The following is a 57,156-nucleotide window of genomic DNA, read 5'->3' as shown; positions in this document are numbered from 1 at the left end:
ATCCCGCAGATCGCCTGCGTCATGGGGTCGTGCACGGCGGGCGGCGCCTACGTGCCCGCGATGAGCGACGAGACCGTGATCGTCCGGAACCAGGGCACGATCTTCCTGGGCGGCCCGCCGCTCGTGAAGGCGGCGATCGGGGAGATCGTGACCCCCGAGGAGCTGGGCGGGGGCGAGCTGCACTCGCGCACGTCCGGAGTCACCGACCACCTCGCCGAGAACGACGAGCACGCCCTGCAGATCGTCCGGGACATCGTGGACACCCTCCCCCGCCCGGGGGTACCCGCCTGGGACGTGGTCGCGAGCCGCGAGCCGGCGGTCGCCGAGTCCGACCTGTACGGCGCGGTCCCGACCGACGTCCAGTCGGCGTACGACGCGCGCGAGGTCATCGCCCGGCTGGTCGACGCCAGCGAGTTCCATGAGTTCAAGAAGGAGTACGGCACGACCCTCGTGACGGGGTTCGCCCGGCTGCACGGGCATCCGGTGGGCATCATCGCCAACAACGGGGTGCTGTTCAGCGAGTCGGCGCTCAAGGGTGCGCACTTCATCGAGCTGTGCGACCAGCGCGGGATCGCCCTGGTGTTCCTGCAGAACATCTCGGGCTTCATGGTCGGCAGGGACTACGAGGCGGGCGGCATCGCCAAGAACGGCGCGAAGATGGTGACCGCCTGCGCGACCACCCGCGTGCCCAAGCTGACCGTCGTCGTCGGCGGCTCGTTCGGGGCGGGCAACTACTCGATGTGCGGGCGCGCATACTCACCGCGGTTCCTGTGGACCTGGCCGGCCAGCCGGATCTCGGTCATGGGCGGCCCCCAGGCGTCCTCGGTGCTCGCGACCATCCGCCGCGAACAGCTCGAGAACCGCGGCGAGGAGTGGTCGGCCGACGACGAGGCCGGCTTCCGGCAGCCCATCCGCGAGCAGTTCGAGGCGCAGGGGAACCCCTACTACTCGACGGCGAGGCTGTGGGACGACGGGATCATCGACCCCCTCGACACCCGCCGGGTCCTCGGACTCGCCCTCGACGTGTGCGCCACCGTCCCGCTCGGCGACCCGGCCTTCGGCCTGTTCCGGATGTGAGCGCCGTGACCTCGCCTCCACCGCTGTTCTCGACCGTGCTGGTCGCCAACCGGGGTGAGATCGCCTGTCGTGTCCTGCGCACGCTTCGCGACCTGGGCATCGCGTCGGTCGCGGTCTACAGCGACGCGGACGTCGCCGCCCGGCACGTCGCGCTCGCCGACGTCGCCGTGCGGCTCGGTCCCGCCGCGCCCGCCGCCAGCTATCTGAACATCGCCGCCGTGATCGAGGCCGCTCGGGCGACCGGCGCCGAGGCGATCCACCCGGGCTACGGCTTCCTCGCGGAGAACGCCGACCTCGCGCGGGCGTGCGCCGCCGCCGGGATCGTCTTCGTCGGCCCTGGGGTCGAGGCGCTGGACATCATGGGGGACAAGATCCGCGCGAAGGTCCACGTCGGCCGCGCGAACGTGCCGGTCATCCCGGGGCACGCCGAGCCGGGCCGCACCGATGCGGAGCTCATCGCCGCCGCGGACCAGGTCGGCTTCCCGCTGCTCATCAAGCCCTCGGCCGGCGGCGGCGGGAAAGGGATGACCGTCGTGGAGCGCCCCGACGACCTCCCCGACGCCCTGCGCGCCGCACGCCGGGTGGCCAGGTCCGCCTTCGCCGACGACACCCTGTTCCTCGAGCGGTACCTCGCCTCGCCCCGCCACATCGAGGTGCAGGTGCTCGCCGACGCCCACGGCTCGGTCATCCACCTGGGCGAGCGCGAGTGCTCGCTGCAGCGCCGGCACCAGAAGGTGATCGAGGAGGCCCCGTCGCCGCTGCTCGACGACGACGCCCGGCGGCGGATCGGCGACCTGGCGTGCGAGGTGGCGCGCAGCGTCGGGTACGTCGGTGCGGGAACGGTCGAGTTCCTCGTCTCGAACGACGCCCCCGCGGACTTCTTCTTCATGGAGATGAACACGCGGTTGCAGGTCGAGCACCCGGTCACCGAGCTGGTGACCGGCATCGACCTCGTCGAGTGGCAGCTGCGCGTCGCGGCGGGCCAGCGGCTGGACCGCACGCAGCGCGACGTCCGCGTCACCGGGCACGCGGTCGAGGCCCGGGTGTACGCGGAGAACCCGGCTCGCGGCTTCCTGCCCACGACCGGGCGCGTGCTGCTGCTCGACGAGCCGGCCGGCGCGGGCGTGCGGGTGGACAGCGCGCTGCAGCCGGGGTTGGCGATCACCGGCGACTACGACCCGCTGCTGTCGAAGGTGATCGCGTGGGGCGAGGACCGTGCCCAGGCGCTGGCCCGGCTCGACGCCGCCCTGGCGGCCACGACCGTGCTCGGAGTCCACACCAACCTCGACTTCCTGCGGCAGGTCCTCGCCGACCCGGCGGTCCGCGGCGGTCACCTCGACACGGGCCTGCTCGAGCGTCGCCTGCCCGAGCTCACGTTTCGGTCGGCGGATGCGGCGGTGGTGACCGCGGCGGTGCTGTGGGGCCGGGCCGACGTCGGCGAAGGCGCGTGGCGGCGCGACGGCTGGCGGATGGGCATCGACCAGCCGACCCGCTACAGCGTCGCGACCAGCGCGGACACGAGCGTGCAGGTCGCGGTCCGGGGTGCTCCCGACGCGGCGACCGTCGCCATCGACGACGGCGACGTCGTGCCCGCCCGACTGACCCGCCTCGACGGGGACACCGCCCGCCTCGAGCTCGACGGGATCGCGCGCACGTTCCGCATCGCCACGGACGGCGACACCACCTGGGTCGGTGCGGCGGGCGCGTCCGTCGAGCTCAGGCTCCGCAGTCGCGCGGACCAGCTCGCCGACGCCCTCGCACGGATCACGCGAGTGCCCGGGCAGGTGAGTCCCGAGGTCCGCTCCCCCATGCCCGGGACCGTCGTGGCGGTCAGTGTCGCGACCGGTGACCACGTCACCGCCGGTCAGACCCTGCTGAGCGTCGAGGCGATGAAGATGGAGCACAGGCTCACCGCGACGACCGACGGCATCGTCACGATCACCGCCAGACCGGCCGATCTGGTGAAGCTCGACCAAGTTCTGGCCACCATCACCCCGCACCCCCACGAAGGGCCCCCCACATGAGCCACGAGCTCACGACCGATGAACAACAGCTGAGCGACCTGGTGCGCGACTTCGCCGACGACGTCGTCGCACCTGCCGCCTACGAGTACGACACCCGGCGCGAGCTGCCGTACAAGATCATCGCCCAGATGGGTGAGATGGGTCTGTTCGGGCTGCCGTTCCCGCAGGAGTACGGGGGCCAGGGCAAGAGCTACTTCCACCTGTGTCTCGCCGTCGAGCAGCTCGGTCGCGTCGATCAGTCGATCGGCGTCACGCTGGAGGCCGGCGTCGGCCTGGGCGCGATGCCCATCTGGCGCAGCGGCACCGAGGCCCAGAAGCGCGAGTGGATGCCCATGCTCGCCCGGGGCGAGGCGCTCGCCGCCTTCGGCCTGACCGAGGCGGACGCCGGATCGGACGCCGCCGGCACCAAGACCACCGCCTCGCTCGAGGACGGCGAATGGGTCATCAACGGCACCAAGCAGTTCATCACCAACTCGGGCACCGAGATCACGCGGCTCGTGACCGTGACCGCCGTGACCGGGGAATCGATCCGCGCGGACGGGTCGGTGAAGAAGGAGCTGAGCGCCTTCCTCGTGCCGAGCGGCACCCCGGGCTTCACTGTGGAACCGAGCTACGACAAGGTCGGCTGGCACACGTCGGACACGCACCCGCTCACGTTCGACGACGTCCGGATCCCCGAGTCCAACCTGCTGGGCGAGCGGGGCCGCGGCTTCGCGAACTTCGCGCAGACCCTCGACGAGGGGCGCGTCGCGTTCGCGGCCCTGTGCACCGGCGCAGCCCAGGGCTGCCTCGACGAGTCCATCCGGTACGCCACGAGCCGGCACGTCTTCGGCCGGAGCCTCGGGGAGAATCAGCACATCGCCTTCAAGATCGCCCGCATGCAGGCCCGGGTGCACGCGGCCCGCCTCGCCTACTACGACGCGGCCCGCACGCTCGTCGCCGGGAAGCCGTTCAAGCTGCAGGCGAGCCTCGCCAAGCTGATCGGCAGCGAGGCCGCGATGGACAACGCCCGCGACGCCACCCAGATCTTCGGCGGTTACGGCTTCCTGAACGAGAACCCGGTCGCGCGGCACTACCGCGACTCGAAGGTCCTCGAGATCGGCGAGGGAACGACCGAGGTCCAGCTGATGATCATCGCGCGCGAGCTCGGGTTCTGAGGTCGCGGCCATGACGAAGGACATCGAACAGCGCGGGCTCTACTACGAGGAGCTCGAGCTCGACACCCGGTACCTGCACCGTCCTGGCCGCACGGTGACGGAGGCCGACAACGTGCTGTTCACTACGATGACGATGAACACGCAGGCCCTGCACCTGGACGCGGCGTGGTCGGCCGGTCAGCCGTTCGGACAACGCCTGGTGAACTCGATGTTCACGCTGTCGACCATGGTCGGAAGCTCGGTCGCGCAGCTCACCCAGGGCACGATCGTCGCCAATCTCGGGTTCTCCGAGGTGACGTTCCCGCACCCGCTGTATCACGGGGACACCTTGTACTCCGAGACCCTGGTGGTGACCAAGCGGTTGTCGTCGTCGCGTCCCGGCCAGGGTGTGGTGACGTTCGCGCACACCGCCAAGAACCAGGACGGGACCGTCGTCGCCACGGCGATCCGATCCGTCCTGATGTGGTGCAAGGACTCCTCCCGGTGACCTCCTTCACGATGGGCCCGGCCCTGCTGTTCTGTCCGGCCGACCGCCCCGACCGGTTCGCGAAGGCCGCCGAACGGGCCGATGCCGTCATCCTCGACCTCGAGGATGCCGTCGCCCCGGCGGCCAAGGCGGCCGCGCGCAGGGCACTCGTCGCCGGCTCGCTCGATCCGGGCCGCACCATCGTGCGGCTGAACCCCGCCGACGGCCCCGAGTTCGCCGACGATCTCGCCGCCGTGGCACGGACCGGCTACGGCACGCTCATGCTCGCCAAGACCGCGAGCGCGTCGCAGGTCGGCGCCCTCGCCGGGTTCGACGTCGTCGCGGTCGTCGAGACGGCTGCCGGGGTCGTCGCCGTCGACGAGATCGCGGCGGCACCGAACGTCGTCGCCCTCCTGTGGGGGGCCGACGACCTCGTCGCGTCCCTCGGCGGCACGTCGAGCCGCTTCCCCGACGGCCGGTACCGGGACGTCGCCCGGCACGCACGCTCGGCCGTGCTCCTCGCGGCCGGCGCCCACGGCAAGGCCGCCATCGACGCGGTCCACCTGGACATCGCCGACGGCGACGGGCTCGCCGCGGAGGCCGCCGACGCCGCCGCGTCCGGTTTCCGCGCGAGCGCGTGCATCCACCCGTCGCAGGTGGCCGTCATCCGGGCCGCGTACCGCCCGAGCAGCCACGACGTGGCCTGGGCCCGGTCGGTGCTGGCGGCAGCCGTCGGGCAGCGCGGCGTGTTTCGCTGGCACGACCAGATGATCGACGGCCCGATCCTGAAGCACGCCGAAGAGGTGTTGCGTCGGGCTCGATAGGAGCTCACGGCGCGCAGGGGTGGAGGTAGCCGGACACGTCACGTCGTCTGGGATCCCCTGCCCGGGGGCACCACGCGCCGGTTGACGACGTCCCGCTTGTATGTGCAGGTAAACACCTGCATGATGGATTCATGACGGAGGAACGCACCCTCGACCCGGTCTTCAAGGCTCTGGCGGATCCGACCCGTCGCCTGCTTCTCGATCGCCTCCGTCACCAGAACGGTCAGACGCTCACCGAGCTCTGCCGCAGCCTCGAGATGGCGCGTCAGTCGGCGACGCAGCATCTCGACCAGCTGGTGCAGGCCAACCTCGTCACCGTCGTACGGCGAGGACGAGAGCGACTGCACTACCTCAACCCCGCCCCGATCCACGAGATCGGGGGGCGCTGGATCGCGGCGTACGACGCACCCCGGCTGGCTGCCCTGAGCAGCATCAAACATCAAGCAGAGGAGCATGCAATGACCGAGACCACGACGACCGGAGCTGCGACGGCCGTGCCGACGTACGTCTATGTGACCTACATCCAGGCAAGCGCGGAGCAGGTGTGGCAGGCCCTGACCGATGCGGACCTGACCGCACGCTACTGGGGGCACGCCAACGTCTCCGACTGGCAGGTCGGTTCGCCCTGGGAGCACCGCCGAGCGGATGGCTCGGGCGCCGTCGATGTGGTGGGAACCGTGCTCGAGGCCGAACCGCCGACCCGGCTCACGATCACGTTCGAGGACTCCGACGAAGAGCGGGCCGGTGGACCGTCGGTGGTCAGGTTCGTCGTCGAACCGCACGAGGGCATCGTCCGGTTGACGGTGACTCACGAGAACCTCCCCAATGTCGAGATGCTGAACGGCATCTCGCACGGGTGGCCCGCCGTACTCGCCAACCTCAAATCCCTGCTGGAGACCGGCGACGTGCTGCCGACCGCGCCCTGGGACGTACCGCAGGTCGAGACCGCATGAGCCTCGAACTGCTTCGCCGGGCAATGGCGTACGCCGAGACGGTCGTCGGCGATCTCACGAGCGACGACCTACGGCTGCCCACACCGTGCGGTGAGTGGGACGCAGGCAGGGTCGTTCTCCATCTCGCCGATGTCGCCGACGGGCTCATCGGCCTGGTGGAGACCGGAGAGCCGGCACTCCCGGAACCGGCACGGACCGACGACCCCGATCCGATGTCCATCGCCGGCGAATCCCTGACACGCCTGGCCGCCACGCTGTCCACGACAAGTGAGACAAGACGCGCCCAGACTGCGGCCCGAGCAGGGGCCATCGAGTTCACCATGCACGGCTGGGACCTCGGGGTCGCGCGGGACAGGAGTCATCAGACCCCGGCGGACCTGGCCAACGACGTGTGGGCACTCGCGTCCTCGCTGCTCAGCGAGGACGCGCGCGGCTCGAACTTCGCCGCCGCCGTCGACGTTCCCGCCACAGCGACGCCCAGCGACCGACTCGCCGGGTTCCTCGGACGTCGGAGCCCGATCAGCGAGTAGTGCGGCTGGTGAGGCGCACCGACGTGTGCGTCACATCACCGAGTCAGTCACAAATCCTGAGATCAAACGTTCCCGCGGAAACGTCCGCCCGTCTCTTCGGGTTCCCTCTTTCCAGGTCGGGTCATGGAGGAGAGGTGACCGGGATTCCATTGAGCTGAGCTGCCTGGGCCAGGCGTTCGTCGTAGGTGACTAGCCCGTCGAGATCGTCACCGAGGCTGATGGCCGCCGCAAGGTGGATCGCGTCGAGGCTGCGAAGGACCGTCGGATCGAGGCGGCCGGCTGCTTCGAAGGTCGCGGTTGTGACCTCCAGGAGGGTGATCGAGTCGAGCACTGCGCGTGCCTGCACGGCACGGTCCGGGGCGGCGCGGCGAACTGCGCGCAACAACTCCGTCCTCGCGAGATCGCAGGACACCGGGACGCGTTCCGCGGCGGCCAGCCACGCGCGCAAAGCCGGTGTCTCGGCCTCGGCGACGACGAGTTTCACGAGCGCCGAGGTGTCGAGGTAGAAGGCCACGACTAGTACCTCTCGGCCAGCCTCATGGCGACGAGCTCGTCGGACAGACTCGGCCCGCTCACCGGTGCAGGGAGATCGACCATGCTGAGCCGCGGGGCTCGAGCGTGACCCGAGTCCAGCAGCTGCTGAAGTCGTGACGACGGGATCGCAGCCAGCTGGGCCACCGGTCGCCCTCTGTCGGTAATCGTGACAGTCTCCCCCGCCGCCGCACGGGCGACGACGGCGGAAGCATTCTGTTTCAGGGCTCGAATCCCCACCTCGGTCATGTGCTTCATTGTAGTACATCGGGCTCGACTGAGGGGATCGGCACCCGCGCGATCCGCTGAGCTTTCGGGGCTACCAGCGAACGTCAGCGCTCAGCCGCAATCTGGCCTTGAGATCCGACTCGACGTCTTTGATCTGCGCCACCGAAACCTGCAGGCGCGCCGCGCAATCCGCCGTTGAGACCCTGTCCCCCGAGCGCCACGACACCAGGCGCAACAGTGCGGCGGCAGTAACCCGTGGCGGGTACCCGATCGCGGCGGGTGCCAAACCGAGCCGCCACCAGGCGGTCAGGCAGCGAGTCAGCAGCGGCAGCCCCTCGACAGGCAGGACGACGTCGATGAGCCGCGCAGCAACGGCATCCAAAGCAGCGTGCCGCAACGGGAGGCGGTCCAGGACCACCGCCCCGGGCCCGAAGTACGAGCGGTGGAGCAGCGACCCCGGATCGAAGGCCGCGCGCGGAAGGATCTCGTCGATCATCGGCTTCCCCTTCACCAGGCGCCAGGTCAGCGCCGCTGGGAAGTGCGCCTTCTGTTCCCGAGTCCGCACCATGCCCTCAGTAACGAACCGGCTGCCAGGTCCCGGATCCCGGGTCCCGCCGGACACCGACTCCAGCGTGCTCTCGGGCGAAATACCCACGCTGCACTTCAGACCCCGCACGCCGAAAAGGCGCTCGGCGGTGCTGGCCGGCGAGTCCGGGAGGAGCTTCTTGACCAGGAGTGGGTCGCCGTTCGCCGCTGCCTGCCAGAACGCGAGGAACAGTTCGTTACCGATTGCTCGTAGCCGGGAGACACTCGGACGAGTTTCGGCGAGGGCCGGTCGCGCCACGGGCTTAACCGCAGGCACCGGCTTGACCTGCTTGACCTGCTTGACTGCAAGCTTCGGCTTGCCGGGAGAATCGGCCTTGATCGAGTCGACAGCCGAGACAACGGAGGCGGGGCCGGCCTGAGCCTTCGGACCACGCGTCGGTGCTGTCACTGACTTCATGCACGCCTGGCAACCCAGCCCGCTCTTGCCCGCAACGAGCGGTTGGTCGGCGCCGCACGACGGGCAGGGCAACGGACGAAACTGTCCGGCCGGCCATACCCAAAGCAGCCGCTGAGGGTACCGACGCGAGCCCCGCAGAAAGTCCACCGGAAGGACGACCGCAGGCACCAGGATCAGATGCAACCGGTAGGGCGTGAGGTTCACCCGTGCCCGGTGCCTCTCCTGGATCTCGGCCAACCGGCGGGCCCGCTCTGCCTCGGTCGCCTCGGCCCGGGCATCGAGCGCAGCGACCCGCTCCGGGGCGGTGTTGGGACGGCGGCGCTCAATCCCTTCCAGCACTTCACGGTAGTAGGCCCGGGCACGGTCGAGCTCGGCATTGCGCGCGTGCCGACTCTCACCGTCCAGGGTCTCCAACCGGCCCCCTGCCCGGCGCGACAGCAATCCGTTTGCGGCCTCGACGGCCGGCCCGAGATCGAAGGGCACCTGCTGGGTGGGGTCGGGTGCACACGGCAGCGCCGCCTGCAGCGCCTTGCGGTGAGAGTCAGGCAGTTCACGCCGGGTTTCGGCGTCCAACCAGCACTCGAGCCGTTCCTGAAACGCTTCGTCGCCGGCGACGGTGTACTGGATCATCGCCCCGGCCCGGATCACCGGCAGGTAGCTGCGAATCGGGGGCGCAGCCAGGTCGATCCGGCCGTGATCCACCGAGAAGGTGTCGCGGGCCTGCTCGAGCAGATCCTCGGCCGTCGGCAGTTCGAGCTTCGGCCAGACCAGCGCGTGCTGGCCCACGTCGCCGACGCCGAGCACCTGCTCGGCGGAGAGGTCGAGAACCGGGTGACCCGCCGCCAGCAGCAGGGCGCCGTCCTCCCGAGCCACCTCCGGATCACCGGTGACGCTCACCGTCTCCGGCAGCCCCAGCCGCACCTGCAACTCGTCGGGCAGAACGGCCAGGGCGCCACCGTTCACCGGCTCGACCAAGCCACCACGGTGTTCGACGTACGACAGCCAGAACCGTAGCCCGGGATCTGTCTGATCAACGCCGCTCATTCGGCGTCGTCCTGACCGACCAGAGCATCGAGCGACTCCCGCACCTCGCCGTACTGCTTGCGAGCCCGAGCCAGACTGTCGCCGATCTCGCCCAAGCGAAGCTCGAACTGCTGATCGTCGTCGGCTTGAACATAGGCCCCGAAGATCCCGGATTCGAAGTCGAAGTCCTCCTCCACCCGGCCGAGAATCATGTCCAGCTCACCGACCACCAGTTCGAACAGGTTGATCTTCGACTCGAGCACCTCCAGCATCCGCTCCTCGATCGTCCCGACCCCCACGATGTTCGTGACCAGGACGTCGTGCCGCTGGCCGATCCGGTGCAACCGCCCGATCCGTTGTTCGATCTGCATCGGGTTCCAGGGCAGATCCATGTTCACCATCACATGGCAGAACTGCAGGTTCCGGCCCTCCCCCGCGGCCTCCGTGCTGACCAGGACCGGGACGTCACCCTCGAACCGCTGGACGGCGGAGTCCTTGGCCGCCCGGGACAGACCCCCGTGGTAGCGGGCGACCTCGACCCCGGCTGCCTCGAGGGCCGATGCCAATCTTTCCAGCGTCGGGGTGAAGGCGGTGAAGACGATCACCTTCTCCTGACGCTCCAGGTGCCCCTTGACCCGCTCGATCAGCACCTCTTCCTTGCGGGAACGTTGAATCGAGTCGGCCCGGATGGCCAGATCGTCCCAGCCGGCCCGCGCCAGCGCCGGGGCCAGCGCCGCCGGGCTGGAACCGGCCATCCGGGCCAGCGACCGCAGCCCCATCAACCGGGACGGCACAGCGTCGCGCCCCTCGCGGCGGATCCGCTCCGCGACATCCCTGTACAGCAGGCGTTCAGGCTCGGGCAGATGAACCTTGACCGTCTCGGCCAGCCGCTGCGGCAAGATCAGGGCCACTTCGCTGCGCCGGTGACGGACCATCACCTCGCGGGTACGCGCCTGCAACTGCTCGACGTTGCGGACGGCCCCAGCGCCGGCCCCCGCTGCGCCGGAGCCGTGGGTCCGACGAAACTCGGCGGCGGTGCCGAGCAAGCCGGGCGCAACCAGGCTGACCAGCTGGAAAAGATCGTCCAACTTGTTCTCCACCGGTGTCGCCGTGAGCAGCAACAGTTGCCGGCTGCGAAGCTCGCGAGCCAGCCGGCCCGAGGCGCTGCGCGGATTGCGCACCCGATGGGCCTCGTCCACGATCACCACGTCCCAGTCCCGGCCCACCAGAACCGACCGCAACGGGTCGCGCCGCGCAGCAGCGAGCGAGGCGAGAACCACCGGATGATCGCCTCCGGCCCCGATGCCGTTCACGCCACCGGTTTCCACATCGCCGCTCGAACTGCCGGTAACCACGTGCGAAGGAAGGGCGAACTTGCGGTCGAGCTCCTCCTGCCACTGCCCCACCAGCCCGGCCGGCGTCACGATCAGCGCCCGGCGCGCCAGTCCACGAGCGCGCAGCTCCGACAGCACCAGTGCCGCCTCGATGGTCTTGCCCAAACCCACCTCGTCGGCCAAGATCGCCCGCCCACGCATCCGCCGCAAGACCGTCCGGACGGTAGCGAGCTGATGCTCGAAAGGCTCGAAGTGAACCCGACCCAACGACACCAAGGTGTCGAATCCGGGACGACTCCACACGTCCAACGCCTCATCGACGAGACGCGAGGTGGCCGAATCGACCGGTGGCCGCAGGCCCAGGCGTGCCGTCAGCGAAGCGAAGGGAGTCGTCTCGATCTGATCGGCGCCGTCGTCATCATCGACAGCTGACGGTACGTGAGCGGTAGCAGAATCAGCAGACATGGGCGCCCATGCTAGCCGCGCTTCGAGGTCTCCGCTGTGCCTGGTCCCAGCCTGCTTGACGGATCCGTGAGCCGATCCGCACGACCTCCTCATTGTCGTTCGCGACCGCGAGAGAGACCGCGTTGTCGACCTCGGCGGCGATCGTCACCCAAGCCCGCGCCGGCAGGTGGGCAGTGATGTTCTCCTCGGCAGCTCCCATGCCCGAGATGATTGCACCGTCTACCCACAAGCCATCGCGGTTCGAGCGATGCGCAGGACGTCGAGGCCGCCCTGCACGCTGTACTCGACCTCTGACCAGCCTTGGCAGGCGGGCGGCACGGGCCCGACGGGCGCCTCGGACGAAATCCCGACACATGACTGATTCGGTCTCAAATCCTGAGATCGCACGTTCCGCGGAAACGTTCGCCCGGCGTGTTCAAGGTTCCCCCTTTCCAGGTCGGGTCACTAGCGGCAGACCCGGTCTCCACGCAGCGTTGTCGTGGGCTGCGGACCGTGGCTACATGGAGTTCCGGACGCCGCCTGGTACAGCCGCACGAGGTTCAGACCTGCGCAAACGCAGGTCGATGCCCGGTCAGGCTGATGGCCGCCGCAAGGTGGATCGCGTCGAGAGTGCGCAGCACCGTCGGATCGAGGCGGCCGGCTGCTTCGAAGGTCGCGGTGGTGACCTCGAGGAGGGTGATCGAGTCGAGCACGGCGCGTGCTTGCACGGCACGGTCAGGGGCGGCGCGGCGAACTGCGCGCAACGACTCCGGTCCTCGCGAGATCGCAGGACACCGGCCGAGGTGTCGAGGTAGAAGGCCGCGACTAGTACCTCTCGGCCTGCCTCATGGCGACGAGCTCGTCGGACAGGTTCGGCCCCCTCACCGGGGCGGGGAGATCGACCATGCTGCGCCGCGGGGCTGGGCGTGACCCGAGTTCAGCAACTTTCATTGTGATATGTCGGGTTCCAGGAACATCGCCAGCTCCTTGACGGACATCCGCTCACCGGCGCGGGCGGCGCCGGTGGTGAGTACGGGCACGTCCCCTTCGGCGACCCCGCCGCGCAGTGCCCCTGCGGCGCGTGGGGCTGCTGGGACCTCGAGGTGGACGGCCGGGCCCTCGCCCGCCACCTCGGCGAGACCCCGCCGGCGGACCCGCGCCGCTATGCCCACCAGGTCCTCGAGCGTGCGTCGGTCGAGCCGCGGGCCGTGCACGCGATCGCGACCGTCGCCACCGCGCTCGCTGCCGGAATCGCCGGGCTCGCCAACGCCCATGACCCCGAGGTCATCACCCTCGGAGGGCTCGCGGTACCACTACGCGCCGGCGCACGCGACGAGTTCGACGCCGCGTTTCGCCGCGGCCTGATGAGATTTCGCCGGGCCCTGCCCCCACCCGTCCTCGATGCCGCATACGGCGACGACGGCGCCCCGCGCGGCGCCGCCGCCGTCGGCCTGGATCACATCGCCAGCGAGTCTGCCCTCGCCGACTGGGCCGACCTGAGTCCAGGGCTCTGGACCTAGCGTCAGCGCTTCTGGCTGGTCAGAGCGCGGCCGCCTTCTGCGCCTGGCGACGGCGATGGAGGATCGGCTCGGTGTACCCGCTCGGTTGGTGAGCACCCTCGAGCACGAGCTCACGGGCGGCAAGGAAGGCCTGGCCCGTGAATGCCGGCGACATGGGCCGATAGTCCGGATCGCCGGCGTTCTGCTCGTCGACGACGGCCGCCATCCGACGCAACGACTCCTCGACCTGGTCGGTCGAGACGATCCCGTGCTCGAGCCAGTTGGCAACGTGCTGGGACGAGATGCGACACGTCGCCCGATCCTCCATGAGCGGCTCCCCCGACAGGTCGGGCACCTTGGAGCAGCCCACTCCAGCGTCGATCCATCGGACGACATAGCCCAGGAGGCTCTGGAGATTGTTGTCGATCTCTGCCTGCCGCTGCGAGTCGGACCAGTCGTCGGCAGTCCCGACGGGGATGGTCAGGAGGTCCGAGCGTGAGGTCCGCTCTCGCGTGCCCAGCTCTCGCTGGCGCTCGCGCACATCCACCTGGTGGTAGTGGGTCGCGTGGAGCGTTGCAGCCGTAGGGGACGGCACCCAGGCGCAACTGGCGCCCGACTGCGGGTGTTCGACCTTCTTGACCATCATCTGGGACATGCTGTCGGGCGCGGCCCACATCCCCTTGCCGATCTGGGCCCGGCCGCCGAGACCGCAGGCCAGCCCGATGTCGACGTTGGATGCCTCGTAGGCGTTGATCCACGCCTCGCTCCGCATGTCCGCCTTGCGGACCATAGGTCCGGCGTACATCGAGGTGTGGATCTCGTCCCCGGTCCGGTCGAGGAATCCGGTGTTGATGAACGCCACGCGATCTCGGGCAGCATGGACGCAGGCCTTGAGATTCGCCGACGTGCGACGCTCCTCGTCCATGATGCCGATCTTGATCGTCAGCGGCTCCAGACCGAGCCCGTCCTCCACGCGTCCGAAGATCTCGCACGCGAAGGCGACCTCCTCGGGACCGTGCATCTTGGGCTTGACGACATACATGGATCCGGTTCGCGAGTTGCGCAGCGCGGTCGCTCCGCGAATGTCGTGCGCGCCGGCGACTGCCGTCACCAAGGCATCAAGGATTCCCTCTGGCACCTCGTTGCCGTGACGGTCGAGAATCGCATCGGTCGTCATGAGGTGACCGACATGGCGCACAAAAAGAAGCGACCGACCGTGGAGCGTTCGCGTGGATCCGCTCACGTCGAGGCACGTATGATCCGGGTTCAAGGTGCGGGTGAAGCTCGTACCACCCTTGGAGACGGGTGCTGACAGCGTCCCCTTCATCAGCCCGAGCCAATTGCGATATCCGACAACCTTGTCGGCGGCATCGACCGCAGCGACCGAGTCCTCGAGGTCCATGATGGTGCTGGCGGCCGACTCGAGGACGATGTCCTGCACCCCGGCGCGGTCCCCCGACCCGATGGAGCCCGACCGGTCGATGTGGATCTCCACATGCAGGCCGTGATGCCTCAGCACGACCGCGTCCGGCGATTCGGGATTCCCGCGATAGCCGATGAGCTGGTCCGCCTGGGCGAGGCGCTGCACGGATCCGGGCTCACCCTCCATGACGACCATCAAGCCTGCTGGATCCACGGCATACGTGGTCGCCGAGGCGTGCGAACCCTCGACCAGCCCGAAGTGCTCGTCGAGGAAGCTTCGGCCGTACGCGATGACCGCGGATCCTCGTGCCTCGTTGTATCCCGACCCCGGTTCCAGGTCACCCTCGCGAGCGATGACATCGGTGCCGTACAGCGCGTCGTAGAGCGACCCCCATCGCGCATTGGCCGCATTGATGGCGAATCTCGCGTTGAGAACGGGAACGACAAGCTGGGGCGCGGCCAATGTGGAAACCTCGGCGTCGAGTCCGGTGGTGGTCACCGAGAAGTCGGCCGGTTCATCGACGAGATAGCCGATGCCGCGAAGGAAGGCCTCGTACCCCGCCTGATCCCAGGCAGCGTCGCCCGCGGTGCGGTGGTACGCGTCGATCTCGCTCTGCAACTGCTCCCGGCGTTCGAGGAATGCAAGGTTTCGCGGCGCGAGATCGTCGATCACCGACTCTGCCGTCGCCCAGAACGAGTCCGCGTCAATCCCTGATCCGGGGAGCGCCTCCTCGACGATGAACTCGTACAGTTCTCGAGCGACCTCGAGACTTCCCGCGCGCACACGATCTGTCATGACAACCTTTCGCTGGGTCGGACGGCGTCGTCCTCGATGGCGGGCGTCGACCCATGATGGAGCATCTGGAGCACCCGAACCCTCGAGGCACATTCGAACACGACGACCCCGTTCAGCGCGGCGAGCGTCCATCGCGCGCGGAAGGAGTCATCGTCGCTGCCGAACTGAACACGATGGCGCCTACGTGGCGAGAAAGCCGAGAAGCGCACTGTTCACCTCGTCAGGGTGGGTCCAGGCGATGTTGTGCGGTCCACCTTCCACGGTGACGACCTCGAGGTCCTTGATCAGACCAGGTAGCCGCGCCGCGGTTGCGACGTACGGCAGGCTCCGGTCCGCGTCGCCGTGGATCAGCAGTGTGGGAACGTCGATCTTCGGCAGGTCATCGCGGAAGTCGGTGAGCCAGGTGTCGATGCAGGCCCATGCGGCGTAGGCCGAGGCGCCGATGGCGACAGTGAAGCTGTTCTGCCACGCCTGCTCGCTGACGCGGGTACCGCCGAGGTCGTCGAAGACCGCCCCGTCCACACCTTCGGGGTTGTCGCCGGTCTTCAGCAGGAACGGCGGGATCGCCCCCATCAGCACCGCCTTCACGACACGGGTCGAGCCGTAGGTGCTCAGGTAGCGGGTCACCTCGCCGGTGCCCATCGAGAAGCCGACCAGCACGACATCGCTCAGATCGAGGTGATCGAGCAGCGCGTTCAGATCAGCGGCGAAGGTGTCGTAGTCGTAGCCGATGGTCGGCTGGCTGGACTTGCCGAATCCGCGACGGTCGTAGGAGATGGCGCGGTAGCCGGCCTGCAGCAGCGCCAACTCCTGCTTCTCCCACGACGCGCCGTTGAGCGGGTAGCCGTGAATCAGCACGACCGGTTGCCCGGACCCGTGGTCCTCGTAGTGGATCTCGATTGCCGCACTGTTCTCGGTGCCGACGGTGATGCGTGGCATGACGTTTCTCCTGTCTGGATCGGTGGCGAGGCGACGGCGAGCCGACGCCGTCCGATTACCTAGCGTCGGCCGCCGAGCGGCCTGACCGCGCCCGGGCCGGCCCCTGGTCCATGCCGGGGCGACCCGGGTCGTTGGGATGCTCGGTGAGGTGGGTTGTCTCGGTGGTCATCCACCTGTCCATGGGGAGCGATCGGAGCATCGCTGCCAGTTGCTCGCCGTCCTCGGCGCGCCATAGACCCAGCGCGTGCCAGTGGCCCGGCGTGGGTGGCAGCATCCACAGGCGGACGAGGTGTCCCTGCTCAGCAAGTTCGCGCGTCCGATCGGCTTCGCCAGCCTTGATGCGGTCCACCTCCGTTACCTCTGCATCGTCGGGAATCGTCACCGTGAAACCCGTCAGGAACTCCGCAGCACTCGAAATTGCGGACCGCGGCGGGTCGTTCGGATGGATCGCGAGCCCGACCACCTGATCGTTGCGCCAGATTCGCAAGGGCATCGAGGCGAGGACGTCGTCGAGCTCCATCTCGTCGGCGGCGGTGAACAGCCCGATCGTGCGCCATTCGCCCGGCTGGAGCGGAGGTCGCCAGAGGCGTAGCAAGTGGCCCTGCGTGGCGAGCTCGCGAGAGCGGGCGGCCTCGCGGCCACGGATCTCCTGGACCACCTCGTCCGTGGTTCCGTCCGGAACCGTCGTCGTCATCGTGACCAGATACTCCATGGCCAGGCTCCTCCTGCGTTCAGCTGCGTGCCGACGGGGGTCGGCCTCGGGAGTTGATGCTCCCGTTTCGTTGCGCGCCGCGGACCCGGTGAATACCCCGGTCGATGCCTGGTTCGCCCGCCCTGCGCCGCGACCGGTACCCGACGGCGGCGGACCCGGGCACCGACCCGGGCATTCCCCGGGCGCGCCCGGCTACTCCCAGCACCACGGTGGGTAACGAACCCGAAGCAGGCAGTCCCGCCAGCACAACGACCAGTCGAGAGAGCACCATGAACCTTGAAGTCCACGTCATCCCGGTTTCCGACGTCGACCGAGCCAAAGGCTTCTACGAGCGTCTGGGTTGGCGACTCGACGAAGACGTCGCGCCGTTCGACGGGCTCCGGATCGTCCAGTTCACGCCCCCGGGTTCAGGGACCTCGGTGGCGTTCGGCCTGGGCATCATCACAGCCGAGCCAGGTTCGGCCGAGGCGACGCTGACCGTCACGGACATCGAGGCGGCCCACGACGGACTCGTCGGCCGTGGCGTCGAGGTGAGTGACGTGTGGCACGGCCCGCCGTTCCCCGTCGAGGCGCGGCAACCCGGCCTCGACCCTGAGCGCACCAGCTACGGGTCGTTCTGCGCCTTCAACGATCCCGACGGCAATGTGTGGCTGGTCCAAGAGGTCACCACGCGGCTGCCCGGCCGGGTCTAGCGCACGTACGCGGCGGGGGGCCGCACAGGCCCCAGCTGTGGCATCGCCGACGACGCCTTCCCCGCTCGAACCGCCCACCTGACCAACGGAGAGCCCAGAATCATGACACCCCCCAACCAAAAGGTCGCCGTCATCACCGGCGCATCGCAAGGCATCGGCGCTGCGCTCGTGCAGGCCTACCGCAAGCAGGGTTGGGCCGTCGTCGCGAACTCCCGGTCGATCCCGGCATCCGATGACGCCGGCGTCGCGACCGTCACCGGCGATATCGCCGATCCGGCCATCGCCCGCCAGGTGATCGACACCGCCGTACGCGAATTCGGCCGGGTCGACACACTCGTGAACAACGCAGGGGCCTTCATCGCGAAGCTGTTCAACGACTACACGACCGAGGACTACCAGGCCCTGATCGCGGTCAACCTCACCGGCTTTGTCGTGACCACCCAGCTGGCCATCGCGCAGATGCTGCGCCAGAACGAAGGCGGCCATGTTGTGCAGGTGACAACGAGCTTGGTCGACCACGCGAACAGCAACGTGCCCTCGGTACTGGCCTCGCTCACCAAGGGCGGCCTGCAATCGGCGACCAAGTCGTTGGCCATCGAGTTCGCCAAGCAGGGCGTGCGCGTCAACGCCGTCGCGCCCGGCATCATCCAGACGCCGATGCACGCGTCCGAGTCATACGACAGCCTGGCCGCGCTGCACCCGGTGGGTCGGATGGGCACCATCAGCGACATCGTCGACGGTGTGCTCTACCTGGAGAACGCTCCGTTCGTCACCGGCGAGATCCTGCACATCGACGGCGGCCAGAGCGCCGGTCACTGACCGTCGATCTGACCGGGTGCGAAACCGGGCACCGCGTTGCGCAGCTGCCTGCGCGAACTGACGCCCAGCTTGATGAAGACCTTGCCGAGATGCCACTCGACGGTGCGCGGGCTGAGGAACAGTCGGGTACCGATCTCAGCGTTGGACAGGCCGTCACGGGCAAGGCGCGCGATGTGGAACTCCTGAACGGACAGCTCCTGCGGGGACTCGACAGTACTTCTGGGTGCCCTGTCACCCAGGAAGGCGAGTTCCCGCCGGGCTCGTTCGGCGAACGCGACCATCCCCATCGCGGACAGCATCTCGTGAGCGGTGCGCAGGTGTTCCCGCGCGGTGGTGCGCTGGCCTTTGCGTCGCAGCCACTCGCCGTACAGGAGGTGACCCCGTGCCAGCTCCATCCGAAGGCCGGCGCGGTCCAGGTGCTGGATCGACTCGCGGTACGACGCGTCCGCGTCCTGGCCATCCAGCAGAGCCCGCAGCCGGGCTTCGATCCCCAAGGCCCACTCGGTGGAGGTGGCACGAGCGCGACCCGACATCCGTTGCAGCGCGGCCGCCACCAGATCGGTGTCGCCCGTCCGCGAGGCCGCCTCAGCGAGCTCGGAGACGACCATCATCTGGTAGCCGGACACGACATCGCGCTCGAAGACCTCGCGCGCGGCCTGCAGTGCGAGGTCATGCTGCGCGAGACCGTTGTTCAACAGGGCAATGGCGTAGCCTGCAAAGTTCGCAATGCGCCCCTCACCCAATGCCAGCGTCTGGTCTCGGGCCGCGGCGATCAGCCGCGACGCCGCGTCGGTGCCGCGTAACGCAGCAAGGAGCATCGCGGCGTAGCCGACGGGTGGATTGCCGGTCATGTCGGAGACCATTCGGTCTTCCTCGACCAGCGCGGCAGCATCGGTCAACCGCCCGGCCAGCATGTCGTTGACCGCGAGCTCGTTCGTCGCGAATTGCAGCTGGACGAGCGCGCCGGCGTCGCGAGCTCGCTGGACCTGCAGCTCGGCCACCGTGCGTGCTGCGTCGAAGTCCCACAGCTCGGTGGCGACGTATCCAGTGAACGGATTGCCGACGTGGCCGAACTGCCTGCCCACGTCGTCCGCGCGGTAGTCGATGCTCCGCACTTTCGTGAGGGCTCGGGCGAGGGACGGCACAGCCGCGGCGTGGCCATCCACCAGCCGCTCGGCCAGAGCGTCGAGAATCAGGTCGGTGATCCGAGGATCCCCATCGGCCGGGGCAGCCGCTCGCGCCGCCAGCGCAACAACGCTCGCTGCGTCGTCCACCGCGCTGGAGAAGATCGCAGCACCGAGCGCTTCCAGGTATGTCTCCCGCGCCAAGTCGCAATCGAGCGGCTCCAGCTGCCGAGCGGCACCGACCAGCATTCGCACGGCGTCGACAGCTCGGCGCTGATCGAGCGCGATCTGCCCGCGCAGCTGCTTCACCTTGGCGCTTCTCAACTCGTCGGCGGGGCCGGACTCGACCGAGGCCACGAGCGCGAGGGCAGCGTCCAGCGCGCCACCACCGCGTTTGCGGGCGGCTGAGGAGAGCTCGCGTTCAGCTCGCCGAGCAGGTTCGGGCGTCAGTCGCGCCGCTCGTTCGAGAAGCGCTGCGGCAGCCAGCAAGCCACCGCGAGACTGCGCTCGCCCGGCCGACCGCTCGAGCTCGGCGGCGATCTCCTCGTCGGGCGATTGCGTTGCGTGCGCGCGGTGCCACGCGCGCCGGTCGGGGTCGACGTCGGCGTCGGTCGCCTCTGCGAGGGCCCGGTGTACCTCCTGTCGCGCCTCGGTGGATGCGGACCGGTAGGCAGCCGCGCGCACCATCGGATGCCGGAAGCGAACCCGCGCGCCGAACTGGATCAATCCCGCCGCTTGGGCCGCGTCCGCGGCGTTTGGACCCAGCCCCAACACAGCGGCGGCCCGCCACAGAAGCGTTGCGTCGCCGAGCGGTTCCGCAGACGCAGCAACGAGCAGGCGTTGAGTGTCCTCCGGTAGCGACGACAGCCGCCGAAGGAAGCCCTGCTCGATGCGACTGGACAACGGGACCAGGTCCGATTGCTCGAACCCGTCGGCGAGCTCCGCCGTCGTCCATGCACGCGGCAGCTCAAGCAGCGCAAGCGGGTTGCCGCGGGTCTCTGCGACGATCCGGTTGCGGACACGGGAATCCAGGGGGCCCTTGACCACGGAGTCCAGCAGCCGGCCGGCGTCCGTCTCGTCCAGACCGCTGATCGTGAGCTCGGGCAGGCCGGCGAAGTCGGGCACGCCGGTGAAGTCGCGTGCATCGCTGGGTTCCCGCATCGCCACGACAAGCACGATCCGCTCGGCCAACAGTCGCCGGGCAACGAACGCGACCGTCTTGGCTGAGACGTCGTCGAGCCACTGTGCGTCGTCGATGAGGCAGATCAGCGGTTGCTGCTCGGCCCGGTCCGCCAGCAGGTCCAGCACCGCGAGCCCGACCAGGAATCGGTCCGGTGGTTCACCATCGGTCAGTCCGAAGGCGGTGCTGAGCGCCTTGCGTTGCGGAGTGGGCAGCCGGTCGAGCCGATCCAGGAATGGAGCGCAGAACTGATGCAGTCCGGCGTAGGCGAACTCCATCTCGGCCTCGACGCCCGCCAATCGGGCGACACGGCAACCGGCCGCGCTCGTTTCCAGGTAGTCGAGCAAGGCGGTCTTGCCGATGCCTGCTTCACCTCGCACGACGAGCACCTGGCTGTGTCCCGCCCGTGCGCCCGCGATCAGATCGTCGAGGATCCCGCACTCGCTGCGCCTGCCGGGCAGCGCCGTGGCGCCATCAGGACGGCGCCGCACGCGCCCACTCCGGAGAAAGCTGCAGGGCGCACCACGAACCGGCGTGGCACGGAATCTGAGCACCTGCGCAAGTTACGCGTCGAATGTCTCTCGTCACGACATGCCTCCAATGCGCGGTGCGGATCGATAGCGGCTAGGAAGCCGGATCGCAGGGGCGAGCGCCACCGCAGTGATGCCGAACCTCTTCATGATAACGGAACGGCCGAGGTGCTGGGGATCACGGTCGGTTCGGCCTTTAGCGGCACTGTGCGAACAAAATAGTGCTCGATAGCCGCGATACCATCGCGCCCGTCAGGTATTTCTCGGCTTTGAAAAAGGCTTCCGATGGCTCGCTACCGCCCGTTCGCTCAGGTCGACGTGTTTTCCCCGCTGCCCTACCGGGGCAATCCGGTCGCGGTGATCCTCGACGGAGAGGGCCTGGACGACGCCGCGATGCAGGAAGTGGCGCAGTGGACGAACCTCTCGGAGACGACGTTCGTGCTCCCGCCGACCCGTGCGGAGGCCGATTACCGAGTGCGCATCTTCGCGCCCGGCGGTGAGCTGCCGTTCGCTGGGCACCCGACACGCGGCACAGCGCACGCCTGGATCGAGAACGGCGGGCGTCCGCACGGTGGATCGCTGATCGTGCAGGAGTGCGCCGCTGGGCTGATCGAGGTACGCCGCGACAAGGACATCCTGTCGTTCGCTGCACCGGCCACGCGCCGCGACGGGGACCTCGAGGCAGAATTCCTGAGCCAGGTCGTGGAAGCGTTCGGCATCGGCCCTGACCAGGTGCTCGATCACCAGTGGGTCGACAACGGTCCGGGCTGGGCCGTGCTCCGACTGGCCACCGCGCAACAGGTGCTCGACCTAACCCCGGACTTTTCGAAGATCCCGGAGGCGATGGTGGGTGCGATCGGCGCGTACCCGGAAGGCTCGGAGCACGCTTTCGAGATGCGCACCTTCGCCCCTGGCCTGGGCATTGCCGAAGACCCCGTATGCGGTTCGATGAACGCCGCGGTGGGTCAGTGGTTGACCCGAACCGGCCAGGTCGCCGGCAGCTACCGGGTCTCGCAGGGTGCCAAGCTCGGCCGCGCAGGGGACATCACGATCACGGTCGACGACGACGGCACCGTGTGGGTCAGCGGAGCGACCACGACCCTGTTCCAAGGCACGGCGCTGGTCTGAGCGTGGCAGCCGCGGGTGGGCGGTGAAGGGACACCGTCGGGGCCGTTTTCGGTCAGGGGCGCATTCGGTTGGCGCCGCGCGGCTGCGGAGTGCGGGCGTGACGCGCGCACGGGAGCCGGGCGCCGAAAAGCCCGCGCAGCCGGTGGCCGTGCGGGCCTGTCGGTTCGTCCGTGGAGCTGCCCGCTATGGGGTGTCGCCGCCGCCGGTGTCTCCGCCGCCGGTGTCGCCACCGCCGGTGTCGCCGCCGCCCGTGTCGCCCTGGTCGCCGCCGTCGTCGTCGGCGCAGGTGCTCGGGGTGCCGCCGTCGTGGCACTCGTCTGCGCCGGAACCGCCGTCGACCACATCGTCGTCACCGGATCCGCCGTCGACGACGTCGTTGCCGTCCCCACCATTCACGTGGTCGACCCCATCGCCGCCGGCAAGGTGGTCGTCGCCGCTGTCACCGTTGATGGTATCCGTGCCGCCCTGACCTGCTTCGGTGTCGTTGCCGACGCCGCCGGAGAGGACATCCGCGCCGTCGCCGCCGGTCTCGGTGTCATTGCCGCCCCCACCTGAGATGACGTCGTCGCCCACGCCCCCGGACAGGTTGTCCGCGCCGTCGCCGCCGGAGAGGTGGTCGTCGCCGCCGTCACCGTTGACGGTGTCCGTGCCGCCCTGACCTGCTTCGGTGTCGTTGCCGACGCCGCCGGACAGGACATCCGCGCCGTCGCCGCCGGTCTCGGTGTCATTGCCGCCCCCGCCTGAGATGACGTCGTTGCCCAAGCCGCCCAGGAGAGTGTCGTTGCCGTCCTGACCAGCCACATGGTCGGCGCCGCCGCCGGTGCTGATGAGGTCGGCGCCGGCGCCGCCGAAGACGGTGTCGTTGCCGCCGCCGGTGCAGATGAGGTCGTTGCCGCCACCTCCGTACACGGTGTCGCCGCCGCCGAAGGTGACGATCACGTCGGCGTGGGACGAGCCGTGGATGACGTCGTGGTGGGACGTGCCCACGATCGTCGCGGTGTGGCCGAAGCAGGTGGGAGCCGTCGTCCCTGCCATCGCCGCCAGTGGCTGGCCGAACACGAAGAACGCGATGGACGCCGTTCCGAGGGCAATGACGGTTCTGAGTTTCATGTAGGACTCCAGGAGGTGAGCTCCGTCGGGGCGTTCGCCGGCGGGTGGCCGGCGCTCAGTCACGGTCATCATTGGGATGCGGGCGCGCGACCGGTAGACCCATGCGGTTGCATTCACCAAAATGGGTCATGCAACCACCTGGACGGCCCAGCGCAATAGGGACGATGTCCCCGCGCCCCTCTGAAAGCCGACGTCGGGTCGCGGTGAGCCCGCTGTCATCCGACCGACCTCGGGACTCGCGGTCTCTGCACCTGACCGGTCATCCAGCTGACTGCTCAAACGGCGGCCGGGAGACCTGGTGAGGGGAGTTTCCGGCCCACCCACGCCTTGACGCCTCTTGTGCGCCGCTCGCCGTAAACGCGGCGGCGCCGCGCAACCGCGCGGGCGTTGGTCGACCCCGGTCGTGCGTGAGCGACATCGCGTCTTGCTTGTGGCGGGTAGCGCTGAGTTAGCCGAAGTCGCGCGCCTCGATGTAGGCCCCGGTGCTCGCGTCAATCACCCACTGCACCGTGGAGATTGTGTGGACTGGCGTGTGGTTCATTGGAACTGAATGCCCAATGGGAACACCGATGATTTGGACCACCCAGACGAGTCGGTCGACGACTATTTCCCCAACATCGGTAACTCCGGTGCTGTTCGTGACGTAGACGAGAGATGCGATTGCTGATCCACTGTGCGCCTTCAGAAATCCGCCGTAAACCTCTGCCTCGGCGGCGGACAGTGCTTTGTCCGCTGAGATGATTGAGGGCGGAGGAGTTGACGGTCCTGCCGAAACAGTCCATTCGGAGTCTGATAGTAGGGCAGACGCGTCAGCGGTATGGAAGGTCCCTGAGTGCACGGTCCCGACGTCGCCGGATTGGGTTGGCAAGGAGCGAGAAGCGCAGCCGGTCAATGCTGCGGAAACTCCAAGGACGGCGATGGCACGGAAGACTTCGGACCGGCGTAGCTTCACGACTTCCGCCCCTTCCAGAGACAACGAACCCGCGAGCGCGCCGGCGTCGACGACGCCCAGGTGTCGTCGACACCATCCAACTCCGACACGTGGTCGTAGAGCTGAAGATCGGCAAAGTTCACCCCGCAGCACGCCGGGCAGCTCGGCTTCTTCGTGCCGGGGCAGCTCCGCACTCACCTGCGTACGAGGTGTGCCTTCCGGGTCAGGGTGCTGTTCGTGTCGGTCTCCCGGAACGCGTCGATCGCGAGGGAGGCGAAGCGTCGCGCTGCGGCTTCCCGTGTGACAGGCGGGGTCGATGACAGCCCCCGCCCGGCCATCAGGACCAGCACGAGGTCGTCAATGACGAAGTCGCGCCGTAGTCCACCACTGCGCTGCGCGCGGCCGGCGAGCTCCGCGAGCAGGCGCAGGAGCGCCGTGCGATGCAGGGAAAACGTTGCTACCTCTGGGTTGGCGGACATGAACGCGTCCACGAAGCCCCGGTTGCGGACGTTCAGCACGCTGAGGTCTTCGACCACCGCGCAGAACCCTCTCCATGGGTCAGGGTCCGCACAGCCGTTCTCGACGATCCGGCGACAGGATTTCAGTTCGTCCGCGAACGCCTCGTCGACCAAGGTCTGCTTCGTCGGAAACCGGCGGTACAGGGTTGCGGGTCCCACCTCGGCACGGCGAGCGATCACGCGCATCGGGACGTCGAGGCCGCGCTCGGAGAAGAGGGTCCGCGCGGCTTCGAGGATCCGGTCACGGTTGCTCTGCGCGTCGGCGCGCAGGAGGTGAGGCAATCGCTCGGCCATAGCTCTCAGATCCGGTAAGTGGACGGGGGCGTCCGTTAGTTTCCGGAGAGTACCGCAGGTTGCGACGACGAGATGGAGACAATGGTGCGAGCAGTGGCGATCCAGCACTTTGGGGACCCGACCGGGATGGCAGTGATCGAGGTCCGCGAGCCGCGACCGGCGGCCGGCCAGGTGGTGATCACGACCGAGGCGATCGGGGTCGGCGGCGTCGACGCGGTGATCCGCCGCGGGACTCTCGCCGGCTACGTGTTCACCGAGGGACTGATCCCTGGCAGCGAGGTTGCCGGCACGGTGACAGCGGTCGGGGCCGACGTCGATCACTCGTGGATCGGGCGGCGCGTGTGGGCGTTCACCGGCACGGGCGGCGGCTACGTCGAACAAGCGGTGGCACCGATAGGCGACGTCGTACCGCTTCCCGATGGGCTGTCGTCGATCAATGCGGTGACGCTCGGGAGCGCGGCCCCCGTCGCGCACTTCGCACTCGCCCACGCTCGCTTTGCCTCCGGAGAGTCCGTACTCGTTCGCGGTGCGGCGGGCAGTATCGGTATCGCAGCAGTGGAGCTTGCCGTGCGCGGCGGAGCGAACGTCGCCGCCGTCACCACATCGTCACCGGAGCGCGGTCTACGACTCCGCGAGCTCGGTGCGACGCACGTGCTCGACCGCGCCGGAGAGGGCGACCCGAAAGCACCTACCGCTTTTGACGTGCGGTCCGAGCCGAGCAGTTCGAGGCGGCCGCGCGCGGACAGCTGCACCCCGTGGTGCACGATGTCCTGCCACTTGAGCAGGCTGCCGAGGCCCACCGCCAGATGGATTCCGGTGTGGTGTTCGGCCGAATCGTCCTCATTCCCGAGCCCCACTGAGTGTCCGACCTGCTGGACCAGGTCGAAGCCGCCGCGCGCGAGTTGGGCGGCGAGGATGCCCCGATCACGGCACGGACAGGTTCGACGTCGGACCTATCGCGACAGCAGCGACATGGCCGCGTCGGCAATGGATCCGGTATCGATGCCGTGGATGACGTAAGCCTCGTTCAGATCCGAAGACTGTCCGAACTCGGTGACGCCAAGGCATCGGATACGGTCGCCGCGGGCGCCGGCCAAGAACGACAGGGTGTGCGGATGGCCGTCGATGACGGTCACCAGAGGAGTCGAGTGCTGTGCTGGAAAGAGCATGTCGAGGATGTCGCTGCCCACTCCGGGTGTACGTGCCCCGCGTTGCTGGAACGAGCGGAAGACGAGGTCTGGGCTGGTCAGGCAGACAACGCCGGCCAGGATTCCCTGATCCGCCAGAACCTCGGCGGCGTTCAGTACTTCGGGCATGATCGCGCCCATTCCGACCAGCGTGACCTGTTCGGTCGACGGGTCGAGCTCGGTGATGCGGTAGCCGCCTGCCACCGATTGCTTGCGTCGCCTCTCGAGCAGGTGCGGATTCTCCGGCACCCGGGCCAGCGCTGGGTCGATCGGACGGGTGGAGAGCCGGAAGTAGGAAGACGTGCCGCCTGGCACCCCGACGCGGCCCATCGCATGCAGGAACGTCCATTCCAGGTCTTGGGCGAAGGCTGGCTCCCACGCGATGCACCTCGGCTGCTCAAGACCGATCGAGGGGCTGGTGATCGACTGGTGTGCGCCACCTTCGGGGGCCAGCGTGACGCCGGACGGGGTCCCGACCAGGATCGACTGCCCGCCTGCATAGATCCCGTTGGACCACGGCTCGAGGGCCCGGGAGACGAACGGGTCGTACAGCGTCGCGATCGGGATGAGGCGCTCCCCCCATCGGCTCCAGGTAGCTCCGAGCTCGCTGAGCAGGCCAACGAGGTTGACCTCGGCAATGCCGAGCTCGATGTGCTGACCGTTCGCCACCTCCGACCAGCGCAGCACACGTTCGTTGTCGTCGACGAACCAGTCGCGGCGCTGATTCATCGACCAGATGCCGGTCTTGTTGATCCAGCCACCCAGATTGGTCGACGACGCGACATCTGGGCTGCACGTGACCACCCGCGCTGAAGCAGCCGACGCGTCGCGGGTGAAGTCTGCCAGCAGCCGACCGAGCGCAGCCTGTGTCGATGCCGGCTTGCGATGGGTGTGGCCGAGGCTCGTCGGAATCGCAATGGCCGTACTCTGCGCCACCGACGTCCGCTGGAGTGCAGCGCCGCGCCGCGCGCACAGGTCGGCAGCGGCGGTGCCGGGGGCGATGGGACGCCAGGGGTCGTCGATGTCGGTGCCGCAGACCTGAGCCAGGGCCGCCATCTGAGGCCCGGTGAGCAACGCGGAGTGGTTGTTTGGATGTCCTTCGGTGGGCAGCCCTCGACCTTTCACCGTGTAGGCGAAAACGACGGTGGGCCGGTGGTTGTCGACCTCGGAATATGTATCGAGAAGCAGGCCCAGGTCATGGCCGCCCAGATCGCGCACGGCGTCCGCGAGCACCTGCGTCGGGAGGCTTCCGAGGAGCTCATGGAGTCCATCGCTGCCGGTGTCGCCGGCGATCCTTGCGGCGAGCTCCGACGCGTCGACGCGGAGCAGGCGTTGGTACTCCTCGTTCGGCATGTCCTCAAGACGTCGCTGAAACTCCGCGCCTCCCGGCCGGGTGAAAATCTCGCTGATCAGCCGCCCCCACTTGAGGGTGACGACCTGCCAACCCGCCGCAGCGAACATGCCTTGAAGCCGCTGGACCTGGATGTCAGGCACCACACGATCGAGGGACTGGCGGTTCAGGTCGACCACCCACAGGAGTTCTCCCAGCCGCGCCACCGCTGGATCTGCCACCGCCTCCCAGATCGCGCCCTCATCGAGCTCAGCGTCCCCGAGCAGGCTGATGAACCGCCCCGCGACGGGGACGTCGGCAAACTGCGAGCGCAGGTAGCGGTGTGACATCGCCGCCCACAGCGCCGCGGTAGCGCCGATCCCGACCGAGCCGGTCGAGAAGTCCACCGTGTCGGGATCCTTGAGTCGGCTGGGGTAGCTCTGCAGTCCGCCCTTGGCACGCAACGTCGGGAGGTACGCCGCGTCCAGGTCTCCGAGCAGATAGTTGATGGCGTGCAGGACGGGAGAGGCGTGCGGCTTGACCGAGACTCGATCGAGACTGGTCAGCTCGTGAAACCACAGAGCAACCATGATGTCGACCATTGAGGCTGACGACGACTGGTGGCCGCCCACCTTGACCCCGGTGTCGTTCGGACGGCCACGATTGGCGGCATCGACGATCGCCGCGGATAGCCACAAGACGCGCTGCGAGATCTCGCGAAGGGTTTCGGTGTCCTCGGACGAGAGCCGTGGATCGGTGCTGTTGATCGGGGTCATTGGGCTCCTCAGGCGGCACGGGTCGGCACGGATCCGCGGCGACACCGGCCCGGATCGGGCTCGAGGTGCTGACACGACACGAGGGGATCACCCACCGGAACAGTGACATTCTGAGATGCAGTTCCAGAAGACCAGAGCAACTAACGTAAGCAGAACGCAGCGATTGAGCCTAGAGTCAGTGCCCCGCGGCGCATGATTCATGCCGTGCGCCAGCGAAAGGTGCGCCACTGCCATGACTGTCGACGCCGTCGATCGACAGATACTCGCCATCCTCCGCCGCAACGGCCGAGCATCGGTGAGCGAGATAGCTCGTGCCGTCAGCCTGTCCCCGGCACCGGTCTCGCGGCGGATCGACCGCCTCGAGAAGACCGGCGTCATCCGCGGATACGCGGCACTTATCGACGATCACGATTCGGGCACGCTCGAAGCCTTTACAGAGATCCGCCTCGCCGGCGGCACCGAGACCGGCGAACTTGGCGACATCGTCAAGGACATCCCCGAGGTGCGGGAGTTCTTCACCATCGCCGGAGACCCGGATGCGCTGGTTCACCTCCGTGTCGACGACGTCGACCACCTTCAGCGCGTCGTCAACGCCCTGCGGCGCACCGGGAAACTCACCGGCACCAAGACCCTCATCGTCATGCACACCTGGCAGCGAGACCCGGACCGCTGACGGGGCTCCGCCCCAGCCCGACGAGTCGTGGGGGTCGTTCTAGGCCGAGATCCCCTCCAGGAAGATCCGAATCTGCGCCTGCGCGACGTCGTCCCAGTCCGCGATGGCGCTGAGCGATTGCGCCATGAGAGCCCCGAAGACGATGACGTCTTGGGGCGTGATACCGGGTCGGATCGTGCGGTCGTGCACCCCCTTGCTCAGTAGGTCGGCCACCGTCTGCTCAATGCGGATCGCGAGGACGGTCGACTCGGCGCCCGCGGTTGCCGGGGAGCCGTGCCAGGGCAGGAAGAGCTGCGAGCGGGTCTCGACGGTGCGTTTGAGGAACAGCTCGACCGACTCCCGTCCGGTGACTTCTCGATGCGCTACCGAGCCGAGGGTCTCCAGGACGATGCCGTAGGCGCGCGCCTGCAGTGCGTCGAACAGCGACTCCCTGTTGGGGAAGCGCCGGTACAGGGTCCCCACCCCGACGCCGGCGTCGGCGGCGATGCGGGCCAGTGGCACCTGCTGCCCGTCTCGCTCGATCGCGATGATTGCTGCGGCGAGGAGGCGTTCCCGGTTCTCCTCGGCGTCGCTGCGCAGGGTCTGCTTCGTGGTGACTGTCATCTGAGATCGCTCCATTTCGGATTTGCACCCTGCTGCCGAGCGGTGCGGATCATCGCGGTCGGGTCGATCGTCGAGCGGATCGACGCGATCCGATGGAAGGCGCCGGAGGTCAGTGCGGTCCCGGTTGCGCGCTGCCCCTCGCTGAAGGGCGGGGCGGGCGGCCGGTTTCTGCCGGGCCGGCCACGGTCCACAGGTGGTGCAGGGACGCGTTTAGTCTCTCCCGCTGGGCGGGTTCGCCGGCGGCGCCGACTGCGTGCAGGAGGAACGGGCCAGGTGTACTTGTCATGGCCCCGGGCAGCGCCGGATCGGAGTTCTCGACATGCCGAATTTCTACCATCAGCAGCTCGGAGCCGTCGTCGAGAGCGGCCCGCAGGATGTCGGGGGCGAGGCGGGCCGCGTCGGGACCGAGCCAGCGCCCGCCGCCGAGCGCGGCGGTCCCGGGCGGTGGATCCAGGTGGATCATCGCCAGCCGATCGGCGTCGGAGGGGCCCCAGGTGGTGACGGCCGGCGGCGGAGCCGATTCGAGGGAGGTCATCAGCGCCGCCGCCTCCTCCTCTCCGCGGGTGGAGGCAAGGGCGAGGTGCACCACCCACCTGCCCTGGAGCTCCGGCGGGAAGAGCGGGATCGGGGGTGCGTGCAGCACCGAGATTGTCGAGCTCAGCGCCGGCCCGACGTCGGGCAAGGCCCGCGCCCAGGCTGTGACGACGGCGTCGATTTGCTCGGCGTCCCAGAGCAGGTACCCCGACCAGAGCGCCGAGACGGGTACGAGGTCGAACTCCAGACCCGTCGCGATCCCGACGCCGTCGCCGCCGCGGAACGCCCACAGTGCGTCGCGATCTGACTCGTCGTCGGCGTCGTCGGCGGCGCGACGCTGATTGCCCGCGGAGTCGACGAAGTCCACCGCCGTCAGGTGGCCGGACGCCAACCCGTGCGGGCGAACGAGCCAGCCGACACCCCCGCCGAACGTGTACCCCGCGGCGCCCACGCTCGACGACGTGCCGCCTCGGCCGAGCAGCCCGTGCTCCGCGGCTGCCGAGTTGATCGCGGACCAGACCGCTCCCGCACCGACCCGGGCGGTGCGCGCGACAGGATCGATGGCGACGTCCGAGAGCGCAGACAAGTCGACAAGGAGTGTCCCGGGCCCGATGTCTCCCGCGGCGCCGTGCCCTGTGGCCTGCGGAGCGACCTGCCAGCCGCGCTCTCGCGCGACGCGGACCGCGTCGGCCACGTCCTGCGCCGAACGCGCAACGACCACCGCCGACGGCTCCTGCCGCGCACTCGGGTTGTGCGGGGTGCTCGAGCGCAGGTACTGCTCCGAACCGGGTAGGTGCAACTCCGTCATGTCCTGCTCCCTCTGGCCAGATCGGCGAATCAGCTGTACCTTGAGTCTAAGCGGACGAAATCGTCCGCTTATACACTCGAGAGGTTACAGATCATGTTCATCGGAATCCTCGGTACCGGCCAGGTCGCGCAGACCCTTGCGCGTGCGCTGTCGGACGCCGGCCACCAGATCAGCCTAGGATCGCGCGATCCGCAGTCCAAGACCTTCGAGTTCCCCGTGCTCCCGCTCGCGGAGGCGGTCGCGACGGCCGACGTCGTCATCAACGCCACCCTCGGCTCGGGCTCGCTCGAGACCCTGACGAGCATCGGCGCCGACGCGTTCGCCGGCAAGATCGTGCTGGATGTCGCGAACGCCAACACCCCCGCGTTCGACCTGCTCTACCCGAACTCCAGCCTGGGCGAGCAACTGCAGGCCGCCCTGCCCGGCGCGAAGATCGTCAAGACGATGAACACGGCCTCGATGGCCGTGATCACCGATCCCTCGGCTCTCGGGCCCAGCAGCGTCTTCGTCTCGGGCGAGGACGCCGGCGCGAAGGCGATAGCCACCTCGATCCTGACCGACCTGGGGTGGCCGGCAGACTCCGTCGTCGACCTCGGCGACATCCGCTCGGCCCGCGGCGTGGAGCACTACTTCCTGTTGTTCGCGGCGCTCATGCAGGCCAAGCGGTCACCCATGTTCAACATCCAGGTGACCCAGTAGCCATGAGCGTGTTCGACGACGTGGTGAGCAAGGAGTTCCGCCTGAACAATGGGCGGGTCGGCTCGGCCGGCTTCGGGTCCAGCCTCGTGCTGATCCACAGCACCGACGCGCGGACCGGTGAGAGCCGCGTGAGCCCCGCCATGTCGATCGAGGACGACGGCGGCTGGCTGGTGATCGCCTCGGCCGCGGGGGCACCGAAGAACCCGGGCTGGTACTTCAACCTTTCCCAGCACCGGCGCCTGCCGATCTTCCGGTTCGAACACCGCGAGGCTTCCCCCGCTCTGTGACACCACGCCCGGCCCGAGTCCCCCCGTTTCACACGTTCCCTCATCGCGCCCCGAAACACCTACAAGGAGCCATGATGACCACCGCTTTCGATCCCATCACCATCGGCGAGCACGTCCTCGCCAACCGCATCGTGATGTCGCCGATGACGCGCAGCTGCGCGTACGGCCCGGACGCCTCCCGACCGAGCTGATGGCGACCTACTACGCCCAGCGGGCGTCGGCCGGCCTGATCATCACCGAGGGCATCCTGTCCCTCGTCCACGACCTCAACAGGCGATCGCGGTGGCTTCGTGGGGATCCGCGAAGTTGCTCGGCCACGCCGCCGACCTGCATCGCGAGCGAAACGCCGTTGGCGACCTTGGCCAGTGGCGCGCCGGTGCCGGTGCGGGTGTCGACGATGCGCTAATCGGGCAGCGGGACGAAGCCGCCCGGCTCCGGCGTGCCGGTCCCGGACGCCTTGGTCTTAACAGGGAGACCTCACGGCGGGCTCGCTCTCGAAGCCAGGGCAGGCGGCAGCCGCTCCCGCACCGAACGAAAGTGCCCCTTCAGCAAGGCGCGGATGGATTAGAACACGTGAACCAGAGAAGACCTAAGGAGCCTCGGCCCTATCGGCCAGAGATTACCAACATGTCAGGACTAACAGGGCTGAACCGGATAATTTCGGACACAGCAACGCCCCCGCGAGTCGACCCCTCAATTCCAACCATGGATCCGCCGTGAGGTTAGATGAGGACCTTGTCCCGGCTTCTGCCGAAACGAAAGTTCCTCACATGACACGCAGAACCGGCGTCGCGCAGCACGCCGCACGGCCGGCCCGGTTCGGCCGGGACGACGCGATCGCGGTGGCCGTCGCCGTGATCGCTTCCCTCGTGGGATGGCTCCGGCTCAGCGATGTGACGCGGGCGACCGTGTGGGCCGAGGACGGCCAGGTCTTCCTCAAAGGCGCCTTCTACGCCCCGCCCTTCGACACCCTCCTCCGCCCGTACGACGGGTACCTGCACCTCGTCCCGCGGTTCATCGTCGAGCTCGTGACCATGGTGGTGCCGCCCGGCGGGTACGCGCTCGCGCTGACCGCGATCTCGTGCGCCGTCGCCGGGGGTGTCGCCGCGCTCGTCTACGTGTGCTCGAGCGCGGTCACCGACTCCGTGGCGCTGCGCCTCGCCTTCGCGTCGGTGACCGTCCTGGTCCCGTCCCTGCCCCACGAGGTGCTGGGCAACGTAGCGAACCTGCACTGGTTCTTCCTGTGGCTGACGCCGTGGTTGCTGATCTACCGGCCGCGCAGCCGGGCGGGTTCGTACCTGCTCGCCGCGGTCGCGCTGGTGGGCGCCCTGACCGAGATTGAGATGCTCTTCTTTGTCCCGCTGATGGGCTGGCGTGTGCGTGACCGGCGCGGGTGGCCGGTGCGGATCGCGCTGCTCGCCGGGCTCGCCGCCCAGGCCGTCGCCCTGCACGTCTCGACGCGCTCGCCAGCCGCCGGGGGCGCGCTGAGTGTCGACAGCGCCGTCAAGGGCTACCTCGTCAATGCTGTCATGACCCTCTGGGTCGGCTCGGGGTCGGCGATCAGCTCCGTGATCGCGTCGTTCGGCTGGGGCCTTCCGCTGCTCGTGGCGCTGCTCTCCCTCGCGGTCCTCGTCGTCGTGCTGATCCGGGGCACCGGCGCGCAGCGGATCGCCGCGGTCGCCTTCGCCGCCGGGTCTCTCATCATCTGGACCGTGGCCTACGAGGTGAACCGCCCGCCGCTCGGGAGCGTCGACGCCGCAGCCCCCGGGGTGATCGAGTTCACCATCCTGCGCTACGCGCCGGTGCCGTCGATGCTCCTGCTCGCCGGCCTGCTGCTGGGGTTGACCACGGTCGCATGGCGCCGCCGGCTGCCGCGCGTGATCGTCGCGGTGCTCGCGGTCCCGCTCGTGGTCGTGATGATCCTCAACCTGGCGCCGGGCGAGACGGTCCGCTCGGGCGGACCTGTGTGGGCCCGGGAGATCGCCACGGGACGCACCGCGTGCCTGGCGGACCCCGGCCTCGGCAATGAGATCCTCGCCATTGCGCCAGGTAAGCCTTGGGGGGCCGTGATTCCCTGCGACCTGCTGTCCCCCTCGACCACTCATCCATGACCAATGGAATTGCTGACATGAACCCCGACACCCTCGTCATCTAGTCGAGATGGACGCGGACGGTTCGCACCCCGCGAGCGCCCTGCCTGCCCTCCTCGCCGCGCGCGGCTAGAAGGTGAACCAAGCCCACGATTCGCACTACTCGGGGATATGCGCCCCACTGACTCAGGGTTGAGGTCTGGGGGTCCTGGCTGGTCCGGGCGGGGGACACACAGCGCCACGTCGACCGGGACGTAACCGGGCACCCTGGTCTTGACGTCGCATTGTGGCTGCACAGGACCGATGCACAGGCCCTCCACGACTCGCTCGATGCCGCGTGGTCCCCGATCCGACCGCACGTTCGGGCGGACATGCGTTTTCGCCGACCTTGACGGCCACGCCATCACGATCCACGACAGGTCATGAGTTGTCTCACGAGTCGGAAGATCGGGAACACGATCCGACGTTGAAGGGGGATGACGACGGCGGCTAGCTCGCCCGGCGCGGGGGCGCGTCGGCCTCTGACGGCGAGCTCGCGGTCGGGGCCATCTGCGGTGGCGCGATGACCTGCTCGACGGAATGGACGGGTCGGTTCGGGGCGACCGCAGGCCGGTAGACGACCAGCGAGTGGTACGCGAACCGGGCGACGAACGCCAAGCCGAGGGTGACAGCAGTGACGGGCACAGGGTGCCATCCCAACCCTGACACCAGCCCTGCGACGATCGATAGCCGCACGAGCGTCTCGCTGTTGTTGAAGGCGAAGGACCGCGCGAACCGGTTCCGACGTGACACAGCACTACCGGTGAGGTCGCGGAAGACGAACCGCTCCCCGAGGGCGAAGTTCAGCCCGATCGTCAGCTCCGCAGCCAGGGCCGATGCGAGCAGGTAGTGCAGGCCGGCCTGGACACCCAGGGCGACAAGGGCGACGTTCAGCAGGGCACCCAGAGCCCCGATAAGCGCGAACCCGGACATGCGCCCGAACCGCAGCCGGACCAACTGCACCAGAAAGTCCACGCCCTGGCGCAGGTTCGCCTTGGACTGCCCCGCGAGCCGGGCACCGAAGATGAACGGCTCCTCCTCGATGTGCAGGCCTCGACGCTGCCGGGCGATGATCTCCAGCAGGATCTTGAACCCCGAGGGCATCAGCCCGTCCAGGTCGACGGTGGAGCGGCGCACGACGAAGAACCCGGTCATCGGGTCCGTGCACGTTCGCAGCTTGGAGGGGAACATCGCCCGGGTCACCGCGGTCGACCCAGAGGACACCAGGCGTCGGAACCGGTTGGACAGACCGGCGGCGTCTCCGGCACCGGTGTACCGGGAGGCCACCACCAGATCCGCCCCGGACTCTTGGGCGGTACGCACCAGGACCGGAACCATCGAGGGTGGGTGCTGCAGGTCGCCGTCCATGACGACCACCAGGTCCGTCACGGCTGCGCGCAGGCCTTCGAGGACTGCACCGCCCAGTCCGCCGGTGGGGCGCTCGCGGTGCAGGCAGCGCACGCTTAGCGGGCTCATGGTGGCCACGCGCGCAACGGCGGCGGGGGTGCCGTCGGTCGAGTCGTCGACGAACAGCACCTCCACCTCACCGTCGGGGAACGCTTGCGCCAAGCCGGCCACGAGGGCGGGGACGTTGCCTTCCTCGTTGAACGTGGGGACGACGATTGTGGCTGCCGGGGACACCGGCGGCCGCGGGTCACGCTCGAGCATCAGGTTCTCCAGTCAGTCGACGGACGTCAGCGGCCGGGCCAGGGGCGCCCAGATGAGCCAGTCGCCGACGACCTCACCGCGCAGCATCCGGGGGACCTTGGCGACCGGGTTGTAGAAGTGCCCGTTGTTCTGGTCGTCGCCCAGGTGCTGCAGTACCCCGGCGGGGGTTCCGGAGGAGAAGGACAGGAAGATCACCCCCAAGTACTTGTCGTCGATGGCGGCTCTTGTACGCAGCCTCACCCTCGAGCCCGTAGTAGCTGAAGGAGTACGTGTCCGCCCACAGTTCGGGCCGGACGACATCGCGCAGAGAATACCGCGCCGATGAGGACTGCTCCCCCAGCACGACGCTGTCGGGATTGGCAGCCACCGCCTGCTTGAGGGGCAAATCGAACGTGTGCCCGGGCAGGAACGAGCGCTCGAGGTAGTCATGGAACCGCTGGGCCAGGCCATGGCCTTCGGGTCGCCGCCAGGGTGCCGCGGAAGCCCTGGCAGCCCGCGGTGCGCTCGGTGCACCGACCACGGCGCCGCCCGACCGCGCCCTCACCGTCCCCAGACCAGCACCCGCGGCACCGCACCCAACGCGGCGATGTGCTGCCACCACCCGGTGAACAGGTCCTCCGCCCGGCGCGTCGGGATCAACACCGCCGACGCCCACCGCGAGTACCCCCGCTGGGCCGTCCGTAGCGAAACGCCAGCGTCTCGCGCGGCCCGTGCCAGGGCACCCGTCTTCGATGTGCGGTCAGGCTGCGACCAGCCGATCGAGCGGGTGCATCGGCGATGCTGAGCCCCGCCGGGCGGCGGACCGCGAGCACCGAGGCTTCTTGCGCATGACTGTTGATACCACCCTGGCCTGGGCACCCGCCGTCGGCCCGGCAACCCGCCAACAGCAAAAGGCTCCGACCAGCGTTTCCGCCGGTCAGAGCCTCTATCTGTACTGCAACACAAGGTGTCGGGAACCGGACTTGGCCGTCTAGGACACGCCACGTCGAATGGAGACTGGCGTCCTGACCTGCGAGAACGCAAGTTGCACCCCACACCTCGCGGTCACGACTGACGTCTGTTGAGGCCATGCGGGACGGGTGCCCGAGCGCGCATCCGTCGCGCCGCGCTACGTTCACGCCGATGAACGCCGATCGAGGGCACAGCACCCCGGCGCCCGCCGGTGGCTTCGAGGAGATCGTCGCGCAACTGCTTGCGGGAGTGCCGCGCCAGGGTCGCACCCTGGTCGCGATCGACGGCGTCAGGGCGAGCGGCAAGAGCACCTTCGCTGCGCAACGGGCGCATCGCATCGACACGCGGCCGCTGATCCGTCTTGCACGTGACGACTTCTTCAACCCCGCGGCGATTCGCCACGCCCGGGCCGACAGTCCGCGGAGGGCTTCTGGCTCGACGCGTACAACTCTCCGGGCCAGTGGCGACGGCCTCGATCGACCCGCGTCGTACGACAGAGCGAGCGGCGAGACGGTCGAGCCGGAACAGGTCCAAGCAAGCCCAGATGCGCGTGTGCTGGTCGAGGGCACGTTCCTGCACCGCGACCAACTCGCGCCCCTCTGGGACTACTCGATCTTCCTCGACGTGCCGTTCCAGGAGACCGCCTGGCGCATGGCACAACGCGACGGTTTGGAACCTGAGAACCTGCTGCTCGACCGGTACACCGGCGGCCAGCGCCTCTACTTCGCGAGCGCGGCGCCGTGGGACCGCGCCTCGCTCGTCATCGACGTCCACCGCCCGAAGATCATCAACGCGAGCGCCGCGAGCCCCGCACCGTGAGCGACTGAGGCCGGAGCCGCCCCGCCGCCAGTGGGTCGCGCAGGCGACTATGGGACAGAGATCAATCCCGGGCCGGCCCTCGGCGCATCGCCGTAGCCAAGCGGCTGACCGGCTCCCCCCATCTTCCGGACGTAGTCGAACTCAGTGGTGCTCCCCGCGACGTCGAAGCTGTAGGTGAAGACGTCGGCTCGGACCTCGAGGTCGATCTCGAAGCACCGCACCTGCTGGCCACCCGCCCCGTTCGGGACTTTGCTTCGACCGCTCGCGGTCTTAGCGTCCCGTCCTTCGCGAGGTAGGACCGGGCCGGCATGTCGTTGGGGTGCGGCACGATCGCGACATGAACCACGATCTGGTGACTCTGCCTCCCGACTACCCGGCGCTGCTGGCTGACCTGAAAGCCCGAGTCCGGGCCGCCCGGCACCGCGCGCATCGGGCGGTCAACACCGAGATGCTGACGTTGTACTGGCAGCTCGGGGAGGTCATCCGGACTCGGCAGACCGCCGAAGGGTGGGGCGGAAAGGTCATCGACCGGCTTGCTGCGGACCTGCGCGCCGAGTTCCCTGACATGGCCGGGCTCAGCCGAGCGAACCTGTACTCGATGCGCGCCTTCGCGGACGCCTGGCCGGTGAAGGCAATCGTCCAACAACCCGTTGGACGATTGGACTGGGGCCAGATCGTGGACCTGCTCGCCAAGCTGGACGATCCAGCGGCGCGCGACTGGTGTGCGGCGGCGACCGACGCCGGCGGGTGGAACCGCAACGTACGGGGCTCGCCTCCTTTGGCGTCAGGCCAGTCTGTCAAAGCCTGAGGCCGCAGGCGGGGACCGGTGCCTCCTTCCGAGCAAGCTCGGCTTGTACACGCCTCAGAGATGTAGACAGAAAGGCATACAATCGGTATGCTTCTTCGATGGGAGACACAACGATCCGAGTCAGCACAGCCACCAGAGACCGAGTCCGAACGCTCAGCCAAGGCCAGAGCGCCGAAGGAGTCATCGTCGCGGCTCTCGACGAACTGGAACGCCGCCGCCGTGCTGACCTCATGCGCGAGCAATCCCTTGCCGTCAGCCAAGACCCCGACGACCTCGCCGAGATTCAACGCGTCATGGAAGACATGGGGCCAGCGCGTGCGTGGTGATCTGCACGAACTGAAGACCAACCCCGCCGGCACCGGCCACGAACAGCACGGCAAGCGGTACGCCCTGATCGTCCAATCAGACAACCTCATGCTCTCGACCTGGCTGGTGGCACCCACCTCCACCAGCACCAGGCCCACAGACTTCAGGCCCGAGATAACCGTCCTCGGAAGTGCCACCCGCGTCCTGGTCGAGCAGACCGCAGCAGTCGCCCCATCCCGGCTCGGCAAGCTCGTCGGCCGCGCGACCCTGCGCGAGATGCAGGACGTCGAGGCCGCACTGCGCGCCGTGCTTGACCTCTGACCAACCCGCCGGCCGCCCGCCGCCGAAGGGTGGCGGAAAGGTCATCGACAGGCTCGGCCGACAGCGTCGGACCGGCAGCCCGCCAAAAGCAAAAGGTCCCGACCAGCGTTTCCGCCGATCCGAGCCTTGAGTCTGTACTGCTACACAGTGTGTCGGGAACGGGACTTGGCCGTATCGGACATGCCACGTCGAATGGGCTCTGATGCCCTGACCTGCATGTTTGTAATTTCAGGCCGTCGGGCGGCCGGGTCCGCGGTCGGCGCAGTTCCTTGGCCTCACCGATCGTCCCCAATAGGGAGTGAGCCGAGCCCGACGAAGATCGCGCAGGCGCCGATCACGTCGCCGTCGCGTCGGGTGCGCCAAGGTCCACCGGGCGTGCTGACGGCAGGACCTTAGGCCGTCCAGGCCGCCGCGGCGGCCTGGCTACGAATAGGCCGTACAGAGAGTTGTCACCTGATGACCACCGGGTGGCTGCTGTCCGCTCGGGGATTCATCTGAGTCCAGGGAATCCTTGCCAGAGCGTCACCGCGAGCGATCAGCCGCGACACGCCGCGCGAAACACCCGAACCGCACCGGAAGGAATCTCACGCCATGACCGCGACCGCGCCCAAGGCTCCGACTGCACCAGGGGTGCGGTCCTGGTGGGGAGTCCCGTTCGCCACCGCCGAGCGATACCGCCGCCCCGTGGTCGCGGATTTCGATCCGGACCGCCCCTATGACCGCAAGGGCGTCGTCTCTGTCCAGCCCGCCAGCGGCGACTGGCTCGAAGCGGACAGCGGGATGGGCGAGGACTGCCTGAACCTGAACGTGTGGGCTCCCGAGCAGCGGACCGGGAAGGCGCTTCCGGTGGCCGTGTACATCCATGGCGGCGGATTCGAGTACGGCGCGAACACGCAGATCACCTCGAACGCCGCCGGTCTCGCCGCGTCGGGGCGCGTGGTGAGCGTGTCGGTCAACTACCGGCTCGGCGCACTGGGCGCGCTCTCGCTGTCGCAGTACGGCGGGCGGCTCGCCGAGGCCAGCAACCTCGGCCTGCAGGACGTCATCGCCGCGCTTGCCTGGGTCAAGCAGAACATCGCCTCCTTCGGTGGCGACCCCGATGACGTCACCGTCTTCGGCCACAGCGGCGGCGCCTACTCCACCCTCGGGCTGCTCGGGGCCTCCTCCGCGGACGGCCTGTACCGGCGACTGGCCGGGTTCTCCGGCGCGCCCTCGCGTCTTGTCCCGGCCTGGTGGGCCGAGGAGCTCGCGGAACGGTTCGTCACCGAACTCGGAGTCGCGGGCAACCCCGACAAGCTGATCGATCTCGACGCGGCCTCCCTGGTGGCCGCCCTGCGCAAGGTCTGTCCGACGGATCTCGGAGTCCGCGGCGGGAGGGACAACCAGAGCCTCGGCGTCGTCCTAGACACCGAACAGCCCGGCGGGGTGCTGCACGCCCACCCCCTGGAAGTCCTGGCCTCGGGCTCGCACCGGGACATCGACGTACTCCTGAGCACGGCCGGCGACGAGATGGGCTGGTGGGTGGCGAACGACCTCGACCGGTTCGACCCGCACACCGTCGACCGCATCACCGACGAATTCGCGGGGTGGCGCATTCCCCGCTCCCGCGCCAAGAAGATCGTCGACATCTACGACAAGGGCGGCCGCACCCCTGCCGAGGTCCGCGCCTCGCTCCTGACGGACTACATTTTCACGCTCCCCGCAGCCCGCGGCGCTCTGGCCCACGCCGCCGCAGGCGGCAACGCCCATCTCCTCGCGATCGGGCCCGCCGAGGGCGCGCCCGCCGTGCACGGCACCGAGATGTACGCCCTGGTCGGCCAAGAACAGCCGGGCCGCAGCCCCGAACAGGCCAGCCGTGACACGCGTATCCGCGACATCGTGCTCGACTTCGTCACCGGCGAGCAGACCCGCCTGTGGCCCGCCGTCACGCACCGGCCCACCTCGGGGAGCGTCGGCAACCCTCCCTACGAGCCCAGCGCCCACTACCAGGCGGTCCTCGACCTGTTCGAGAACATCGCCCGCCCGTGACCGCCATCGGACGATACGGAACATCGCAGGGCCACCACGGGCTGATCACCTGGTCCCGACATCGCCATCTTCTATGACCACGACGGCCAGTCCATCCCCGCCGGTCGGGAAGCTCATCGTCGTCCCGTGACGCCTGACGGCCACACCGGAGCACGAGGACGGCCGGACCGTGGAGTCCGGCCGTCCGTGTCCCGGCTGCTCCGCCGGCCTCGCTGCGCGGTAGCCCTCCAGCGAGCGAGAAGCCACCTGTGGCCGGCGAGCACTCACCGATTCCAGCTCAAGCGCGCACCCTACGAAAGGAAGCCCATGTCTAACGTGGACCAGATTCGCACCGCCATCATCGAACTCGAGAAGTCGTTCAACGAGCGGTGGAGCAGCGGCGACAACCGCGGCTACCTCGACAACTTCGCCGACGAGGTCAGCTACTTCGACCCGATCCTCAAGGACCTGATTGTCGGCCGCGAGAATGTCATCGCGTGGATCGATTCAATCTACTCAAACCCGAACATTACTCGCAGCGAGTACCTCAACCCCTCCGTACACGTCGGCGACACTGAAGACTCCGCGGTGCTCGGCTACAACCTCAACACGTACGTTCACGATGAGAACGGCAACGAAGTACAGCTCCGCGCGTGGAACGCCACGCACGCCTATCGGCTGATCAAGGGCCAGTGGCGCATCGTGCACTCCAACTGGGCGTTCGCCCAAACGGTCGACACCAAAATCGCCTCCTAGCCGATGCTCCGGGGACCGCCCTCCGGCCCCCGGAGCAGGCTGCTTCAACTGAGTACCTACTCGCGCGCATCACTGTTGCAGCGGAGATCGTCCCCGCCGCGTCGGCGTAGTCCGCGCCCGATGAACATGGCGTACGTGTCGGCTGCCGACGATCACTGAAAACAACACCCCAGAGAGCAGAACCCCTTATGAGAATCCGACTGACCGCCGGAGAGACCGTCCTGCCCGCAACCCTCGACGACAACGCGACGGCACGCGACTTCGCCTCGCTGCTTCCGCTGACGCTGCAGATGAACGACCTGTTCAAGCGCGAGAAGTACGGTCACCTGCCCCGGTCTCTCACCGCAGGAGGCGAGCCGCAGTCCAGCTACGAGATCGGCAACATCGTCTACTGGTCGCCCGGTCCCGACATCGCCATCTTCTATGACCACGACGGCCAGTCCATCCCCGCCCCCGGCATCGTCATCCTCGGCGAAATCAACTCGGGGGCCGATGCCTTCAAGAAATACGACGACACGGTCGACGTCACCATCGAGGCCGTCGACTGAGACCCAGCCGGAAACCACCGAGATCGTCAACCAAGAAGAGGAGGGGGGACGGTCGTGGCCTCACCGGCCGCGAAGGCGGCCGGGGTGAGACCGGTGCGGTCGCGGAAGAAGCGGCCGAAGTTCGCGGGATCGGTGAAGCGGAGGTGGACGGCCACAGCCCGGGCATCCCACCTGGCACCTCCCAGCAGGCGCCGGGCTTCCAGGAGGCGCCGCTCGTCGATGAGCTCGCGTACTCCCTTGCCGGTGGCGTCCCGCGCGTCGCGGCTGAGGGTGCGGACCGACCAGCCGAGCAACTCGGCGTAGTCCGCGGCTTGGTGCAGCTCGCGAAAGTGCAGCTCCAAGGCGTCCAGGAAGCGTCCGTACCTGTCGGCGCGGCCGGTGCCGGCCGTGGCCGTGCCGATGGGGGCGATGCCTACGGAGTTGGCCAGGCGCAGCAGCAGCGATTCGAGCAGGCTGCACCGCAGGGCGTGGTGGATGTCGAGGGGGCGGCGCCCCAGTGCGCGGTGTTCGTCCAGGAGTTGGAGTGCCGTCTGCTGGAGCCAGGCGGTGTCGTCGGGGTGCGGGCTGAGCACGGCAGGGGCCTCGTGCGCGGTGAGCGGTGCCAGGAGGCGGGCGACGTCGGGCCGCAGCACGTCCGGTTCGAACAGGATGAACGGGCCGCGGGCCGCGCCGGGCGGATGCCAGCGCTGCGCGTGCCCGGGACGCACCCACAGCCACTGGCCCGGGGCGACGGTCCGCGTGACGTGGTCGACGTCGTGCCGCAGTTCACCCTCGGTGATCGCGATGAGGTAGTGGAAGGTGGCACGGCCGGGACGGGGCGGGTTCCATGGCCAGTCGTCGTGCTGGGTGAAGAAGTCCTCGACGGTATTCACCTCGAGGCCGTAGGGAGTACCGACCGGTGGCTGGAAACCGTACAGCGGAACCGCAGCTGGTCCGGCCCGCCTGCTCGGGCCGGAGTGTCGCTTGTCGACCATCACGCGTCCGCAGCCTACCGACCTTCTCGTCGGCTTCGACGGAAGGATGGGACGCGTGCCACCGCGCCCGCGCGTCGCGCCCTCCGCCTCCCTCGAGACCACAGTCCGTCACCACCTGAGAAGGCTCACCATCCATGAACGGATCGCCCCTGCACAAAGCCGCCGCCGACTGCGCGGCGGAACTCCCCGGAGCCCAGCTGGAGCACCCCTTCGGCCCCGCCTGGGAGGTCTACAAGGTGCGCGGCAAGGTGTTCATGCTGATGACCGAGGTCCCGGGGCGGCCCGTCGTGATCCTCAAGGCGGACCCCAGCGACGCCCACGCCCTGCGGGAGCAATACAGCCACATCACCCCCGGCTACCACATGAACAAGAAGCACTGGATCACCCTGGAGAGCGGAGAAGGCGTCGACGAGGAGCTCGTCAGGGAGCTCGTCACCGACTCCTACCGGCTCGTCGTCGCCCACCTGCCCAAGACCGAGCGGCCTGACGACCGCACACCTACGACACCGGCACCGGGCGGCCCGGTGAACGCGGCCGGTGACCGGCTCCAGGACACCGCCCGCCGGGTGGCCCTGGCCCTCCCCGACGTCAGCCACGGATACCCGTTCACCCCGGGACTCGACGTGTACAAGGTCGCGGGCAAGGTGTTCCTGATTGTCACTGACGACCCGGATGAACAGATCATCACGGTCAAGTGCGAACCCGAACACGCCCGCGCGCAAGAACGCGGCTACGCCTCGATCACACCGGGCCGCTATCTCGACAAACGCCACTGGATCTCACTGGGGCCGGGACCCGGCATCACCGAGCGGCTGATCACCTACGCGGTCGAGGATTCCTACGACCTGGTCGCCGAGCGGCTGCCGCGACGCGACCGCCCCAGTGCCCGATGAGCGCCGCGAGCTTCCCCGCGAACGGCGAGCCCTCGCTCGTCAGCGTCCCGTGCAAGGGCTCGCCCCGTCCGGCCCGCCTGCGACCCGAGAGACCGATGGAACCGACCGTAGTGATCCTGCCGCTCTTCGACGAGGAGCCCTCCCTGCCAGTCGGCGACCGCCTGCGCCAGACCACCATCACCCGGCCCCTCGCGGACGGCAGCGACATGGCCTTCGAGCCGGTTCGGCCACCTCTCCGGCGTGGCCGAACCGCTCCAGACCACCGATGGTAAGTGGATCGACTTGCCATAGGGCAAGTGCGGGAGCTACCTTCAGGTGGTGAGTCCATCGACTTACCTTCTACTCGGCAAGGGACAATGAACATGAATCGTCTTGCGGGCAAGCGCGCCCTCATCACCGGCGGCACGAGCGGGATCGGTCTGGAGACCGCGCTGCGTTTTGTCGCGGAGGGCGCCGACGTGCTGGTCACAGGCGTAACCCCGGCCAGCATCGACAAGGCGCGGCAGATCCTCGGGGACAAGGTGCCGGTGGTGCAGGCCGATGCTCGCGATCTCGATGCCCAACGCGGCCTGGCGGAGCGGGTGCGTGAGCACTTCGGGGAGCTGGACGTGGCCTTCCTGAACGCCGGCGTCTCGGACTGGCGGCCGTTCGAGGACCACACGGAGGACAGCTACGACCGGCTCTTCACCATCAACGTCAAGAGCGTCTTCTTTCTCACACAGGCCCTGGTGCCCGTGCTGGCCAACCCGTCCTCGGTCATCCTCAACGCGTCCAACAGCGCGCACGGCGGCTACGGGCAGTCGAACGCCTACGCCGCGACGAAGGCGGCTGTCGCCTCCCTGATGCGGTCGTGGAACGCGGACCTGCTCAGGTCGCACGGCATCCGGTTCAACGCGGTCAGCCCCGGCCCGGTGGACACCCCGCTGTACTCCAAGCTCGGGATCGAGAACCCCGCGCAGCAGACGGCGGTTCTGGAGGCGATCAGCTCCGGCATCCCGCTGGGTCGCATGGGTATGCCCGAGGAGATCGCGGAGGCCGTCGTGTACCTGGCCTCCGATGCCTCCGCCTTCGCTGTGGGCCAGGACCTTATCCTGGACGGCGGCCAGACCATCCTCTGACAGCGAGGATGCGGCGGGGAGACGGGCGAGAGGCGTGGGTATGACGGTGGCGGACCGTGACCGAGCGGAAACCGGTAGCGATAGGTGCCAGGCCGGGTATCACGCGCTGATCAAAGCGGAGAACCGCGCGCGCATGATCCGCGCCGCCCGCGACCTCTTCCTCGCCCAGGGATACGACAAGACCTCCCTGACCCAGATCGCCAGGGAGGCCCGCGTCTCCACCGGCACCCTCTTCAAGCGGTACCCCACCAAGGCTGCGCTGTTCGCGGCTGTCACATCCGAACAGTGGCAGCTGGACGTGCAGTACGCCGAACCACCCCCGCCCGGTGATCCCCGGTACGGTCTGGACCACATCGGCCGCGACTACGCTTGCTTGGTCTCGCGGCCCGGCACGGCGGCGCTGTGCCGCCTCATCATCACCGAACTTCCCCAGATGCCGGAACTCGCCGACATCGTCGGCACCGGCTTCGCCATCGACCGCGGACCCTTCTTCGACCGGCTCCGCGACTACCTGGACGCCGAAGCACAGGGCGGCACACTCGACTTCCGTTCGGCCAACGGACAGACACAGCCGGCATCCGCAGTGGCCGAACAGTTCCTCGGCATGATCTGCGGCCAGATCCTGTGGCCTCAACTCGTACGGACCGACTTCGTCCCGCCCGACCCCACCGACACCACGATCGTGGACGAAGCCGTCGCCCTCATGCTCACCCGCTATCGCACCGGATCCTGAACCCCGGACTACCAGTTCACGCTGCCAGGACCCCGATACGTCGCCCTACGGGACAGAGAGGCCGAACTCGCGATGGACACCGGACAAAGGACAACACAAACCTGTCGATAGCTTTGGCTCGGCCGCGTGCCCGGGACCAGGGTGGGATCCGGCGTGGGGATGGCGAGCATCGGTTCTGGCAACGACCATGTCTCGGGCATGGTCGAGGTCTTCCACCCTGGGGGCGAGCGGTGAGCCGTTCGCCCGGTCGGCGGGCCCCCTTCACAACCCCCAGGTACAAGCCCTGGTGCGCTCGTTCCAGGCGCAATCCATCGGGGCGCTGATGACGCAGTTCCCCGAGCCGGCCGCGCGAGCGATCGACGCCCTCGCCAACGCCTTCGACAACGCACCGCGCGACCGCGACCCACGAATATGAGGAGCACCCCATGGCGGACATGATGCGAGCGATCCGGCTCACCGGACCCGGCGGGCTCGAGACGCTGGCGACGTCACAAGTGCCCGTACCCGAAGTCGAGCCCGGGTGGGTCCGCATCAAGGTCAAGGCGTTCGGCGTGAACGAATCGGAAGTCACCAGCCGCAAGGGCGAGTCCGGCTCCGACTTCACATTCCCAAGAATCCTCGGCATCGAGTTAGCCGGCATCGTCGACGCCGTCGCTCGCGGCAGCCGGTTCCACCCCGGGCAGCAGGTCGTGGCGATGATGGGCGGGATGGGACGAGGCATCGACGGCAGCTACGCCGCGTACTGCCTCGTCCCCGAAGAGCACGTCATCCGGTTCTCGTCCGATCTACCGTGGGAGATCATCGGCGCACTGCCTGAGACGTTCCAGACCGCCTACGGCTCCCTGACCACCGGCCTAGGTGGCTGGTGTCGAGCGGGTGTTCCTGGGCGGGATTTGGCTCGGCGGGGTTGATGAGGGGTTCGTCGGGGCGGTGAGCGGGTTTCGCTCTTGGTCGCCCGGTGGCGCGGTTCGGGCCCGGTGAGGAGCCCCTGGGCCCGACGCAGGCCTGGGTGTGGGCCGCTCGCGCCTGTAGGGTCTCCCCGGTGGGGCTCAGGCGGTGGCGGCGGACCATCCCGATCGTGTCGTCCGGGTGATTCCCAGGACGGCGAGGCGGGCGAGGTTGACGGCGGCGGCGAGGAGGGAGAAGTCGGCGGCGACCTTGTCGGTGCCGCGGACCCGGGCTCGTCGCCCGCCGTGTTTGCGGCGCATGAGGTGCCCGATCTTGCGTTCGACCTTGGGACGCGTCGCCCGGTACTCGGCCCTCCAGGCCGGGTCCCGCTGCATGGTCCGGGCCCGGGTGAGCTCGCCCTCGTAGGCGGTGATCTTGATGGTGCGGCCCGCCGTGGACTTCGTGCATCCCGCGACCAGCGGGCACTTCGCGCAGAGGGCACCGAATCTCGCGGTGCCCCCGCCGCCCTTCGCCGGGCGCAGGGCCACCGTCGCGTTCGCGGGGCACGTCACCGTGGCTGCGGCGGTGTCGATGACGAAGCGATCCTTCGCGAACCGCCCGGCCGGGGCGACGGGAGGCTGGACCTTGACCATCACCGCCGCACTGGCCTGTTCCAGGACCGCGAGCAGCGGCCCGGCGCCGTAGGCCGCGTCCCCGTAGACCGCCAACGGCTCCGTGCCGAGCTCGGCGAGCTCGGCGGCGCCATGTCCTTCGTGAACTACAACGTTTTCAGGTTCACCGGCGCCGGCGCCGTCACCGGCCGTAGGCGCGGGGGCGGGCAGGTCGTCGGCGAGCAGGCCGGCGGCCGGCTCCGCGTCCCCGGTGTTCCCCGCGGTGACGCTCGTCGCGGTGATGATCTCGGTGTCGGGGTCGATCGCGAGGTGACCCTTGTACCCGTCGAAACCCCGAGCCGCGGTCTTGTGCCCGTGGCGGGCCTGAGGATCGACCGTGGAGATCACCCGGTCCTTCGCGACCCGCCGGGCGATCCGGAACACCCCGACCTCGTCCTGGTCGAGGTCCTGCCCGATCAGCGTCGCCAACAGCTTCGCGGCCTGATCGACCGGCTCGTCCAGCTCGACGCCGTCCAGGACCCCCAGGGCCGCCATCGCGTCCTTCGCCAACGCGTCGACCAGTTCGCGGCGGGCGACCTTGTCGTCGTAGTCACACACGGGCTTGCCCGCTCCCGCGTAGTCGTCTTCGCGGGCCAGGACCGCCCGCAGCTGCCCGCCCAGGTCCGCGCCGGCGGCCTTGAGGAGCCCGCGGATCCCCGAGCGCACCAGCGTCACCGTGTCCATCGTGGCCACCGCGTCATACAACGGCGTCGAGTCCAGCACCCGCTTACGCCCCACCAGGCCCGCCGCCTTCGCCGCGGCCAACGTCACCTCGAAGATCCGGTCCGGGCGATCCGAGCGAGCAAGGCGGGCCCGCATGTCGACCAGGACCGTGTGCACGAACCCCGGGTAGTCGAACGCCAACCCGCCCGCGGCGTACTTCCACCTCACGTCGAAAGCGAACCGGTCCACCGCCTCACGGTCCGAGCACCCCTCGATCCGCTGCAGAACCATCACGACCGCCACGATCATCGGCGGCACGCTGCGCCGACCCACATCCTTGAACAGGTCCGCGAACACCTCATCGCCGAACAGGTTGAAGCACTCCCGATGCAGCACCGCGTAGATCGAGTCCTCCGAGACCCGACCCTCGCAAAACGTGACCGTCGTGCTCAGCAGATCACCCTGCCTCGGCGTCAGACCCAACGTCATCGACTACTCCTGACCGCAGCGGCAACCCTCACCCGCGATCCTCCCCGAGCGTCGCCGCGCAACCGGACACCGCCACGCGAAAAACACCAGCCACCTAGATCTGCAGGCCGGACACACCCTTCTCGTCCGGGGCGGGACCTCCACGGTCGGGCTGTCGGCAATCGCACTCGCGCACGACCTCGGTGCACACGTCATCGCCACCACCCGCAACCCCAGCCGAGACAGACTCCTGCGTGACCACGGCGCTGACGAGGTTCTCGTCGACGACGGCAGCCTCGCTGACGTCGTGCGCCAGCGACACCCTGACGGCCTGGACGCAGCCCTCGAACTGGTAGGACTGGACGTCCTACCCGACACCCTGCGGACCCTACGGCGCGGCGGGACCGGATGCTTCACCGGAGCCCTGGCAGGCGCCTGGGTCCTGAACGACATCTCCCCGTTCACTCTGATCCCCACCGGGGTGCGTTTGACCACCTACGCCGGGCAGGCCTCAGACCTGCCAGAGACGGCCTTCGCGCGCCAGCTCGCCGCGATCGCCGCACACCGCACCACCCCCGCCATCGCCACCGTCCATCACGGTCTCGACCACGTGGCCGACGCACAGCGTGCCCTCGAGGCCGGCGACATCCCCGGCAAGCACGTCGTCGTTCTCGGCTGACACACGTCAGCCCCTCGGCGGGTGGACCGGGCCAGGGTTCACGTTCGCGGGCCGCCAGGTACCTCCCGCAGCATCAACCGACGCTGGGCCTGCTGCTGCGCGCCGACCGCAACGAGACGATGGTGCGGTATGCCTCGGCGCCACCACCTCCCGCAGGGCAAAAACACCCGCGAAGGCGGCATGTCTTGTCTGGTCCAGACCCGCCGCGGGGCCCCGCAGCCGGGCCCGACGACGTCGGACCGGATCCCGCCAAAAGCAAAAAGGCCCCGACCAGCGTTTCCGCCGATCAGAGCCTTGAGTCTGTACTGCAACACAGTGTGTCGGGAACCCGACTTGGCCGTATAGGACACGCCACGTCGAATGGGCACTAGCGCCCTGACCTGCAGGTTTGCATTTCAGGCCGTCGAGCAACGTCCGTGGGGAATCGAGAGACGCCCCGGTATGGCACAACCTCCCTCGGTGTCCGTCGCCGATTTGCATACTTGCTACCTCCCTGGACCCAGGGCTGCGGCGCCACGCCGGGCACGCCGAGACCGTCAGATCAGATGGACGTTCGGGGTTGCGTCACCCGGTCACTCCGGGTTCTTGGGGCCCTCAGCGGGCCTCACCTTGTCCAAGCGATGACACCCAGTGCCAAATCATGGAGGGTCGTGTTCTTCGCCATGTCGAACGAGGAAGTCCATCGCGGCATAGATGCCGTCGTCGGACAGCTGGGGCGTGCTGATCATCGGCGGGCTTGCGGCGTTCCTGCTCGGCGCGGTCTTCGCTGTCGGGATACTACTCACGGGGCGTGCGGTGCGCGGCTCGAGGATTCCGTTCGGGCCGTGGATGCTGCTCGGCGCCGCAATCGGCATAGCGGCTGGCGACCCGTTCTGGCTGTTCGTCTGGTTCACGTCCTGACGGGGACGACCGTCGGCGCTTCAAATTTCAACATCTGCGGGAACGCTTCGCCAATCGCGGCGGTCGAGATCGGATCGATTGATGGGGCCCTGGTCAGGATAGTCGTCGCCGCTGGAACACCGCCTGAGGCACTCCCACGCGGCCGCGGTGCACTACCCACGGGACGTCCCGGATCACGTCCCGGACCACGCCGACCAGCCGAGCCAGAGCCGCAGGTGGCTCAGGGCGCCAGCCGTCGCAGGTGACGCTGCCGCGCCGCCTGCCGACTCACCCGGCCAGCCCACCCCATCCGCGACCAGCCGCTCCACCTCGACCTCGATCGCTCCCTGTTGCTCCACCAGCTGCTGCAGCCGCGCGACCTCAGGCGACGCGGCGACCCGGTTGCTGGTGATCTCCGGTGCGGACAGCGCGCCGGGCAACACGTGTTGCCGCGCCTCCCGCTCCCGTCGTCGCTGTCGCCGACCCTTGGGACAACTGTGTGGCCCGCCCGATCAGCCCTCAGGGAAGGACCGTGACAACAACGGACTCTGCCTCCAGTCGCACCGCGAGAAAATCAGTCTCGAAACCGAGCGACTGACCACCGAGGTACTCAAAGGCAAAGAAGACGCCAGCCTCGTGTTGGGCCGCGAGGTCGGCATTGAGCTCCAAGCTCGACACGCCTCGGAACTCCACGACGAGCGTCACTTGATCCGAAGCGCTGCCCGGAGCGAGCGGTCGGGCACGGAAGGTGAGCGCAATCGCCTCAGATCCCGCTGCAGCTTTGATCGCGAGCTCAGTCAGATCAGCATCGTTGTGTAGATCGAAGCGTCGGCCCCCTACCACCAGCTCGACGATCTCGTTGTCGATCGGCCACGTCTCGTGACCCTCGAACCGCACGACGGTCACGACGCAGCGCCCCGGCTTCCTGACCTCATCAGCCTAGTATCCTCTCGACCCAGCGCATGTGCTGATGCGTCATCGGATACACCTGCTTCTCCGAGGCGCCCCAGCCGTGCGGGCTCCTCGAGTTTCGTGGCTGGTACTTGTAGTGGGGCGTCTTGACGAGTCCCTCCGGCGACGGGTGAGCTCGACCCTTCAAGTCGAAGTGATATCTACCTCTGGGCGTCGTGATCTTTACCCGATTCCGACCAGCCCTGGCTGCTAGCGACATCCCGCGATAGGCGACCGAGGCTTCCTCGACCTCTTCGACCATTCGCACCGCCCGGTAGGCCCGATAGGCCCAGATCGCACCCGCAACTTCGGGTACCAGGAATGAGGCCACCGTCAGTGCGATATCAAGCTTGTGGTGACTCGCCCAGCCCCAGGCACTGTGCCAACCATTGCTAAAGGCACTGTGCCTGGACCTTGACCAGGTTCCTTCGATGTCGAACTGGTTGATGGGGTCTTGGTTGGCGTAGTCGTAGGAGTTGGCGCTGCCGCCGGGGACTGGGTCGGTGGACAGGAATCGCCCGGTGGTGGGGTTGTAAAGACGGTAGCCCATGAGAACGAGTCCGCCGAGGTCGTCGGCTGCGCGTTGGTGGCCGCCAAGCCATCCGTACTTGCCTGGCGGTGGAGTGGTGCCGACGCTGGCGCCGAACGGGTCGTAGTCGTAGACCGCCCCGACGACGGCACCGCTCGTGTCGTCGACGGTGGCCACGACGTTCCCGGACAGGTCGGTGAGTTGTAGCGCAACGGTGTCGGTGGCGGTCGTATGGGTCTGGATGCCGCCGAGACCCGACATCCCGTCGATGTTGCGCGTCCATCCAGCCGGGGTGGCGGTCCAGGCAGGACTATCGGAGCCGTCGCTGTAGTAGTTGGTGCTCAGTCCCGCGATGGAGTCAGTTTGTGTGGCGATGCGATGCCCGGACGGGTCCAGGGTAAACGTCTGGGTGTGGGTGACTCCGGCGACGGTCTGGGTCTGCTTCTGGACCATGTCGTTGTCGAAGTACTGGATCCCGACGTCCGCGCCGCCGGTGACCGTGCTGGAGGGCGCGGTGATGGTGCGACCAAGCTGGTCGTAGACGGTGCCGGTGTCCGTGATTCGGTCAGCGGCGTCGTACCCGTGGATCACGGACGTGGCGGGTGCGGTGCAGCTGGTGGTGCTGGCGGCGTAGCCGGTCCGGTTGCTGTTCGCGTCGTATCCGAAGCGTTGGCTGGTGCAGGTGGTGCCGTCGTTGCGACTCGCGGTGGCGAGCTCGCCGATCTGCGTGTAGGTGAACCCCTGGGTGCTGAGCGGCCCAGCCAGGCCGCTCTTGCGCCCGGCGCTGTCGTATCCGGCGGTGAACGTCAGGCCGGTCCCGAGGCCGCTGCCGGTGTAGGAGAGGAGCGTTTCCGCGCCGGTGTTGTCCCAGCCGTTGGTGGCCACGTCCCCGTTGGGCAGGGTCGTGGTGGTAGCCCTTCCGTCGCCGTCGTAGACGGCGGTGTAGGTGCGTGCGGTGGTGTATCCGGTGGCGGTGATGCCGGTGTCCAGGGTGGTGAGCATCCCGCGGTGCTCAGCGCTGCCGGTGCCGCCGCCGTTGTCGTAGGTGTACGTGTAGGTGGCCTTGCCGTCGGTTCGCGTCGCGACGCGTCCGGCGATGTCGTAGCTGGTTGCCGTGGCGTTACCGTTCGCGTCGATGCTGCTCACGGCACGGCCGTGGGTGTCGTACCCAATCGTGAGCGTGCCCGCCGAGTCGCTCACAGTGGTCGGAAGTCCGGTACTCGTCGCATAGGCCGTGGTGGTGGTCGGCACCGCGCTGGTGGTCGTGCCGCCGCCAGTCACGGCCGTGGTCGTGACGCCGCCGCTGGTCACCGTGCGACCGGCGGCGTCGTAGGTGGTGGTCGAGGTGCGCAGCAGCGTGCCGGCGGCGTCCTTCTCCTGGACGGTGATGGGTTGCTGCCACTGGTTGTACCCGGTGACGGTCTTGGTCGTCAGAGTGGGCAGCGTGCCGCCTGCGGGGGCGGCGGGTCCGGTCTGGCAGACCAGGCCGGCGTAAATGGTGGAGGTGCATGGACTGGCCCCACCGACGCTGTAGTACTTGGTGACGGTGCTACGGGCGTCAGTACCGATCCCGTTGGTGGCCGTCCCGGCGGGAAGTCTTGTCTCGATCGCTCGACCCTCTGAGTCGAAGCGGCTCCAGTTCGTGCTGTTCGTCCCGCTCGGGTCGGTGGTGACGCTGGTTGGCTGCTTGAGGGTCCAGCCGTCCCCGTCACCTGTTGCGAGGGGGTCGTACCCGGTGGTCGTGGTGTGCACGTCCTGGTCTCCGGCGGCAAGGTCGGTGGTCTGCGCCCCCACCTTGCTCGTGGTGACGAGGTGGTACGGGCGGCCGGCCGTCGGGGCGCCCTCGTCGTAGACGTTGGTTTCGTGGGTGCGGGCGTCGACGGTGCTGGTGTCGGCGAGGGTGACGGGGTGCATCGGCCCGTACGTGTCGGTCAGGTCGACGCCGTCAAGGCTGTAGGTGCTGAGCGTGGACAGGGCGTTGGCCCGGTCCACGGCGGAGGGCATCGCGGCGACGGCGGGGTCGGTGGCGGCTGTGGGTGTCAGGGCTTGGGTGCGGTTGTCCGCGGTCAGCTCGCTGATCGCGTTCCCGGTCTTGTCGTACCCGGTGGTCTCGATCTGCCACGCGCCGGCGCCGTAGCTGGCGGTGTTTACCTGGCGGCCGTTGACGTCGAGGTAGGTGACGTCGGCGTAGGGCCAGTCCGTGGAAGTGATGGTGGCGCCCGGGTTGTGGTCGGGGCCGAACACGGCGGTCGCTGCCGCGACCACGTCACTGGACTGCCCCCAGACCCCGGTCGCGATCCCGGACAGGTCGGGCAGCCCGACACCAGTCGCCCCACCACCGCTCCACGGCACCTGGTAGGCCACTGTGGTCACCGCGTCCGCGCTGAGGGCGTCGTCGTGCTGAGTGACGGTGGTCACCCGGCCGGTGGCGTCGTAGGCGAGTTGGAATCCGTTCAAGCCGGGTGGGGTGAGGGTCGCGAGCCGGTTGGTGGTGCCGACGTAGGTGTACCGGGCGACCAGGGCGCTCAGGCGCGGATCCCACACCCCGGCCAGGCGCCCGGCCGTGGTGTTGGCGTCGTACCCGTACCGGGTGACCGGGGTGGTCACGACGGTGCCCGTGGTGGGGTCGGTCACCACGGCGTCGATCTCGGCGAGGCGCCCTGCGACGTCGAACATCCCCGACGGCAGGGCCAGGGACGAGTCGTTGCTGCTCGGGGCGCCGTAGAGGAACTTCAGCGAGCGGCACCCGACGGTCGTGAGTGTGCAGGTCAGACCTGGCGGGCCCTGGGTCACGCTGGTCAGCAGACCCGTGCCACCGAAGGTGTACACAGCCGGGCTGGTCACTCCCGGCTGGGTCACACTGGTCGTCGCGGTGGGGGTGTTGAATGCCACCGCTGTCCAGGTGGTGATGGTGCCGTCGGTGTCGGTGACGGCGAAGTTGCCCAAGGTGGTCTCGGTCAGGATCGTCCCGTCCGCGGCGTCTCCCTCCGCGGCGTAGGTGCGGGGGTAGACGGCGCGCGGTGAGGTGGCCCCGTACACGTCCTCGGCGCGGTCCGCGCCCGTGAGAATGACGTAACCCTGGTCGGCCGTGGTGCCGGTCGTGGCGTTGCTCGAGAAGCTGGTCAGCGTCTGGTCGGTGCGACCCGACCCGGGGTCGGGCAGGGACATCGTCCAGCCCGGCCCGGCCACCCCGGACGCGGCGGTGTTCGCGGCCGCGGGCGCCAGGGTGCTGGCGGTCCGCCCCACGCTCAGCGCACCGGCGTACGTGGACACCGACGCGTCGGTCGCGGAGATGGACAGGTCACCGGTGAGCAGGCTCAGCGTCCCGGGGCCGAATGGTTGCGTCGCGGAGGACGCGCCGAAGACGGTCCGGGCGACCTGCAGGGAGCTCGGGCCGGTGCAGATGGTCGGTGCCGCGGTCGAGGAGGTCGCGAAGCAGGCCCGGACCTGGACCAGGCCGTCGCCGCCGACGTCGGCGACCGCGCCCCAGGTGAGGGTGGGGCTGAGCGCGTAGGTGCCTGCGCTGTTGGTAGGGGCGGGGTCGCCGGTGCTGGGGATGGTCAGCGTGCTGGCCGGCGTCCAGGTCGTGGTGGTGCCTGGCGCCCACTGGTACTGGACGTACGGGTAGGCGATCGGGTCGGCGGGTTGGGCGGCGACGCTGACGCTGTCCTGGGTGCGGTCCTGGTCGGCGGGGCTGGACAGGGTGCCGTTCCCGATCCCGAACGTGTAGTCGGTTTGGGCGTAGTTCCCGGCTGTGTCGAAGGCCTTGAGGTGGAACGTGTGAGAGCCCTGGACCAGGGCAATGGTGTAGGCGCGGGATGTTGTGGTGGCGGGCACGCTGGTTGGGGCGTCGGTGTCCATCCAGTACGTGTAGCTGTTCACGTTGGTGTCGGACCAGGTGATGGTGCCGGTGTTCGTCGCGGCGCTCACCCACTGCCCGGACGGCCACGTCGTGCTCGTCGCCACGGGGGTCGTCGGGGGGCTGGTGTCGACGGTGAACACGATCCAGCCGCTGGACCAGGCGCCGTAGTCGACGCCGTCGTACGCGCGGACCCGGTACTCATAGGTGGACCCGTTGACGAGCTTGGCCGCCGGGACCTTCCAGAACGCGGTGCTCCCGGACGCCTTGTTGGACACCGAGCCGCTGGTCGTCATGACCGTGGGGCTGGCGGAGGACCCGGCCCACACCTCGAAGTCGTACCGCAGCGCCGAACCCTCGGCGTCGGTCGTGGTGGCGGTCAGCTCGGGCGTGAGCGAGTTGGTGAGCACTGTTGACGAGCACTGCGCCGAGCACGGGCGCACCGAACGGCCGGTCGGCGAACCGGGGTAGGAGTTGTACGTCACCACGAGCGTCGCGGCGACCTGCTTGTAGGTGTAGGTCGCGACGGGGGTCTCCTGCCCGCGGACGAACAATCGCTTCCCGGAGGTGCTGTTGTCAGCCCAGCCCTGCAGGGTGCTGGTCAGGGCGGACCCGGACTGCGCCCCCGAGCTGGCGATGTTGGACGGGGTGGTCTGCGCGGTGCCGTACCCGGCGTAGGTCTCGCTGTTCACCAGGTACCAGACCGCGACGTAGGAGTTCGTCGTGCCCGCGTTCACGGTGTCGTTGATGACCGCGGACTGCACGTGCTTGCCGAACAGGCCCTCGTACCCGAAGTGGACCGTCGAGCGCCAGAACGTGTCCCCGGCGCTTTGGCTGTTGCCCATCCGGGTCGCGCACGCAGGCGACAGGCAACTGGTGCTGTCGCTCTTGTACGCGGTCACCGACAGGGCCCCGGTCGTCAGCGACGGGTCGACCCGGACCGGGAACACCCGGGCCGGCGACGCGAGCCAGGTCGGGTCCACGGAGACCTTGACCTGGACGTTCTCCCCGGTGCCGATCAGCTGGAGCTTCACCGGGACGTTGCTCGGGGTGGATGCGGAGTCCCACGCCGCGCCGATCGGGATGACCGCGCGCACCGCGTTTGTCTTGGCGTCGCGGAACGCGATGCTGCCATCGGGCTCTTGGGTGGCGGTCATGTTCTTCGCCGCGTAGTCGAACGTCCAGGACGACCCGGCGAGGGTGTCAGATTCTCTGTGTACGGAGCGGTTCCCAACAGCTGGCGTTGATGCCGGCGTAAGGAGACCACGATGATCACCTCGGATGTGACTGACAGCGACGCTCTTGACGGCCAGGTTGGTCCGATGGGAGCCAATGAGGACTCGCGGGGCACGG

51 protein-coding genes and 2 pseudogenes (1 of these 53 only partly in view) are annotated in these 57,156 nt (G+C 68.5%); 31 read left to right on the top strand and 22 right to left on the bottom strand.

The annotated features are described in order from the left end of the window. From VIM26_RS10370 to VIM26_RS10340, 7 genes are all read left to right on the top strand, one after another. Nucleotides 1-1,077 carry the 3' portion of a carboxyl transferase domain-containing protein gene (locus VIM26_RS10370; RefSeq protein WP_331950835.1) on the top strand. It extends 531 nt beyond the left edge of the window, so the window shows 1,077 of its 1,608 coding nt (coding positions 532-1,608); its start codon lies off the left edge, out of view; it ends in the stop codon at nt 1,075-1,077. Between the two features lie 5 nt (nt 1,078-1,082). Beyond that, entirely contained in the window at nt 1,083-3,101 is a 2,019-nt protein-coding gene (locus tag VIM26_RS10365; RefSeq protein WP_331950816.1) for a biotin carboxylase N-terminal domain-containing protein, read from the top strand. Beyond that, on the top strand, nt 3,098-4,258 hold the full coding sequence (locus tag VIM26_RS10360) for an acyl-CoA dehydrogenase family protein (protein ID WP_331950814.1): 1,161 nt from the start codon (nt 3,098-3,100) through the stop codon (nt 4,256-4,258). The genes VIM26_RS10365 and VIM26_RS10360 overlap by 4 nt, the downstream gene beginning before the upstream one ends. Nucleotides 4,259-4,268: 10 nt before the next feature. Then, entirely contained in the window at nt 4,269-4,745 is a 477-nt protein-coding gene (locus VIM26_RS10355) for a MaoC family dehydratase (protein WP_331950812.1), read from the top strand. Between the two features lie 11 nt (nt 4,746-4,756). Continuing rightward, nucleotides 4,757-5,548, top strand: a complete 792-nt coding sequence (locus VIM26_RS10350) for a CoA ester lyase (protein ID WP_331950833.1) — start codon at nt 4,757-4,759, stop codon at nt 5,546-5,548. A gap of 131 nt (nt 5,549-5,679) precedes the next feature. Further along, complete coding sequence (locus VIM26_RS10345; RefSeq protein WP_331950810.1) at nt 5,680-6,501, top strand: metalloregulator ArsR/SmtB family transcription factor; 822 nt, start codon at nt 5,680-5,682, stop codon at nt 6,499-6,501. Further along, nucleotides 6,498-7,031, top strand: coding sequence for a maleylpyruvate isomerase family mycothiol-dependent enzyme (locus VIM26_RS10340; RefSeq protein ID WP_331950808.1), 534 nt, complete (start codon nt 6,498-6,500; stop codon nt 7,029-7,031). The genes VIM26_RS10345 and VIM26_RS10340 overlap by 4 nt, the downstream gene beginning before the upstream one ends. Before the next feature lie 121 nt (nt 7,032-7,152). On the opposite strand, the gene VIM26_RS10335 is transcribed toward VIM26_RS10340, so the two are convergent. The 5 genes from VIM26_RS10335 to VIM26_RS10315 all read right to left on the bottom strand — a co-directional run bounded on the left by VIM26_RS10335 (nt 7,153) and on the right by VIM26_RS10315 (nt 12,322). Further along, a complete protein-coding gene (locus VIM26_RS10335; RefSeq protein WP_331950806.1) occupies nt 7,153-7,545 on the bottom strand; it encodes a type II toxin-antitoxin system VapC family toxin in 393 nt (130 codons plus the stop codon). A 2-nt stretch (nt 7,546-7,547) separates the two neighbouring features. After that, nucleotides 7,548-7,811: a type II toxin-antitoxin system prevent-host-death family antitoxin gene (locus VIM26_RS10330; protein ID WP_331950804.1), complete on the bottom strand. Its 264-nt coding sequence runs from the start codon at nt 7,809-7,811 to the stop codon at nt 7,548-7,550. A gap of 70 nt (nt 7,812-7,881) precedes the next feature. Continuing rightward, nucleotides 7,882-9,837, bottom strand: a complete 1,956-nt coding sequence (locus VIM26_RS10325; RefSeq protein WP_331950802.1) for a hypothetical protein — start codon at nt 9,835-9,837, stop codon at nt 7,882-7,884. Next, complete coding sequence (locus VIM26_RS10320) at nt 9,834-11,615, bottom strand: DEAD/DEAH box helicase (protein ID WP_331950800.1); 1,782 nt, start codon at nt 11,613-11,615, stop codon at nt 9,834-9,836. Before VIM26_RS10320 ends, VIM26_RS10325 begins: the two co-directional genes overlap by 4 nt. A 539-nt stretch (nt 11,616-12,154) precedes the next feature. Then, complete coding sequence (locus VIM26_RS10315; protein WP_331950798.1) at nt 12,155-12,322, bottom strand: hypothetical protein; 168 nt, start codon at nt 12,320-12,322, stop codon at nt 12,155-12,157. A 318-nt stretch (nt 12,323-12,640) separates the two neighbouring features. Here VIM26_RS10315 and VIM26_RS10310 point away from each other — a divergent pair. Continuing rightward, nucleotides 12,641-13,114: pseudogene (locus VIM26_RS10310) on the top strand (ROK family protein); the annotation flags it as partial. A 19-nt stretch (nt 13,115-13,133) separates the two neighbouring features. Here the strand turns inward: VIM26_RS10310 and VIM26_RS10305 are convergent. The 3 genes from VIM26_RS10305 to VIM26_RS10295 form a co-directional block, all read right to left on the bottom strand. Then, nucleotides 13,134-15,311: a malate synthase G gene (locus VIM26_RS10305; protein ID WP_331950796.1), complete on the bottom strand. Its 2,178-nt coding sequence runs from the start codon at nt 15,309-15,311 to the stop codon at nt 13,134-13,136. 180 nt (nt 15,312-15,491) lie between these two features. Next, a complete protein-coding gene (locus VIM26_RS10300) occupies nt 15,492-16,250 on the bottom strand; it encodes an alpha/beta hydrolase (protein ID WP_331950794.1) in 759 nt (252 codons plus the stop codon). Nucleotides 16,251-16,305: 55 nt separating this feature from the next. Further along, nucleotides 16,306-16,962 (bottom strand): muconolactone Delta-isomerase family protein, encoded by a 657-nt coding sequence (locus VIM26_RS10295; protein WP_331950792.1) that lies wholly within the window; start codon nt 16,960-16,962, stop codon nt 16,306-16,308. Between the two features lie 269 nt (nt 16,963-17,231). Between VIM26_RS10295 and VIM26_RS10290 the strand changes: the two genes are divergently transcribed. Next, nucleotides 17,232-17,654, top strand: a complete 423-nt coding sequence (locus VIM26_RS10290; protein WP_331950790.1) for a VOC family protein — start codon at nt 17,232-17,234, stop codon at nt 17,652-17,654. Between the two features lie 102 nt (nt 17,655-17,756). Further along, nucleotides 17,757-18,473: an SDR family oxidoreductase gene (locus VIM26_RS10285; RefSeq protein WP_331950788.1), complete on the top strand. Its 717-nt coding sequence runs from the start codon at nt 17,757-17,759 to the stop codon at nt 18,471-18,473. Here the strand turns inward: VIM26_RS10285 and VIM26_RS10280 are convergent. Then, complete coding sequence (locus tag VIM26_RS10280; RefSeq protein ID WP_331950786.1) at nt 18,467-21,268, bottom strand: helix-turn-helix transcriptional regulator; 2,802 nt, start codon at nt 21,266-21,268, stop codon at nt 18,467-18,469. The two genes, VIM26_RS10285 and VIM26_RS10280, sit on opposite strands and share 7 nt — an antisense overlap. A gap of 324 nt (nt 21,269-21,592) precedes the next feature. Here VIM26_RS10280 and VIM26_RS10275 point away from each other — a divergent pair, with 324 nt between their 5' ends. Next, nucleotides 21,593-22,435, top strand: a complete 843-nt coding sequence (locus tag VIM26_RS10275) for a PhzF family phenazine biosynthesis protein (RefSeq protein WP_331950784.1) — start codon at nt 21,593-21,595, stop codon at nt 22,433-22,435. Nucleotides 22,436-22,618: 183 nt separating this feature from the next. On the opposite strand, the gene VIM26_RS10270 is transcribed toward VIM26_RS10275, so the two are convergent. Further along, the gene (locus VIM26_RS10270; protein WP_331950782.1) at nt 22,619-23,545 is read right to left on the bottom strand and encodes a calcium-binding protein; all 927 of its coding nucleotides are present in this window, start codon (nt 23,543-23,545) and stop codon (nt 22,619-22,621) included. Between the two features lie 1,125 nt (nt 23,546-24,670). Continuing rightward, nucleotides 24,671-25,288: a helix-turn-helix domain-containing protein gene (locus tag VIM26_RS10265; protein ID WP_331950780.1), complete on the bottom strand. Its 618-nt coding sequence runs from the start codon at nt 25,286-25,288 to the stop codon at nt 24,671-24,673. Nucleotides 25,289-25,381: 93 nt separating this feature from the next. Between VIM26_RS10265 and VIM26_RS27275 the strand changes: the two genes are divergently transcribed. Further along, on the top strand, nt 25,382-26,308 hold the full coding sequence (locus VIM26_RS27275; protein ID WP_331950778.1) for an alcohol dehydrogenase catalytic domain-containing protein: 927 nt from the start codon (nt 25,382-25,384) through the stop codon (nt 26,306-26,308). Here the strand turns inward: VIM26_RS27275 and VIM26_RS10255 are convergent. Beyond that, complete coding sequence (locus tag VIM26_RS10255) at nt 26,242-28,581, bottom strand: transketolase-like TK C-terminal-containing protein (protein ID WP_331950776.1); 2,340 nt, start codon at nt 28,579-28,581, stop codon at nt 26,242-26,244. The two genes, VIM26_RS27275 and VIM26_RS10255, sit on opposite strands and share 67 nt — an antisense overlap. Nucleotides 28,582-28,780: 199 nt before the next feature. On the opposite strand from VIM26_RS10255, the gene VIM26_RS10250 reads away from it, so the two are divergent. Beyond that, nucleotides 28,781-29,254 carry an Lrp/AsnC family transcriptional regulator gene (locus VIM26_RS10250; protein WP_331950774.1) on the top strand — a complete coding sequence of 158 codons (474 nt, stop codon included), beginning with the start codon at nt 28,781-28,783 and terminating at the stop codon, nt 29,252-29,254. A gap of 39 nt (nt 29,255-29,293) precedes the next feature. Here VIM26_RS10250 and VIM26_RS10245 read toward each other — a convergent pair whose 3' ends face one another. Together VIM26_RS10245 and VIM26_RS10240 are read right to left on the bottom strand one after the other, a co-directional pair. Next, nucleotides 29,294-29,857: a TetR/AcrR family transcriptional regulator gene (locus VIM26_RS10245; RefSeq protein ID WP_331950772.1), complete on the bottom strand. Its 564-nt coding sequence runs from the start codon at nt 29,855-29,857 to the stop codon at nt 29,294-29,296. 109 nt (nt 29,858-29,966) lie between these two features. Then, a complete protein-coding gene (locus VIM26_RS10240; RefSeq protein ID WP_331950770.1) occupies nt 29,967-31,199 on the bottom strand; it encodes an FAD-binding oxidoreductase in 1,233 nt (410 codons plus the stop codon). Here VIM26_RS10240 and VIM26_RS10235 point away from each other — a divergent pair. The 4 genes from VIM26_RS10235 to VIM26_RS10220 all read left to right on the top strand — a co-directional run bounded on the left by VIM26_RS10235 (nt 31,185) and on the right by VIM26_RS10220 (nt 34,296). Beyond that, nucleotides 31,185-31,898 (top strand): NADPH-dependent F420 reductase, encoded by a 714-nt coding sequence (locus tag VIM26_RS10235; RefSeq protein WP_331950768.1) that lies wholly within the window; start codon nt 31,185-31,187, stop codon nt 31,896-31,898. The genes VIM26_RS10240 and VIM26_RS10235 overlap by 15 nt on opposite strands. Before the next feature lie 2 nt (nt 31,899-31,900). Continuing rightward, nucleotides 31,901-32,185: a nitroreductase/quinone reductase family protein gene (locus VIM26_RS10230; RefSeq protein WP_331950766.1), complete on the top strand. Its 285-nt coding sequence runs from the start codon at nt 31,901-31,903 to the stop codon at nt 32,183-32,185. A 190-nt stretch (nt 32,186-32,375) separates the two neighbouring features. Beyond that, nucleotides 32,376-32,591, top strand: coding sequence for a hypothetical protein (locus VIM26_RS10225; RefSeq protein ID WP_331950764.1), 216 nt, complete (start codon nt 32,376-32,378; stop codon nt 32,589-32,591). A gap of 364 nt (nt 32,592-32,955) precedes the next feature. Beyond that, the gene (locus VIM26_RS10220) at nt 32,956-34,296 is read left to right on the top strand and encodes a hypothetical protein (RefSeq protein ID WP_331950762.1); all 1,341 of its coding nucleotides are present in this window, start codon (nt 32,956-32,958) and stop codon (nt 34,294-34,296) included. 468 nt (nt 34,297-34,764) lie between these two features. Here VIM26_RS10220 and VIM26_RS10215 read toward each other — a convergent pair whose 3' ends face one another. The 3 genes and pseudogenes from VIM26_RS10215 to VIM26_RS10205 all read right to left on the bottom strand — a co-directional run. Continuing rightward, nucleotides 34,765-35,982 carry a glycosyltransferase family 2 protein gene (locus VIM26_RS10215; RefSeq protein ID WP_331950760.1) on the bottom strand — a complete coding sequence of 406 codons (1,218 nt, stop codon included), beginning with the start codon at nt 35,980-35,982 and terminating at the stop codon, nt 34,765-34,767. 12 nt (nt 35,983-35,994) lie between these two features. Continuing rightward, nucleotides 35,995-36,222, bottom strand: a complete 228-nt coding sequence (locus VIM26_RS10210; RefSeq protein WP_331950839.1) for a hypothetical protein — start codon at nt 36,220-36,222, stop codon at nt 35,995-35,997. Between the two features lie 139 nt (nt 36,223-36,361). Then, nucleotides 36,362-36,645, bottom strand: a pseudogene (locus tag VIM26_RS10205) (IS21 family transposase); the annotation flags it as partial. 459 nt (nt 36,646-37,104) lie between these two features. On the opposite strand from VIM26_RS10205, the gene VIM26_RS10200 reads away from it, so the two are divergent. From VIM26_RS10200 to VIM26_RS10170, 7 genes are all read left to right on the top strand, one after another. After that, entirely contained in the window at nt 37,105-37,752 is a 648-nt protein-coding gene (locus VIM26_RS10200) for a uridine kinase (RefSeq protein WP_331950759.1), read from the top strand. A 337-nt stretch (nt 37,753-38,089) separates the two neighbouring features. Continuing rightward, entirely contained in the window at nt 38,090-38,560 is a 471-nt protein-coding gene (locus tag VIM26_RS10195) for a DUF1016 N-terminal domain-containing protein (RefSeq protein WP_331950757.1), read from the top strand. 98 nt (nt 38,561-38,658) lie between these two features. Continuing rightward, a complete protein-coding gene (locus tag VIM26_RS10190; RefSeq protein ID WP_331950755.1) occupies nt 38,659-38,886 on the top strand; it encodes a hypothetical protein in 228 nt (75 codons plus the stop codon). Next, nucleotides 38,876-39,187, top strand: a complete 312-nt coding sequence (locus VIM26_RS10185) for a type II toxin-antitoxin system PemK/MazF family toxin (protein WP_331950753.1) — start codon at nt 38,876-38,878, stop codon at nt 39,185-39,187. The genes VIM26_RS10190 and VIM26_RS10185 overlap by 11 nt, the downstream gene beginning before the upstream one ends. Before the next feature lie 591 nt (nt 39,188-39,778). Further along, nucleotides 39,779-41,215, top strand: a complete 1,437-nt coding sequence (locus VIM26_RS10180) for a carboxylesterase family protein (protein WP_331950751.1) — start codon at nt 39,779-39,781, stop codon at nt 41,213-41,215. 306 nt (nt 41,216-41,521) lie between these two features. After that, complete coding sequence (locus VIM26_RS10175) at nt 41,522-41,950, top strand: YybH family protein (RefSeq protein WP_331950749.1); 429 nt, start codon at nt 41,522-41,524, stop codon at nt 41,948-41,950. 188 nt (nt 41,951-42,138) lie between these two features. Beyond that, entirely contained in the window at nt 42,139-42,498 is a 360-nt protein-coding gene (locus VIM26_RS10170) for a cyclophilin-like fold protein (RefSeq protein WP_331950747.1), read from the top strand. 26 nt (nt 42,499-42,524) lie between these two features. On the opposite strand, the gene VIM26_RS10165 is transcribed toward VIM26_RS10170, so the two are convergent. After that, the gene (locus VIM26_RS10165) at nt 42,525-43,370 is read right to left on the bottom strand and encodes an AraC family transcriptional regulator (RefSeq protein ID WP_331950745.1); all 846 of its coding nucleotides are present in this window, start codon (nt 43,368-43,370) and stop codon (nt 42,525-42,527) included. A gap of 236 nt (nt 43,371-43,606) precedes the next feature. On the opposite strand from VIM26_RS10165, the gene VIM26_RS10160 reads away from it, so the two are divergent. From VIM26_RS10160 to VIM26_RS10140, 5 genes are all read left to right on the top strand, one after another. Continuing rightward, entirely contained in the window at nt 43,607-44,365 is a 759-nt protein-coding gene (locus tag VIM26_RS10160; RefSeq protein WP_331950743.1) for an MmcQ/YjbR family DNA-binding protein, read from the top strand. 362 nt (nt 44,366-44,727) lie between these two features. Continuing rightward, on the top strand, nt 44,728-45,483 hold the full coding sequence (locus tag VIM26_RS10155; protein ID WP_331950741.1) for an SDR family oxidoreductase: 756 nt from the start codon (nt 44,728-44,730) through the stop codon (nt 45,481-45,483). Nucleotides 45,484-45,523: 40 nt separating this feature from the next. Then, entirely contained in the window at nt 45,524-46,216 is a 693-nt protein-coding gene (locus VIM26_RS10150) for a TetR/AcrR family transcriptional regulator (RefSeq protein WP_331950739.1), read from the top strand. A gap of 286 nt (nt 46,217-46,502) precedes the next feature. Next, the gene (locus tag VIM26_RS10145; RefSeq protein WP_331950737.1) at nt 46,503-46,631 is read left to right on the top strand and encodes a hypothetical protein; all 129 of its coding nucleotides are present in this window, start codon (nt 46,503-46,505) and stop codon (nt 46,629-46,631) included. A gap of 10 nt (nt 46,632-46,641) precedes the next feature. Then, nucleotides 46,642-47,127, top strand: a complete 486-nt coding sequence (locus VIM26_RS10140) for an alcohol dehydrogenase catalytic domain-containing protein (RefSeq protein ID WP_331950735.1) — start codon at nt 46,642-46,644, stop codon at nt 47,125-47,127. Nucleotides 47,128-47,265: 138 nt separating this feature from the next. On the opposite strand, the gene VIM26_RS10135 is transcribed toward VIM26_RS10140, so the two are convergent. Continuing rightward, the gene (locus tag VIM26_RS10135; protein WP_331950733.1) at nt 47,266-48,927 is read right to left on the bottom strand and encodes an IS1182 family transposase; all 1,662 of its coding nucleotides are present in this window, start codon (nt 48,925-48,927) and stop codon (nt 47,266-47,268) included. 37 nt (nt 48,928-48,964) lie between these two features. On the opposite strand from VIM26_RS10135, the gene VIM26_RS10130 reads away from it, so the two are divergent. Beyond that, nucleotides 48,965-49,585, top strand: a complete 621-nt coding sequence (locus VIM26_RS10130; protein ID WP_331950831.1) for a zinc-binding dehydrogenase — start codon at nt 48,965-48,967, stop codon at nt 49,583-49,585. Nucleotides 49,586-50,278: 693 nt separating this feature from the next. Next, entirely contained in the window at nt 50,279-50,485 is a 207-nt protein-coding gene (locus tag VIM26_RS10125; protein WP_331950731.1) for a hypothetical protein, read from the top strand. A 173-nt stretch (nt 50,486-50,658) separates the two neighbouring features. Here the strand turns inward: VIM26_RS10125 and VIM26_RS10120 are convergent, their stop codons facing one another. The 3 genes from VIM26_RS10120 to VIM26_RS10110 all read right to left on the bottom strand — a co-directional run bounded on the left by VIM26_RS10120 (nt 50,659) and on the right by VIM26_RS10110 (nt 56,960). After that, complete coding sequence (locus tag VIM26_RS10120; protein WP_331950729.1) at nt 50,659-50,907, bottom strand: hypothetical protein; 249 nt, start codon at nt 50,905-50,907, stop codon at nt 50,659-50,661. 76 nt (nt 50,908-50,983) lie between these two features. After that, on the bottom strand, nt 50,984-51,370 hold the full coding sequence (locus VIM26_RS10115; RefSeq protein WP_331950727.1) for a hypothetical protein: 387 nt from the start codon (nt 51,368-51,370) through the stop codon (nt 50,984-50,986). 28 nt (nt 51,371-51,398) lie between these two features. Further along, complete coding sequence (locus tag VIM26_RS10110; protein WP_331950725.1) at nt 51,399-56,960, bottom strand: RHS repeat-associated core domain-containing protein; 5,562 nt, start codon at nt 56,958-56,960, stop codon at nt 51,399-51,401. Between the last annotated feature and the right edge of the window lie 196 nt (nt 56,961-57,156).

The sequence above is a fragment of the Pengzhenrongella sp. genome (assembly GCF_036565025.1).
GTDB lineage: Bacteria > Actinomycetota > Actinomycetes > Actinomycetales > Cellulomonadaceae > Pengzhenrongella.
The sequence above is the reverse complement of the archived record's forward strand: the minus strand, read 5'-3'. Positions and strand labels throughout refer to the sequence as shown.

What these genes read in the sequence shown, in the direction of transcription:
- VIM26_RS10360 (WP_331950814.1), top strand. Translation starts at nt 3,098, where the DNA reads ATGAGCCACGAGCTCACGACCGATGAACAACAGCTGAGCGACCTGGTG.
- VIM26_RS10355 (WP_331950812.1), top strand. Translation starts at nt 4,269, where the DNA reads ATGACGAAGGACATCGAACAGCGCGGGCTCTACTACGAGGAGCTCGAG.
- VIM26_RS10350 (WP_331950833.1), top strand. Translation starts at nt 4,757, where the DNA reads ATGGGCCCGGCCCTGCTGTTCTGTCCGGCCGACCGCCCCGACCGGTTC.
- VIM26_RS10345 (WP_331950810.1), top strand. Translation starts at nt 5,680, where the DNA reads ATGACGGAGGAACGCACCCTCGACCCGGTCTTCAAGGCTCTGGCGGAT.
- VIM26_RS10340 (WP_331950808.1), top strand. Translation starts at nt 6,498, where the DNA reads ATGAGCCTCGAACTGCTTCGCCGGGCAATGGCGTACGCCGAGACGGTC.
- VIM26_RS10330 (WP_331950804.1), bottom strand. Translation starts at nt 7,811, where the DNA reads ATGACCGAGGTGGGGATTCGAGCCCTGAAACAGAATGCTTCCGCCGTC.
- VIM26_RS10325 (WP_331950802.1), bottom strand. Translation starts at nt 9,837, where the DNA reads ATGAGCGGCGTTGATCAGACAGATCCCGGGCTACGGTTCTGGCTGTCG.
- VIM26_RS10320 (WP_331950800.1), bottom strand. Translation starts at nt 11,615, where the DNA reads ATGTCTGCTGATTCTGCTACCGCTCACGTACCGTCAGCTGTCGATGAT.
- VIM26_RS10305 (WP_331950796.1), bottom strand. Translation starts at nt 15,311, where the DNA reads ATGACAGATCGTGTGCGCGCGGGAAGTCTCGAGGTCGCTCGAGAACTG.
- VIM26_RS10300 (WP_331950794.1), bottom strand. Translation starts at nt 16,250, where the DNA reads ATGCCACGCATCACCGTCGGCACCGAGAACAGTGCGGCAATCGAGATC.
- VIM26_RS10295 (WP_331950792.1), bottom strand. Translation starts at nt 16,962, where the DNA reads ATGGAGTATCTGGTCACGATGACGACGACGGTTCCGGACGGAACCACG.
- VIM26_RS10290 (WP_331950790.1), top strand. Translation starts at nt 17,232, where the DNA reads ATGAACCTTGAAGTCCACGTCATCCCGGTTTCCGACGTCGACCGAGCC.
- VIM26_RS10285 (WP_331950788.1), top strand. Translation starts at nt 17,757, where the DNA reads ATGACACCCCCCAACCAAAAGGTCGCCGTCATCACCGGCGCATCGCAA.
- VIM26_RS10275 (WP_331950784.1), top strand. Translation starts at nt 21,593, where the DNA reads ATGGCTCGCTACCGCCCGTTCGCTCAGGTCGACGTGTTTTCCCCGCTG.
- VIM26_RS10270 (WP_331950782.1), bottom strand. Translation starts at nt 23,545, where the DNA reads ATGAAACTCAGAACCGTCATTGCCCTCGGAACGGCGTCCATCGCGTTC.
- VIM26_RS10265 (WP_331950780.1), bottom strand. Translation starts at nt 25,288, where the DNA reads ATGGCCGAGCGATTGCCTCACCTCCTGCGCGCCGACGCGCAGAGCAAC.
- VIM26_RS10255 (WP_331950776.1), bottom strand. Translation starts at nt 28,581, where the DNA reads ATGACCCCGATCAACAGCACCGATCCACGGCTCTCGTCCGAGGACACC.
- VIM26_RS10250 (WP_331950774.1), top strand. Translation starts at nt 28,781, where the DNA reads ATGCCGTGCGCCAGCGAAAGGTGCGCCACTGCCATGACTGTCGACGCC.
- VIM26_RS10245 (WP_331950772.1), bottom strand. Translation starts at nt 29,857, where the DNA reads ATGACAGTCACCACGAAGCAGACCCTGCGCAGCGACGCCGAGGAGAAC.
- VIM26_RS10240 (WP_331950770.1), bottom strand. Translation starts at nt 31,199, where the DNA reads ATGACGGAGTTGCACCTACCCGGTTCGGAGCAGTACCTGCGCTCGAGC.
- VIM26_RS10230 (WP_331950766.1), top strand. Translation starts at nt 31,901, where the DNA reads ATGAGCGTGTTCGACGACGTGGTGAGCAAGGAGTTCCGCCTGAACAAT.
- VIM26_RS10225 (WP_331950764.1), top strand. Translation starts at nt 32,376, where the DNA reads ATGGCGACCTACTACGCCCAGCGGGCGTCGGCCGGCCTGATCATCACC.
- VIM26_RS10220 (WP_331950762.1), top strand. Translation starts at nt 32,956, where the DNA reads ATGACACGCAGAACCGGCGTCGCGCAGCACGCCGCACGGCCGGCCCGG.
- VIM26_RS10215 (WP_331950760.1), bottom strand. Translation starts at nt 35,982, where the DNA reads ATGCTCGAGCGTGACCCGCGGCCGCCGGTGTCCCCGGCAGCCACAATC.
- VIM26_RS10200 (WP_331950759.1), top strand. Translation starts at nt 37,105, where the DNA reads ATGAACGCCGATCGAGGGCACAGCACCCCGGCGCCCGCCGGTGGCTTC.
- VIM26_RS10195 (WP_331950757.1), top strand. Translation starts at nt 38,090, where the DNA reads ATGAACCACGATCTGGTGACTCTGCCTCCCGACTACCCGGCGCTGCTG.
- VIM26_RS10190 (WP_331950755.1), top strand. Translation starts at nt 38,659, where the DNA reads ATGGGAGACACAACGATCCGAGTCAGCACAGCCACCAGAGACCGAGTC.
- VIM26_RS10180 (WP_331950751.1), top strand. Translation starts at nt 39,779, where the DNA reads ATGACCGCGACCGCGCCCAAGGCTCCGACTGCACCAGGGGTGCGGTCC.
- VIM26_RS10175 (WP_331950749.1), top strand. Translation starts at nt 41,522, where the DNA reads ATGTCTAACGTGGACCAGATTCGCACCGCCATCATCGAACTCGAGAAG.
- VIM26_RS10170 (WP_331950747.1), top strand. Translation starts at nt 42,139, where the DNA reads ATGAGAATCCGACTGACCGCCGGAGAGACCGTCCTGCCCGCAACCCTC.
- VIM26_RS10160 (WP_331950743.1), top strand. Translation starts at nt 43,607, where the DNA reads ATGAACGGATCGCCCCTGCACAAAGCCGCCGCCGACTGCGCGGCGGAA.
- VIM26_RS10155 (WP_331950741.1), top strand. Translation starts at nt 44,728, where the DNA reads ATGAATCGTCTTGCGGGCAAGCGCGCCCTCATCACCGGCGGCACGAGC.
- VIM26_RS10150 (WP_331950739.1), top strand. Translation starts at nt 45,524, where the DNA reads ATGACGGTGGCGGACCGTGACCGAGCGGAAACCGGTAGCGATAGGTGC.
- VIM26_RS10140 (WP_331950735.1), top strand. Translation starts at nt 46,642, where the DNA reads ATGGCGGACATGATGCGAGCGATCCGGCTCACCGGACCCGGCGGGCTC.
- VIM26_RS10135 (WP_331950733.1), bottom strand. Translation starts at nt 48,927, where the DNA reads ATGACGTTGGGTCTGACGCCGAGGCAGGGTGATCTGCTGAGCACGACG.
- VIM26_RS10125 (WP_331950731.1), top strand. Translation starts at nt 50,279, where the DNA reads ATGCCGTCGTCGGACAGCTGGGGCGTGCTGATCATCGGCGGGCTTGCG.
- VIM26_RS10110 (WP_331950725.1), bottom strand. Translation starts at nt 56,960, where the DNA reads ATGACCGCCACCCAAGAGCCCGATGGCAGCATCGCGTTCCGCGACGCC.